General features: G+C 44.7%; 51 protein-coding genes and 3 tRNA genes (1 of these 54 only partly in view). 39 read left to right on the top strand and 15 right to left on the bottom strand.

Translation table 11 applies throughout. The annotated features are described in order from the left end of the window. Nucleotides 1-81 precede the first annotated feature (81 nt). The 9 genes from EBI00_RS11710 (at nt 82) to EBI00_RS11670 (ending at nt 7,446) form a co-directional block, all read left to right on the top strand. Nucleotides 82-157: transfer RNA gene (locus EBI00_RS11710), tRNA-Glu, on the top strand. Nucleotides 158-235: 78 nt separating this feature from the next. Then, nucleotides 236-311 (top strand) — tRNA-Glu (locus tag EBI00_RS11705). A gap of 120 nt (nt 312-431) precedes the next feature. Beyond that, a tRNA-Glu gene (locus EBI00_RS11700) sits at nt 432-507 on the top strand. A 46-nt stretch (nt 508-553) separates the two neighbouring features. Further along, a complete protein-coding gene (gene pabC, locus EBI00_RS11695; RefSeq protein ID WP_123096111.1) occupies nt 554-1,381 on the top strand; it encodes an aminodeoxychorismate lyase in 828 nt (275 codons plus the stop codon). After that, nucleotides 1,368-2,399, top strand: a complete 1,032-nt coding sequence (gene mltG / locus EBI00_RS11690; RefSeq protein ID WP_123096110.1) for an endolytic transglycosylase MltG — start codon at nt 1,368-1,370, stop codon at nt 2,397-2,399. Before pabC ends, mltG begins: the two co-directional genes overlap by 14 nt. A gap of 10 nt (nt 2,400-2,409) precedes the next feature. Continuing rightward, nucleotides 2,410-3,048 (top strand): dTMP kinase, encoded by a 639-nt coding sequence (tmk, locus tag EBI00_RS11685; RefSeq protein WP_123096109.1) that lies wholly within the window; start codon nt 2,410-2,412, stop codon nt 3,046-3,048. Continuing rightward, entirely contained in the window at nt 3,049-3,987 is a 939-nt protein-coding gene (gene holB / locus EBI00_RS11680) for a DNA polymerase III subunit delta' (protein WP_123096108.1), read from the top strand. Between the two features lie 7 nt (nt 3,988-3,994). Then, nucleotides 3,995-4,804, top strand: a complete 810-nt coding sequence (locus EBI00_RS11675) for a TatD family hydrolase (RefSeq protein WP_123096107.1) — start codon at nt 3,995-3,997, stop codon at nt 4,802-4,804. A 182-nt stretch (nt 4,805-4,986) separates the two neighbouring features. Next, a complete protein-coding gene (locus tag EBI00_RS11670) occupies nt 4,987-7,446 on the top strand; it encodes a Lon protease family protein (protein WP_123096106.1) in 2,460 nt (819 codons plus the stop codon). Nucleotides 7,447-7,472: 26 nt separating this feature from the next. Here EBI00_RS11670 and EBI00_RS11665 read toward each other — a convergent pair whose 3' ends face one another. Further along, the gene (locus EBI00_RS11665) at nt 7,473-7,727 is read right to left on the bottom strand and encodes a hypothetical protein (protein WP_123096105.1); all 255 of its coding nucleotides are present in this window, start codon (nt 7,725-7,727) and stop codon (nt 7,473-7,475) included. Nucleotides 7,728-8,002: 275 nt separating this feature from the next. Here EBI00_RS11665 and EBI00_RS11660 point away from each other — a divergent pair, with 275 nt between their 5' ends. From EBI00_RS11660 to EBI00_RS11605, 12 genes are all read left to right on the top strand, one after another. Further along, the gene (locus EBI00_RS11660) at nt 8,003-8,434 is read left to right on the top strand and encodes a cytochrome b562 (protein ID WP_123096104.1); all 432 of its coding nucleotides are present in this window, start codon (nt 8,003-8,005) and stop codon (nt 8,432-8,434) included. Nucleotides 8,435-8,495: 61 nt separating this feature from the next. Beyond that, on the top strand, nt 8,496-8,852 hold the full coding sequence (locus EBI00_RS11655; protein ID WP_123096103.1) for a hypothetical protein: 357 nt from the start codon (nt 8,496-8,498) through the stop codon (nt 8,850-8,852). Between the two features lie 99 nt (nt 8,853-8,951). After that, a complete protein-coding gene (locus EBI00_RS11650; protein WP_123096102.1) occupies nt 8,952-10,013 on the top strand; it encodes an AraC family transcriptional regulator in 1,062 nt (353 codons plus the stop codon). A 141-nt stretch (nt 10,014-10,154) separates the two neighbouring features. Beyond that, nucleotides 10,155-11,924 carry an acyl-CoA dehydrogenase family protein gene (locus tag EBI00_RS11645; protein WP_123096101.1) on the top strand — a complete coding sequence of 590 codons (1,770 nt, stop codon included), beginning with the start codon at nt 10,155-10,157 and terminating at the stop codon, nt 11,922-11,924. 124 nt (nt 11,925-12,048) lie between these two features. After that, nucleotides 12,049-13,698 carry an electron transfer flavoprotein-ubiquinone oxidoreductase gene (locus EBI00_RS11640; RefSeq protein ID WP_123096100.1) on the top strand — a complete coding sequence of 550 codons (1,650 nt, stop codon included), beginning with the start codon at nt 12,049-12,051 and terminating at the stop codon, nt 13,696-13,698. 129 nt (nt 13,699-13,827) lie between these two features. Then, a complete protein-coding gene (locus tag EBI00_RS11635; RefSeq protein ID WP_123096099.1) occupies nt 13,828-14,277 on the top strand; it encodes a YaiI/YqxD family protein in 450 nt (149 codons plus the stop codon). A gap of 107 nt (nt 14,278-14,384) precedes the next feature. Beyond that, entirely contained in the window at nt 14,385-15,674 is a 1,290-nt protein-coding gene (locus EBI00_RS11630) for an NAD(P)/FAD-dependent oxidoreductase (RefSeq protein WP_123096098.1), read from the top strand. Nucleotides 15,675-15,864: 190 nt separating this feature from the next. Then, nucleotides 15,865-16,287, top strand: coding sequence for a MerR family transcriptional regulator (locus EBI00_RS11625; protein WP_123096097.1), 423 nt, complete (start codon nt 15,865-15,867; stop codon nt 16,285-16,287). A 9-nt stretch (nt 16,288-16,296) separates the two neighbouring features. Further along, nucleotides 16,297-18,963, top strand: a complete 2,667-nt coding sequence (locus tag EBI00_RS11620; protein WP_123096096.1) for a heavy metal translocating P-type ATPase — start codon at nt 16,297-16,299, stop codon at nt 18,961-18,963. Nucleotides 18,964-19,074: 111 nt separating this feature from the next. Further along, on the top strand, nt 19,075-19,557 hold the full coding sequence (gene moaC / locus EBI00_RS11615; RefSeq protein WP_123096095.1) for a cyclic pyranopterin monophosphate synthase MoaC: 483 nt from the start codon (nt 19,075-19,077) through the stop codon (nt 19,555-19,557). Next, nucleotides 19,550-19,804 carry a MoaD/ThiS family protein gene (locus EBI00_RS11610; protein WP_123096094.1) on the top strand — a complete coding sequence of 85 codons (255 nt, stop codon included), beginning with the start codon at nt 19,550-19,552 and terminating at the stop codon, nt 19,802-19,804. Before moaC ends, EBI00_RS11610 begins: the two co-directional genes overlap by 8 nt. Further along, nucleotides 19,805-20,254, top strand: a complete 450-nt coding sequence (locus EBI00_RS11605; protein ID WP_123096093.1) for a molybdenum cofactor biosynthesis protein MoaE — start codon at nt 19,805-19,807, stop codon at nt 20,252-20,254. Between the two features lie 15 nt (nt 20,255-20,269). Here EBI00_RS11605 and EBI00_RS11600 read toward each other — a convergent pair whose 3' ends face one another. Continuing rightward, a complete protein-coding gene (locus EBI00_RS11600) occupies nt 20,270-21,517 on the bottom strand; it encodes a tyrosine-type recombinase/integrase (RefSeq protein WP_123096092.1) in 1,248 nt (415 codons plus the stop codon). A gap of 83 nt (nt 21,518-21,600) precedes the next feature. Beyond that, nucleotides 21,601-23,025, bottom strand: a complete 1,425-nt coding sequence (locus EBI00_RS11595; protein WP_123096121.1) for a M48 family metallopeptidase — start codon at nt 23,023-23,025, stop codon at nt 21,601-21,603. A 56-nt stretch (nt 23,026-23,081) separates the two neighbouring features. Here EBI00_RS11595 and EBI00_RS11590 point away from each other — a divergent pair, with 56 nt between their 5' ends. Then, the gene (locus tag EBI00_RS11590) at nt 23,082-23,324 is read left to right on the top strand and encodes a sulfurtransferase TusA family protein (RefSeq protein WP_123096091.1); all 243 of its coding nucleotides are present in this window, start codon (nt 23,082-23,084) and stop codon (nt 23,322-23,324) included. Between the two features lie 12 nt (nt 23,325-23,336). Further along, a complete protein-coding gene (locus EBI00_RS11585) occupies nt 23,337-24,395 on the top strand; it encodes an AI-2E family transporter (protein WP_123096090.1) in 1,059 nt (352 codons plus the stop codon). A 104-nt stretch (nt 24,396-24,499) separates the two neighbouring features. On the opposite strand, the gene EBI00_RS11580 is transcribed toward EBI00_RS11585, so the two are convergent. Then, entirely contained in the window at nt 24,500-26,131 is a 1,632-nt protein-coding gene (locus EBI00_RS11580; protein ID WP_123096089.1) for an alpha-glucosidase, read from the bottom strand. A gap of 152 nt (nt 26,132-26,283) precedes the next feature. Here EBI00_RS11580 and EBI00_RS11575 point away from each other — a divergent pair, with 152 nt between their 5' ends. Beyond that, entirely contained in the window at nt 26,284-27,435 is a 1,152-nt protein-coding gene (locus tag EBI00_RS11575) for an MFS transporter (RefSeq protein ID WP_123096088.1), read from the top strand. 44 nt (nt 27,436-27,479) lie between these two features. On the opposite strand, the gene EBI00_RS11570 is transcribed toward EBI00_RS11575, so the two are convergent. Beyond that, nucleotides 27,480-28,361: a LysR family transcriptional regulator gene (locus EBI00_RS11570; RefSeq protein ID WP_123096087.1), complete on the bottom strand. Its 882-nt coding sequence runs from the start codon at nt 28,359-28,361 to the stop codon at nt 27,480-27,482. Nucleotides 28,362-28,454: 93 nt separating this feature from the next. Here EBI00_RS11570 and leuC point away from each other — a divergent pair, with 93 nt between their 5' ends. The 6 genes from leuC to hpf all read left to right on the top strand — a co-directional run bounded on the left by leuC (nt 28,455) and on the right by hpf (nt 34,372). Next, nucleotides 28,455-29,882 carry a 3-isopropylmalate dehydratase large subunit gene (leuC, locus tag EBI00_RS11565; protein WP_123096086.1) on the top strand — a complete coding sequence of 476 codons (1,428 nt, stop codon included), beginning with the start codon at nt 28,455-28,457 and terminating at the stop codon, nt 29,880-29,882. Nucleotides 29,883-29,893: 11 nt separating this feature from the next. Then, nucleotides 29,894-30,544 carry a 3-isopropylmalate dehydratase small subunit gene (gene leuD / locus EBI00_RS11560; protein WP_072839164.1) on the top strand — a complete coding sequence of 217 codons (651 nt, stop codon included), beginning with the start codon at nt 29,894-29,896 and terminating at the stop codon, nt 30,542-30,544. Between the two features lie 29 nt (nt 30,545-30,573). Further along, the gene (leuB, locus tag EBI00_RS11555) at nt 30,574-31,653 is read left to right on the top strand and encodes a 3-isopropylmalate dehydrogenase (protein WP_123096085.1); all 1,080 of its coding nucleotides are present in this window, start codon (nt 30,574-30,576) and stop codon (nt 31,651-31,653) included. 78 nt (nt 31,654-31,731) lie between these two features. After that, entirely contained in the window at nt 31,732-32,850 is a 1,119-nt protein-coding gene (asd, locus tag EBI00_RS11550) for an aspartate-semialdehyde dehydrogenase (RefSeq protein ID WP_123096084.1), read from the top strand. 157 nt (nt 32,851-33,007) lie between these two features. Continuing rightward, nucleotides 33,008-33,661, top strand: coding sequence for a YoaK family protein (locus EBI00_RS11545; protein ID WP_123096083.1), 654 nt, complete (start codon nt 33,008-33,010; stop codon nt 33,659-33,661). Between the two features lie 312 nt (nt 33,662-33,973). After that, nucleotides 33,974-34,372: a ribosome hibernation-promoting factor, HPF/YfiA family gene (gene hpf / locus EBI00_RS11540; RefSeq protein WP_123096082.1), complete on the top strand. Its 399-nt coding sequence runs from the start codon at nt 33,974-33,976 to the stop codon at nt 34,370-34,372. A 203-nt stretch (nt 34,373-34,575) separates the two neighbouring features. On the opposite strand, the gene EBI00_RS11535 is transcribed toward hpf, so the two are convergent. After that, on the bottom strand, nt 34,576-37,377 hold the full coding sequence (locus tag EBI00_RS11535) for a bifunctional aconitate hydratase 2/2-methylisocitrate dehydratase (RefSeq protein WP_123096081.1): 2,802 nt from the start codon (nt 37,375-37,377) through the stop codon (nt 34,576-34,578). Nucleotides 37,378-37,685: 308 nt separating this feature from the next. Further along, nucleotides 37,686-39,437 carry an SUMF1/EgtB/PvdO family nonheme iron enzyme gene (locus tag EBI00_RS11530; RefSeq protein ID WP_123096080.1) on the bottom strand — a complete coding sequence of 584 codons (1,752 nt, stop codon included), beginning with the start codon at nt 39,435-39,437 and terminating at the stop codon, nt 37,686-37,688. A 146-nt stretch (nt 39,438-39,583) separates the two neighbouring features. Between EBI00_RS11530 and EBI00_RS11525 the strand changes: the two genes are divergently transcribed. Together EBI00_RS11525 and EBI00_RS11520 are read left to right on the top strand one after the other, a co-directional pair. Continuing rightward, the gene (locus EBI00_RS11525; RefSeq protein ID WP_123096079.1) at nt 39,584-40,195 is read left to right on the top strand and encodes a MiaE family protein; all 612 of its coding nucleotides are present in this window, start codon (nt 39,584-39,586) and stop codon (nt 40,193-40,195) included. 94 nt (nt 40,196-40,289) lie between these two features. After that, complete coding sequence (locus EBI00_RS11520; protein WP_123096078.1) at nt 40,290-40,616, top strand: hypothetical protein; 327 nt, start codon at nt 40,290-40,292, stop codon at nt 40,614-40,616. Nucleotides 40,617-40,743: 127 nt separating this feature from the next. Here the strand turns inward: EBI00_RS11520 and EBI00_RS11515 are convergent, their stop codons facing one another. The 5 genes from EBI00_RS11515 to queC all read right to left on the bottom strand — a co-directional run bounded on the left by EBI00_RS11515 (nt 40,744) and on the right by queC (nt 45,206). Then, nucleotides 40,744-42,144 carry a sodium-dependent transporter gene (locus EBI00_RS11515; RefSeq protein ID WP_123096077.1) on the bottom strand — a complete coding sequence of 467 codons (1,401 nt, stop codon included), beginning with the start codon at nt 42,142-42,144 and terminating at the stop codon, nt 40,744-40,746. 279 nt (nt 42,145-42,423) lie between these two features. Then, the gene (locus EBI00_RS11510) at nt 42,424-43,206 is read right to left on the bottom strand and encodes a UDP-2,3-diacylglucosamine diphosphatase (protein ID WP_123096076.1); all 783 of its coding nucleotides are present in this window, start codon (nt 43,204-43,206) and stop codon (nt 42,424-42,426) included. Then, entirely contained in the window at nt 43,206-43,709 is a 504-nt protein-coding gene (locus tag EBI00_RS11505; RefSeq protein ID WP_123096075.1) for a peptidylprolyl isomerase, read from the bottom strand. Before EBI00_RS11505 ends, EBI00_RS11510 begins: the two co-directional genes overlap by 1 nt. Before the next feature lie 30 nt (nt 43,710-43,739). After that, nucleotides 43,740-44,390, bottom strand: coding sequence for a 7-carboxy-7-deazaguanine synthase (gene queE, locus EBI00_RS11500; protein ID WP_123096074.1), 651 nt, complete (start codon nt 44,388-44,390; stop codon nt 43,740-43,742). Between the two features lie 156 nt (nt 44,391-44,546). Continuing rightward, nucleotides 44,547-45,206, bottom strand: a complete 660-nt coding sequence (gene queC, locus EBI00_RS11495) for a 7-cyano-7-deazaguanine synthase QueC (protein WP_123096073.1) — start codon at nt 45,204-45,206, stop codon at nt 44,547-44,549. Between the two features lie 140 nt (nt 45,207-45,346). Here queC and EBI00_RS16190 point away from each other — a divergent pair, with 140 nt between their 5' ends. From EBI00_RS16190 to cysS, 3 genes are read left to right on the top strand one after another with little or no spacing between them, the layout of a single operon-like run. Continuing rightward, on the top strand, nt 45,347-45,667 hold the full coding sequence (locus EBI00_RS16190; protein ID WP_241557022.1) for an AzlD domain-containing protein: 321 nt from the start codon (nt 45,347-45,349) through the stop codon (nt 45,665-45,667). Further along, nucleotides 45,651-47,324: a glutamine--tRNA ligase/YqeY domain fusion protein gene (locus EBI00_RS11485; protein WP_123096072.1), complete on the top strand. Its 1,674-nt coding sequence runs from the start codon at nt 45,651-45,653 to the stop codon at nt 47,322-47,324. The genes EBI00_RS16190 and EBI00_RS11485 overlap by 17 nt, the downstream gene beginning before the upstream one ends. A 4-nt stretch (nt 47,325-47,328) precedes the next feature. Next, on the top strand, nt 47,329-48,711 hold the full coding sequence (gene cysS / locus EBI00_RS11480) for a cysteine--tRNA ligase (RefSeq protein WP_123096071.1): 1,383 nt from the start codon (nt 47,329-47,331) through the stop codon (nt 48,709-48,711). Between the two features lie 72 nt (nt 48,712-48,783). Here the strand turns inward: cysS and EBI00_RS11475 are convergent, their stop codons facing one another. Then, complete coding sequence (locus EBI00_RS11475; protein WP_123096070.1) at nt 48,784-49,218, bottom strand: universal stress protein; 435 nt, start codon at nt 49,216-49,218, stop codon at nt 48,784-48,786. 152 nt (nt 49,219-49,370) lie between these two features. Between EBI00_RS11475 and EBI00_RS11470 the strand changes: the two genes are divergently transcribed. Further along, a complete protein-coding gene (locus EBI00_RS11470) occupies nt 49,371-49,763 on the top strand; it encodes a hypothetical protein (RefSeq protein WP_241557021.1) in 393 nt (130 codons plus the stop codon). 8 nt (nt 49,764-49,771) lie between these two features. On the opposite strand, the gene EBI00_RS11465 is transcribed toward EBI00_RS11470, so the two are convergent. Further along, entirely contained in the window at nt 49,772-50,524 is a 753-nt protein-coding gene (locus tag EBI00_RS11465; protein ID WP_123096068.1) for a DNA topoisomerase I, read from the bottom strand. 190 nt (nt 50,525-50,714) lie between these two features. On the opposite strand from EBI00_RS11465, the gene topA reads away from it, so the two are divergent. Genes topA through EBI00_RS11450 form a run of 3 tightly spaced genes read left to right on the top strand, consistent with a single transcriptional unit; the run spans nt 50,715 to nt 54,069 of the window. Next, entirely contained in the window at nt 50,715-53,342 is a 2,628-nt protein-coding gene (topA, locus tag EBI00_RS11460; protein ID WP_123096067.1) for a type I DNA topoisomerase, read from the top strand. Further along, nucleotides 53,339-53,806, top strand: coding sequence for a DUF6586 family protein (locus tag EBI00_RS11455; protein ID WP_123096066.1), 468 nt, complete (start codon nt 53,339-53,341; stop codon nt 53,804-53,806). Before topA ends, EBI00_RS11455 begins: the two co-directional genes overlap by 4 nt. Nucleotides 53,807-53,808: 2 nt before the next feature. Then, the gene (locus tag EBI00_RS11450; RefSeq protein ID WP_123096065.1) at nt 53,809-54,069 is read left to right on the top strand and encodes a hypothetical protein; all 261 of its coding nucleotides are present in this window, start codon (nt 53,809-53,811) and stop codon (nt 54,067-54,069) included. 114 nt (nt 54,070-54,183) lie between these two features. Here the strand turns inward: EBI00_RS11450 and lexA are convergent, their stop codons facing one another. Continuing rightward, nucleotides 54,184-54,432 carry the final stretch of a transcriptional repressor LexA gene (gene lexA / locus EBI00_RS11445; RefSeq protein WP_123096064.1) on the bottom strand. Its footprint extends 375 nt past the window's final position, so 249 of the gene's 624 nt are visible here — the last part of the coding sequence; its start codon lies beyond the right edge, outside the window — the gene reads right to left on this strand; the stop codon is at nt 54,184-54,186.

Genomic DNA, 54,432 nt, shown 5'->3' with positions numbered 1-54,432 from the left:
CGAGCCTCGTTTCCCGCTCCACTTTCTTTATAGTGAAGAAAGTCATTTGAAAATAGTTATAGCTCTGTAAAAGCTAATTGTGTCCCATTCGTCTAGTGGCCTAGGACACCGCCCTTTCACGGCGGTAACAGGGGTTCGAACCCCCTATGGGACGCCATATTTTAAGTGTGTATTGATTGTGTTAAATCATTATGCGCAAGTATTTAGATTATATTTTGATCTGATAATGAGTTTTGTCCCATTCGTCTAGTGGCCTAGGACACCGCCCTTTCACGGCGGTAACAGGGGTTCGAACCCCCTATGGGACGCCATATAAAGATATCACTCTGTGTATTGTTTTTTGCTTTATACAAGGTGTCTGCTGTTTTAAGAGTCCGCTATTTTGCTTTGCAGAGTAGCGGATTTTTTAATGGATTTTCATTTCTTTTTTTGTCCCATTCGTCTAGTGGCCTAGGACACCGCCCTTTCACGGCGGTAACAGGGGTTCGAACCCCCTATGGGACGCCATTATTTTACGCTATCATAGCTATCCTTATTTATTGAGTTTTTAGCCATGACTTGGTTTGTCGATTACAAATTAGACTCCACTATTTCTGTGGCCGATCGTGGTTTGGCATACGGTGATGGCGTTTTCGAAACCATTCTTGCTACCCCAAAAGCGTTAGTTCAACTAGATGACCATCTTTCGCGTCTTTATCGGGGCTTGTCAAAGCTGGGTATGCCTTTTTCTTTGGAACAAAAAATCAAGCTAAAGGATTTTTTGGCTTCAAGGGTACGTCCCCTTATCCATGAAAAAACCGTGGTCAAGCTTATCGTGAGTCGTGGCGAGGGTGGAAGAGGGTATTTAGCCCCCGAGCACTGTATTCATACCGTTATTATCGGTATCCTAGCGGCACCAGATTATCAGTACCATCAGAATAAAGGTGTGTCGCTTTCTGTATCACCTGTCCCAGCGGGTTGTAACCGATATTTGGCGGGTATTAAACATCTAAACCGACTGGAAAATGTGGTGGCGAAAAGGTTTTTGTCTTCAGCAGATTTCGAAGCCCTAATGCTTAACAATCAACAGGAATTGGTGGAATGCATTCAGAGCAATGTGTTTTGGTTTTGGCGAGGTACCCTGTATACGCCAGCCTTGCACAAGGCCGGTGTACAGGGCACGTTTCGTAAAGCCATTATTGAGCAACAATCCCGTCATCTGATTCAAGTAGGCCGCTATTTTATAAGCGACTTACTAAAAGCCGACGAAGTGTTCATTGCAAACAGTTTAATGGGAATTGTGCCCGTGAAATCTGTTGCAGGAAGATCATTCCCAATCGGCAGTCATACCCGAAAATTACAATTATTAATGCACGATAAGGAGATGCATGGCAGTCATTAAGTGGTTATTTCGCGTTGCTATTTTATGTATTACTTTGATCGCTCTATTGGCGGGATATTTGTACCACTCAATTACGTCGCCTATTGCCTTGAACAGTGCTGAAGTCTTTGAGGTACGAAAGGGCGATACAGCCTATAAATTAGGGTACGAGCTGTACAGTAAAGAATGGATTGATTACCCTTTTTTAACTAGAGTCGTTGCCAAGTTGCAACCTGAGTGGGTTCCAAAAGTGGGCCAATATGCGATACAACCACAGATGACGTTGTTAGACATAATGGCTTTGTTTGATTCGGGTGAGTCCATCTTTTACTCAATTACACTGCTTGAAGGGAAAACTACCCGAGAGTTTTTATCTGCCATGGCAGCACGCGATAACATCGTCATGACCCTAGAAGGGTTATCGAATGAAGAAATAGCCGCCAAAGTGGGTCTGGATTTTCCTCATCCAGAAGGGCAATTTTTTGCAAACACCTATCGTTATCATGCTGGTGATACGGATGTAAGTATTCTACGCCATGCCCATGAGCTTATGTCTCAAACTTTGACCGCTTTATGGGAAAATAAAGCGCCAAATTTACCCTATAAAACGCCTTATGAAGCACTCATTATGGCATCAATTATTGAAAAGGAAACGGGTGTTCCTGAAGAGCGTCCATTAATTGCTCGAGTTTTCATTAGCCGATTAGAAAAAGGCATGCGTTTACAAACGGATCCAACGGTCATCTATGGGTTAGGGGATGCCTTTAAAGGTAATTTGACCCGCAGTGGATTGCTTGCGCCATCACCTTACAATACCTATCGTATCTTTGGGCTTCCGCCTACGCCAATAGCCAATGTGGGTCGTGAAGCCATTGAGGCGGCGTTAAATCCAGGGGAAACCACTGCGTTGTACTTCGTTGCTAAAGGCGATGGTAGTCATGTTTTTTCTGATACATTGAAAGAGCACAATCAGGCGGTTAGAAATTATCAGTTGAAACGGCGAGAAGACTACCGTTCGTCGCCACAGATTACTCCTTAGAGGATTGTGTATGAGAGGCAAATTTATTTCACTTGAGGGTGGAGAAGGTAGTGGCAAAACCACGGCCATTCATTGTATTCGTCAGTGGTTAGATGCCCGTAATATTCCTTACATTATGACTCGTGAACCGGGTGGCACGCCGCTTGCTGAAGAAATTAGACAGTTAATTTTGAGTCCACGAGACGAGACGGTTAATAACACGACTGAGCTGTTGCTGGTTTTTGCTGCTCGGGCTCAGCATTTGGCTGAAAAGATTCAACCCGCCTTGGAAAAAGGCAGTTGGGTGATCAGTGATCGTTTTTTGGATTCAAGTTACGTTTACCAAGGCAAGGCGCGCGGTGGCGACACAGAGATACTGAATCAATTGGCCGATTGGGTGGTTGGTGACAGCAAACCCGATGCAACCCTAGTGCTAGACGTGCCAGTGGAACTGGGTCAAGAGCGTGTTGTGCAACGTCAGCATCAAGATCGTCTAGACAAAGAGTCATTGGCATTTCATCAAAAAGTCCGTGATGGTTTTCTTGAGCGGGCTCAGGCAGAACCAGGCAGGGTGAAGGTCATTGATGCCAGTTTGTCTTTGGATTTGGTGCAGCAGCAGATTGAACATCAACTATCGCAATTGTATTCAACTTGGTCTGGTAACGTTTAAATGTCAAACATTGCTCATTGGTTAAAGCCTTGTTTGCAACAAGTTCAAGTGTTGAAAAAAACAAATCGTTTGTCTCATGCTTTGCTTATTACGGGGGCAGACGGAGTAGGTCAGGAAGAGCTGGCACGAGAAATGGTCAAAGATTTGATGTGCGAAGTGGATCAAGCCGCTGCTTGTGGTAACTGCCACTCATGTCAGCTAATGCGCGCTGATACACATCCAGATTTTCGTGTTTTAGACGGTGAAGCGTCGAGTATTAAAGTAGATCAAGTGCGGTTATTGGTTCGTCAAATGAGTCAAAAACCCCAAGTAGGGCAAAATAAAGTCGTACTTATTACTCATGCTCAGGCGATGAATATCAATGCCGCCAATGCCGTGTTAAAAGCACTCGAAGAGCCTTCTGCACGCACGTATTTTGTTTTGACCAGTTCACAATCTACTCGCCTTTTGGCGACCATCCGTAGTCGTTGTCTGTTAATAAATGTACCAACGCCGACCAAAGCTGAAGTGACGCAATGGTTGGGAGAGCAGCCAGAAGGCTCTACGTTGAGCTCGCTTTTTTGGCTAACGACTCAACCATTTCGATTGTTGTCGCTTCAGCAGCAAGGCAAGGTCTCTTTGTATGCAAATCTGCCGGATCAGTTGCTGTCGATGTTGCAAGGCCGATCATCGGTAACGGACGTACTAAAAGGGCTGGACAGTAATAATATTGAAGACTATTGCAACGGTTTAGCAGCGGTTCTTCATCAATGTATTTGTCATTCGACGGGGGCACCGTTGGATCAAGCTTTGCAAGCGATTTATAAGGCATTAATGGCACGGTTAGGCATTCAATCTCTTATGATGCGTTACCAGTCACTGCAAGCGTTAAAGTCAGACCTTCAAAAAACCAACTTAAACCCCATAATGCAACTCACACACGAATTGAATCAGTGGTAAACCAACTATGTTAATTGATACCCATTGCCATCTCGATATGCTGGATCTGGCACCTTACAATGGCGATATAAACGCGGCTCTTGATGCGGCTCACCTTAAAGGTGTTAGGCAGTTATTGAGCATCTGTGTTGACCTAAATAATATGGAGACCGTGCTAGGGTTTACCAAGCGCTCTGGCATTTATGCCAGTGCGGGTGTCCACCCCCTTCAAGGTGACGGTCTTATTACGGATGATACCTTGCTGCGCCATTATGCTAAGCACCCTCAAGTGATTGCCATAGGAGAAACCGGGCTGGATTATTTCTATGAAACCTCAGAGCAGGCTCATGAAGCACAAAAGACCAGCTTTATTCATCATCTTACCGCCGCAGGGGACTTAGGGTTGCCTGTCATTGTTCATACTCGTAATGCACGGGAAGACACTCTGTCGCTGATTAAACAATATGGCAATCCCAATAGCGCGGGTGTATTACACTGTTTTACTGAAGACTACGACATGGCCAAAGCCGCATTGGATGAGAACTATCTGATCTCTATCTCTGGCATTGTGACTTTCAAAACGGCAGACAATTTAAAAGAAACGGTGCGTAAATTGCCTTTGTCGTCTTTGATCATAGAGACAGACGCACCTTATTTGGCGCCGGTTCCTCATCGAGGTAAGAAGAATGAGCCTAAGTATGTATCAGAAGTCGCCCAATACGTGGCAGATCTTAAAGGTATTCGCTATGAAGTCCTGCTAGAAGCCACCGCTGCGAATTTTCATCGGGTGTTTCCTAAGGCGGATCCACAACAACAGCTTGCGCTTTTTACGTCATAACCGCGTTGTTGACTCTCCATGCTTTTTGGCAATGGTTATTGTTCGTCGTGTACTGATAGGCTAAATGAAACCAGAGTGTTAGTCTCAACGTATTGTAATTACTTAATATATTTGAAAGAAACGTCTTCTTCTTTCGCAAGCTTAGCGTATAAAAAGCTTGTCAAACAAAAGGAAATCCATTGATGACCCATATGGTTACCCCTCTGCCGTACCAAGCACTGTCAGCTAAAGTTCCTGCTGACCATTTGATGTTTAAAACATTAAGCGACATTGAACCCCTAAGTGGTATCTTGGGCCAAGAACGAGCGGTTGAAGCCATTCAGTTTGGTGTCGCTATGCAGCGTCCCGGTTACAATATTTTTGCGATGGGTGACTCTGGCACTGGCCGTTCTTCCTACGTTATGAGCTATCTCAAAAGTGAAGCAAAGCGTCGTCCTGCACCGAATGAGTGGGCATACATAAACAATTTCACTGAAAGTCATCGTCCAAAAGCGATTGAGTTCGCGCCTGGTCAAGCGTCTGAATTTGAGAAAGAAATCCGTACCCTGATCGATGGTTTGATGGCGACTTTCCCTGCCGCATTTGAAAACCCTTCTTACCAGCAGCAAAAAAGTGTCATTGATCGAGCGTTTAACGATCAGTACGAGGCAGCGATAAATAAAGTAGAGCGTGTATCCGGTAAAATTGGTGTTGCCATGTTCCGCGATGCATCTTCTGTCAGTTTTGCTCCAATGAAAGATGGCAAGGCGCTGGAAGAAAATGAATTTGCGGCCCTGACTGACGAAGAGCGTGATGCTTTCCAAGAGGGCGTTTCGACGCTTGAAGGCTTGCTAAATGAAGAGTTGTTAGGGTTGCCGCAATGGAAGCGTGCCACTTACGATCAAATTCGACAGCTAAACCTTGATACCGTCAAAGAAGCTCTAGATCCTTTGATGTCTGGTTTATTCGATAAATACCGAGATAATGCTGATATCTTCGCTCATTTGACTGCACTTAGAGAAGATCTTGATAAAACCATTATTGATCAGATGGCGGATGATAAAGCCTCTGAAAACCGTGATGAAATAGGCCGTCGTCAGTTTTATGAAGAGTTATATTTGCCGAATATTGCCATTACGCACAAGCCGAATGGCGGTCAGCCCGTCGTTTATGAACCTCATCCGACGTATCGCAATCTATTTGGTCAAGTAGAGCACAGCAGTGATCAGGGTATGTTAGTCACCAACTACCGTTTAATTCGTTCCGGTAGTCTGCATGCGGCCAATGGCGGTTATTTGATCTTAGACGCAGAGAAACTGCTCACAGACCATTATTTATGGGAAGCGTTAAAGCGCGCACTCAAAAGTAAGACCATCAAAATTGAGCATCCCTACGCGGACATGGGTTTAATGAATACCATGACTTTGTCGCCACAAGACTTGCCTTTGCAGGTGAAAGTCGTGTTGATCGGCGCGCGAGACATTTATTATTTATTACAAGATGCCGACCCAGATTTTCAGGAAATGTTTCGCGTTTTGGTGGATTTTGACGACACATTAAAACGTTCAAAAGAATCTGAACTGTCTTTTGCTCGCCTTATGAAAGATCGTGTTGACAAGGAAGAGTATGCCAACGTGACCCGTGATGGGGTAGCGGCGCTGATTGAGTACAGTAGTAGGTTGGCTGAGCATCAGAGAGAAATGGCCGCCAAGATAGGTGATGTGTTTGAGCTGTTGGGCGAAGCGGATTTTGTTCGTCAAATGGCAAAAGATACCGACATCAATGCAGAACACATTGCACGGGCATTAAAAGCCAAAAAGCACCGTACAGGTCGCGTTAGTGAAAAAATCATTGAAGAAATTATCGAGGGCACTGTGCTGCTTGAAAGCGATGGTTATGCTGTAGGTAAAATCAATGGTTTAACCGTTATGCAAATCGGCGACAGCAGTTTTGGAGCACCAGCCCGTATTTCCACCACTGTGTATCCGGGTGGCAAGGGAATCATTGACATAGAAAGAGAATCTAACCTTGGTCAGAATATTCACTCTAAAGGGGTGTTGATTTTGTCTGGCTACTTAGGCAACAAATACGCCCAGCGTTTCCCTCTTGATATTTCCGCTTCTATAGCCATGGAACAAAGCTATGGCTATGTCGATGGTGACAGTGCATCTACCGCAGAGCTTTGCTGTCTGCTATCGGCCTTGATTCAAGTGCCGCTTCGTCAAGATCTCGCCATCACCGGCTCGTTAAACCAGTATGGTGAAGTACAGGCTATTGGCGGCGTGAATGAAAAAATCGAAGGTTTTTTCAGCGTGTGTAAAGCTCGTGGTTTAACAGGAACGCAAGGCGTTATTATTCCCAAGTCCAATGCCATCAATCTAATGTTGGGTGATGAAATTGTCGAAGCGGTGAAGGACGGCCTGTTCCATGTTTACGCTATTTCAACGGCGGACGAAGCATTGCACTTGCTAACGGGTATCGAAGCTGGCATTGCAAATGAGGACGGCGATTACCCAGAGGGCACGATTTCTGCTCGTGTTATCGAACGACTTGAGGAAATATCTAAGTTGGGTGAAGAGGACGACGACGAAGAAGACGAATCAGAAGAAACGCCATCCAAACAAACTGACGGCGAGAAAAAGAAAAAAAATGACGCCAAGTAACAGAAGAGAACAGAAGAGAACGCGGCTTAGTGTTTGCCGTAAGTTCTCTTAATAATGGCCGCATTACATTGTGAGTTGACTAACGCGTATACTGTGTAATAGAGGTCGTCTGCTTTGACATATACATAGCTGGCGACTTCTTTGCGTTTACTCGGCAGGTGTTTTTTCAAAACGCGTGCCGTTTTAAACGTCTTGCCGCCGACATACTGCTGTGCACTTTTATCTGCTGCCGCTTTGGCGTCAGGGTCAAGACATTCAGCCAGCACCGTATTGCTGAGCATTAGGCTACTAAACGCAATGACGGCTAGGTAGCTTGTTAAGCGAAAAATAATGACCTCCCGTTTTTGTTTGATGCTTCAGATGGTGACCTCGACATAGAATAGCAAGGTATTTTGATTTTTCCATAGTAGGGGTTTATCCTAAATAAATCTCAGTAAACTCCTTTTTTACATGCAATTTAAAAAAGACTAGCAAATTTTTACAAATTTTTTGATGTGTTTTTTAGGGGGCGTGTTATTTTGATCATAACGTTATCTACATCTAATGGTGAATTGCTATGAAAAAACGTTTAATGCTTACGTCCATTTTGCTTATGACAGGGTCATCTTTTTTGTTTGCTAGCTCTGATTGCGGTGCAACCAAGTTAAGTTCTTATATGAAGGATATAGGCGGCGATATGCGTGTGCTGTCTGCTGATATTAAGTCAGGAGATAACGCAGCGGCGGCAAATAAAGTCACCGACCTGATTTCTCATTTTGAAAAGTCTCGCAATGAAACGCCTTATAAATTCAAAGCGGATTCACTTCAAGGAGATCAGTTAGCAGAACAGAAGGCCAACTTTGTAAAAGTGATAGACGATACCGTTTTGGCCCTAAAAAACCTAGAAGTTGCACTGCAATCTGACAATGCCTCAGATGTTAGAAAATGGTTGGGCGAGATAAGTGCTCAAAGAAACATTGGGCATGGTGCTTTTAGAGTAAATTGCTAATCTTGCTGGATGACCTAGCGTAAATTCACTGCTACAATGCGCGCGATAAAGAGAGGATATTATGGCTCGTGTTAAAAAATCCCGCAGTATGCGTGGAAAACTAGGTAAAACTGGCTCCAAAGAGATGATGAAAGAGCAGAACAAAGCTCGTAAAGCATCGAAAACACGTCGTTTTGTGACTAAAAAAGCAAAAGAACGTAAAGAGCAAGCACACAAAAAGCTGGAAAGGCTAGGGTTACTGCCCGAGAAAGACGCGACTTCTGTAACAGGTCGTCCTCGTCGCTTCGTGTTCGTTAAGCCTGTGGATGAAAGCGAAGAAAAAGCGAAGGCAGAAGGTTTGGTGGATACGAACTTAGATTCAGACAGCGATGATTTATCGTTAGACGAATTGTTGTCGGCGTTTGCTGAACAAAAGTAAGAATAGAATTAGAAAATAAAAAAAGGCTGCCAGTGCAGCCTTTTTTTATGCTAAAAAAAGACGCTATGATTAACAAGCGAATAATAAAAAGGGGTTCATGTGAAAGCTTCTGTTCCTATGTCGAGTGTCCGCTACCTCTTAAAAGCCGTTGAAGAACAAGGCTTAGACCGTCAAGCCGTGTTGGCAAGCTTAGACATTAAGCAAGAAGAAATTGATCAGGGTACAGATTTCTCAGCTTACCGCTATGGCATGTTATACCAAAAAATCATGTGGCTAATGCAAGATGAATCTTTTGGGATGTTGAGTGGTGGCAAGGTGCCCAACGGCACTTTCAGGATGATGTGTTTGTGTATTATTCATGCCCGCAGTCTGGCGCACGCTTTGTATCGTTGTAGTGATTTTTACGAGATTTGCCGAGGGCCCACTGTAAAGCCGGTATTGATTAAAAAAGGCCGCTTTGCCATGGTGACTTTTGCGCCTTTAGATGCCGCCGCCACAAACGTGGAGATCCTAACGGCACCAGAATCAAAAGAGCAATTAAGAACCACCTTGTCAATGTGGCATCATTTTATTTGTTGGTTGATTGGCCGTCGACTTAGTTTAAAAGCCGCGTATTTTACCAGTGAGCGTCCGGATGATGTGGAGTACTACAAAACGTTATTTCAGTCAGAGGTGAAGTTTAATCAGCATGCCAATGCATTGGTGTTCCCTGCTAGTTATCTTGATATGCCGATTGTGCAAACAGAAGACAGTCTCAGAGGCTTTTTAAAAACCGCCCCTTATCAGTTGTTGGTCATGGTAGAAAATGACAATAGTCTTAAGTCGCAAGTTATGGCGATGTTAGGAAAGGACTTTTCCCGTGAAATGCCCAGCGCTGAAGAAGTGGCCAGTGCACTCAATATGAGCGTGTCTACCCTTCGCCGTCGTTTAAATGATGAGAAAACGTCTTATCAGCACATCAAAGATGACTGCCGTAAAGAAGCCGCGATTACCTATATGAACGCGCCCCAATTGAGTATCAATGATATTGCCGCATTAATGGGCTTCGATGAGCCGAGTGCGTTTTTCCGCTCTTTTAAAAAGTGGACAGGCATGACACCTGGAGAATATCGAAAAAGTGAGGAATATCTAAAATTTGGCAAAGCAATGAAATGCCGGTAAGACGCTGTCGTTTCGGCGTTGTCTGCTAACGCTGATTGTATTTGTCAGAAATATAGGCCTGAATTGTTATTGAGAGATGGGCGACATTTTTACATTCTATAGGGATACATCCGCTCGGATAACTAACTGGAGAATAAAAAAATGAGCGATTACCAGTACCCAATAAACGATATTGTCTTTAGTCTGCTTTCTGTCGCGCGCATTGACCGCTTGTCCCCGTATCTTGATGAACCCATGGACCGAGATCTTTTAGACGCTATTTTAGGTGAAGCCGGTAAGCTGGCAGAGCAAGTGATTGCGCCAATCAATAGCAGTGGCGATAAAGAGGGATCGCGCGTTGAACATGGACAAGTGTATGAAGCAAAAGGCTTCAAGGAAGCTTTTAAAGCTTATTCCGACGGTGGTTGGATTGGTTTGTCTGGTGATCCTGAATACGGTGGACAAGGCTTACCTTCGTTTATTGCTACGGCCGTAAATGAAGGCGTTCAGTCAGCGAACTTGGCTTTTTCACTGTGCCCCTTACTCAGTTTAGGCGCTATAGAGGCGATTAGTTTGCACGCCAATGATGCCCTGAAAACGCAGTATTTACCAAAAATGTTGTCTGGCGAATGGGCGGGTACCATGAACCTTACCGAGCCCGCTGCGGGTTCTGATTTGGCCGCCATTGCTTGTAAAGCCATTCCAGACGGTGATGCTTTTCGCATTAAAGGCCAAAAAATCTACATAACCTGGGGTGACCATCAAATGAGCAATAACATCATTCATTTGGTGTTGGCTCGACTTCCTGGTGCGCCAGAAGGCGTCAAAGGCATTTCTTTATTTATCGTTCCTAAATTTCTTCTTGATGCAAACGGCGAGCCTGCTGAGCGTAATGATGTGCAAGTGGTGTCGGTTGAGCACAAGATGGGGATCAACGCTTCCCCGACCTGTGTGATGAGTTTTGGCGACAACGAGGGCGCACTTGGTTATCTTGTTGGTCAGCAAAATGAAGGTATAAAAGCCATGTTTACCATGATGAATAATGCAAGGCAGGGCGTGGGTCTGCAAGGCTTGGCTATTTCTGAACGTGCTTACCAGCAAGCTTTAGCGTACGCAAAAGAACGCAAACAAGGCATGAAGGCAGACCGAAGTGGTCGCGCTGCCATTATCGAACATCCTGATGTTTTACGCATGTTGATGATGATGAAGTCCCAAATTGACGCCATGCGTTCACTGGTCTATGTGGCGGCAGTGGAAAATGATTTGTCTCACTTTGCCAGCGGTGATCAAAAGCAACAAGCCGTATCAAGAACCGCTTTGTACACGCCAATTGTAAAAGGTTGGATTACCGAGCAAGCGCAAGAAGTCACTTCTTTAGCCATTCAAGTACATGGTGGCATGGGCTTTATCGAGGAGACGGGTGTGGCACAGCACGCCCGTGACGCACGAATTTTGCCTATATACGAAGGCACTAACGGTATTCAAGCCATCGATTTGATCGGTCGAAAGCTTCACAGTGACGGTGGCAAAGAGATGTTGGCTTTATTGGCTGAGATTGAAACCGAATTGGCGCAATGGCAAGCACCCGATATGGTGGATTATGCGGAAAAAGTTCGCGTGGTGCTGGAGGAGGCTAAGGCCGCTACTCAATCTTGTTTACTAGCAATGGAAAAAGACCCTGTTCTAGGCACAGGATCAGCTTATCCATACATGATGCTTATGGGGTATTTGATTGGCGCATGGCTGCAAATGAGAGCGTTGCATGAAGCCAATGCAAGCAAGGATCTTGAGCAAGCTCAAAAAGAGTCTTGGCAGCACTCGGTTTTATTTTACTGTGATCACCTGCTTCCTAGGGTGTTTAGTTTTGCTCATGAAATAAAGTTTGGCGCATCAACTGTTGACAAGCTAAACAAAAATGCTTTCAATCGATAACACAGTATCTTTGTCTCTAATGATGACGAGTTAGGGGGCTTAGTGAGTCTTACTGAGCGCTTCAGCACGTAACAGTAATAGAAAAAGATACAGCAGAATAAAAATATCCGAATTGGGAGGCAGTATGACAGACAGAGAAGTAATGGAATTTGATGTTGTGATCGTCGGTGGGGGGCCTGCGGGCTTGTCAGCGGCTTGTCGCATCATGCAAAAAGCCAAAGCAGAAAACAAAGAGATCAGTGTTTGCTTAGTCGAAAAAGGTTCAGAAATAGGGGCGCATATTTTATCTGGTGCTGTGGTTGACCAGGTAGCTTTAGCTGAACTGTTTCCTGATTGGGAGGCAATGGGAGCGCCTTTGCATACCAAGGTAAATCAAGACGAGCTGCATTGGTTAAGTTCAGCAAGCGAATCAAGACAGTTAAGTCATTGGATGATGCCAAAGTCATTACATAACGACGGTAACTACATTATCAGTTTGGGTAACCTCTGCCGCTGGCTTGCAGAACAGGCCGAAGAGCTGGGAGTCGAAGTGTTCCCAAGTTTTTCTGCGGCCCATTTGTCCTACGATGAAAATGGCGCAGTGGAAGGTATTATAACGGGCGATATGGGCCTTGCGGCAGATGGCTCAGAAAAAGATGGCTTTATGCCAGGCATGTTGCTTAAAGCCAAATACACCCTGTTTGCTGAGGGCTGTCGTGGTCATTTAGGCAAAGAACTGATTGCTCAATTTGCATTAGACAAAAACAAAGCGCCGCAACATTACGGGCTGGGTATTAAAGAGCTGTGGGACGTACCGGCATCTCATAGTAAGCCTGGTACCGTTATTCATACTGCGGGCTGGCCATTAGGCAACGAAGCGGGTGGTGGTGGTTTCTTGTATCATTTGGAAAATAACCAAGTGGTTGTGGGTTTGATCGTAGATTTAAATTACAAAAATCCACACCTAAGTCCTTATGATGAGTTTCAGCGCTACAAGCATCACCCAGCCATCGCACAGCATTTAGAAGGAGCAAAACGCGTCTCTTATGGTGCGCGTGCTATTGCAAAAGGCGGCTGGGCTTCCTTGCCCAAAATGAGTTTTCCTGGTGGCTTGGTGATTGGTTGTGATGCTGGCACCTTAAACCCAGCTAAAATCAAAGGCACACACACCGCCATGAAGAGCGGGATCTTAGCGGCAGAAAGTATTTTTGATGCGTTGCAGCTAGAAAATCCGCCCGCTGAGCTAGAGGCCTTTAATGATCTTCTTAAAGAATCTTGGCTAGGTAAAGAGTTACAACAGTCTCGTAATTTTGTGCCAGTCATGCATAAGCTGGGTACATTCTGGGGGGGTGCTTACAACTGGTTAGATCAAAATTTCTTTGCCGGCGGTTTGCCGTTCACCTTCAAAGATATGACGCCTGATTATGCCTGCATGGAATTGGCTGACAAACATGTTGCACCAGACTACAGAAAACCCGATGGTGTATTGAGTTTTGATAAACCGTCTTCGGTGTTTTTGTCCAACACCAACCATGAAGAAAACCAGCCATGTCATTTAACCTTAGCCGATGCGTCTATTCCGATCGGAAGTAATCTGCCGAAATACAACGAACCAGCGCAGCGTTACTGTCCAGCGGGTGTGTATGAAGTGGTTGAGCTAAGTGATGGGCCCAGTTTTCAAATAAACTCGCAAAATTGTGTTCACTGTAAAACCTGTGACATTAAAGACCCTGCTCAGAATATTACCTGGGTAACGCCAGAGGGAGCCGGTGGGCCTAACTACCCAAATATGTAAGTTTGGTTAGCGCTAGACAGTCTTCTAAGAACAAACGGATTTCGCTTGAGTGCTCCGTTTGTTCTTATTCACCTCTGGATTTCACTTCTTATGTGTTTAATAATGTAACCCAATTAAAAGGGGAACACTATGCGCCTTTGGGTCGACGCTGATGCCTGTCCAAATGTTATTAAAACCATTCTTTTTCGTGCTGCTGAACGTGTGCAAATTCCTTGTATTTTAGTGGCGAACCAAGCCATCGCTATACCGCCGTCGAAATGGATCGAGCGTCGAGTGGTCGGGTCTGGTTTTGATGTCGCAGACAATTACATTGTCGACCACATAGACACGGCGGATTTAGTCATCACGGCAGACATACCGCTGGCTTCTGACGTCATTGAAAAGGGCGCCTTAGCGATTAATCCACGAGGCGAGCTTTATACCAAAGAAAATATCAAACAGCGCTTAGGTATGCGTGATTTTATGGAGCAGATGCGATCTTCCGGCGTGCAAACAGGTGGCCCTGCTAGTTTCAATCAACAAGATAGAATGGCGTTTGCCAATACCCTTGATAAATTATTAGCGCGAAGAGCGACGTAATACACATTCGCTGACGAGAAGGTATCTTCTTGTGAATGAAGTTGTGGGATCTGGAAAGCGCTTAATGAGTGTTTTCCAGATTATTCAACGTTTATGGGCGGTTATAGATGAAAAAAATTGTTGTTGTTGGTGGCGGAGCAGGTGGCTTAGAGCTAGTTACAAAACTTGGCCATGCATTGGGCAAAAAGCGTCAAGCAGACGTTGTGCTCATCGATAGAAGTCAAACGCATATCTGGAAGCCTCTGCTACATGAAGTCGCAACGGGATCTTTAGATATCAACAACGACGGTGTCAATTACCGTGCTCATGCTGCGAAACACCATTATCAATTCCAACTAGGCACATTGACTGACGTTGACCCTGAAGCAAAAACACTGCTACTCGACTCTTTATACGATGACAAAGGTCATGTTGTGCTACCAGAAAGACGCATCTCTTATGACATACTGGTCATGGCGATTGGTAGCGTCAGCAATGATTTCGGCACCCCAGGCGTGTCGGAACACTGCTATTTTCTTGATTCACATAAACAAGCGGAGCGTTTCCAGCAGGCATTGTTAAATCAATTTTTACGTGTTCATCAAGAAGGAAGCGGCGCAAAACTGAAGCTGGCTATTGTTGGGGGCGGCGCGACCGGGGTTGAATTGTCTGCAGAGCTGTTTCATGTAGCCGATTTGCTGAAAGCGTATGGCATGCCAGAAATGTCGGGGAAACGTGTTCAGATTGAACTGATCGAAGCGGGCCCCAGAATCCTACCGGCACTGCCTGACCGCGTTGCTGCTTTGGCATCGAAAGAGTTGTCTCGCCTTGGTGTCGTTATTAACCAAGGCACACGAGTGGTCAGAGCTTACGACGGCGGTTTTCAAACGGCCGATGAAGGCAATATAGAAGCCGATTTGATGATTTGGGCTGCTGGCGTAAAAGCACCGAATTTTGTTGCTCAGATTGAAGGGTTTGAAACCACCCGAAACAACCAAATCTTAGTAAAAGGCACCTTACAAACTCCCGCGTTTGACAATGTGTATGTTATTGGTGATTGCTGTGCTTGTGAGCAGCCCAACGGCACCTTCGTTCCGCCAAGAGCGCAGTCCGCTCATCAAATGGCAAGCTTGGTATTTGAAAATATAAAAGCTTCATTTCGTAGCGAACCGTTAAAAGAGTATGTTTACAAAGACTACGGTTCCCTAGTCAACCTGAGTCGCTACAGCACCGTTGGCAGTTTAATGGGCAACATGACAGGAGGCAGCATGTTTATCGAAGGGCGCATTGCTCGGTTTGTGTATATCTCCCTCTATCGACTGCACTTAATCGCCATCCATGGCTGGCTAAAAGCCACGGTTATTATGACCGCACAAAAAATCGGCAAAGTCGTCAAGCCGAAACTAAAACTGCATTGAGTAAGAGTTTAGTGCCTAAGTATTAAGTCGATTATTTTTGTTTAAAAAAGCCGAGAAGAGTCTCGGCTTTTTTTTACCTGTTTTTTCTATCTTGTTTTATTGCGATTTATGTATTTTTTACCTTGACCTATGTGTTACACATAGGTTCTACACTGTAGGGAGAATGTGTTTACTCTGATAAGGAGAGGTTATGCGAGTCAGTGAGTTGGCGTTAAAAGCGCAGGTGACGGCAGAGACTGTGCGGCACTATACTCGGCGCGGTCTTATTCGTGCACAGCGTGATCCTAATAATGGGTATCAGCTTTATGATGATTTAGCGCTTCAGCGGCTTCATTTTATTCGCCAAGCGGGGGAGTTAGGGTTTAGCTTAAATCAAATAGAAGAGATTTTTGAACAGTCTGACAGTGGTGATTCACCATGCCCCATGGTGCGCGATTTGTTACAGAAAAAGGTGCCTGAAACCCAGTTAAAAATAGCCCAATTGCAAAAGCATTTAGCGACCATGGAAAATGCCTTGGCCGCTTGGGATGACATGCCTGATGGCACACCCAATGGTCATTCTATTTGTTGCTTGATAGAAGAGTGGCAAGAGAAAAATACGGACAGAGAATAGGGGCAAATGATGAAAGAACAGCAAGAAGACGCCGTAAACAAAGACAATGTCTCACCAAGGTTATGGCTCGCCGTTACTGGGATGTCTTGCCAAGGGTGTGTCTCTAAGGTGCGCCGGTTTATTCAGCAAAAGAGTCCTGAGGCCGAGGTAGAGGGCAAACCAAAAGAACATCGCTTGATGGTCACGTCTAATCTGTCTTTGTCCGAGGTGGAAGCTATTATTGAAGAAGCCGGATTTCAATCGCTGGGGGTGGTGTTAGAGCCATTTGACGAAGAGAAAACCACTCCAAACCCAGGGACAAATCAACAGCCGGTGCAAGGCAGCAATAAGGCGCCACAAGCACATAGCCAGACTTCTATGGATAAAACACCTGTAGACACACAGGTTACGTATCCGCTATCCATTGGTGGTATGACGTGCGCTAGCTGTGTGAGCTCAGTGCAAAAAGCGTTATTGAAATGCGATGGGGTTACGCATGCTGATGTCAATTTTGCGACGCACACGGCGCAAGTGGTTACGTCTGGGTCGGTTGATCACCTGATTAAGGCGGTTGAAGAGGCTGGCTATCAAGCCAGTCTTATCGAGGATGCTGGTAAAAACGAAGAAGAGAGAGAACAACGAGAGTCAGCTGAATATCATCACAAGCGCCAATCTGCCTTGCTGGGTTTAGGTTTGGGGATTCCGCTTATGCTGTATATGGTGTTTGGCGGGAGCATGACGATAATCACGGTAACGGAACGAGTCGTTTGGTTTTTGATCGGCATGGTTACCTTACTGATTATGATTCGTGCGGGTAAATCGTATTTTCGTGGTGCTTGGAAGGCGTTTACTTTACACCAAGCGAACATGGATATGTTGATTGCACTAGGTACTGGCTGTGCTTGGTTTTATTCAATGTTGGTGGTTTTAGTGCCTAGCTGGTTACCGGAAAATACGCACCACCTGTACTTTGAAGCATCCACCATGATCATTGGTTTGATTAATCTGGGGCAAGCGTTGGAGTTACGAGCCCGAAGTAAGACGAGCCGTGCCCTGCATCGATTGTTGGATTTACGTCCTAAAATGGCCATCCGCGTCCATGATGGAAAAGAAACGCGCATTCCGGTGGCGGATATTAAATTAAACGATATTTTGCGAGTGCGAGCAGGTGACAGTATTCCCGTTGATGGTGATGTGTTGGAAGGTCAGTCGACGGTGAATGAGTCCATGTTAACGGGGGAAGCAGAGCCCATTGAGAAGAGCCAAGGCAGTACCTTGTCTGCAGGTACGGTTAATGGTCAGGGTAGTTTGTTGTTCAAGGCGACGCGAATAGGCTCGGATACCTTGTTAGCTCAGATTGTTGACATGGTTAGTAAAGCGCAGGGATCTAAACCCCCTATTAGTGTTTTGGCGGATAAAGTGTCGTCTGTGTTTGTGCCCAGTGTGATGATTATTGCGGTTTTATCGGCTTTATCTTGGTTCAATTTTGGTGGCGAGGCGGTTTTTTCCTACATGCTGGTCACGAGTATTTCTGTGTTGATTATTGCCTGCCCGTGTGCTCTGGGGCTGGCAACACCAATTTCAACCATGATAGGGATTGGCAAAGCCGCGGAATACGGCGGGTTGATTCGTAATGGCGATGCATTACAGCGAGCCAGTGAGTTGACCGTGGTTGTGCTCGATAAAACCGGTACTATTACCCAAGGTAAGCCCAAAGTCGTTCATCACACTTTGTCTTCACACGCCAATGCTGAGCAAGTATTTCCTCTGGTTTCTGTACTTGAAGCGCGCGCTAATCATCCATTGGCTGATGCGCTACTTGAACATTGCCGAGCCGTTTTGAAAGATCAAAAGGGGACGGAACAAGAGGTCACCTTAGACGCGTTTGAGTCGTTGACGGGTCTTGGCGTTACCGGACAATGGCAAGGACAGACCTATTATTTGGGCAATAAGCGTTTAATGGCCGAAAAAAGCGTAAACTTATCCGACACTTATGGCTCGGGCCGCTCAGAGGCGGATGAGTTAGGTGACAATTCGTCGTTTCAAAATGCGACCAAGGTTTTTTTCGCGAATGCGCAGCAGGTTCTAGCGGTATTTTATATTGAAGACCCTATCAAGCTAGGGGTTAAGGCAGCGATCCGTCGTTTTAAAGAGCAGGGTCTTAAAGTGGTGATGTTAACGGGTGATAACCCACAAACGGCTGCCGCGGTGGCGCAGACGGTTGGGATTGACGATTATCATGCGCAATTAATGCCGAATGATAAATTAAACTGGGTCAAGCGCCTTCAAGCCGAAGGAGAGGTAGTGGGTATGATAGGCGACGGTATTAACGATGCGCCTGCATTGGCTCAAGCCGACGTCGGCTTTGCAATGGGCGCAGGGACAGACGTGGCGATGGAAAGTGCCGATATTACCCTGATGCACAGTGATTTGCAGGGCGTGGTCGATGTGATTCAGATCAGCAGCGCGACCTTGAGAAACATCAAACAGAACTTGTGGGGGGCCTTCGCCTATAACAGTTTAGGGATTCCAGTGGCCGCAGGCATTTTATTTCCGTTCACGGGCTGGTTATTAAGTCCTGTTATTGCGGGTGCGGCTATGTCATTGTCCTCGGTCACTGTGGTCACCAATGCCAATCGGCTCAGATTGTTTCGCATAACACGTGATAAAAAAGCACCATTGGAGGAAACACGATGAGCATTCTGATTAATGTAATTGGTTTAATGTTAATTCTTTTTGTTGTTTTTTGGTTCTGGTGGCCCAAGAAAGATAAGAAATAGTCGATTTAAGCAGAAGAGTTAAAAGTTTATGAATGAAAAGCTGACCCATTTAGACAGTCGGGGGCATGCCCATATGGTGGATGTTTCTGACAAAGCGCAAACCAAGCGTACTGCCACGGCTCGCGCTATTTTATTGATGCAAGCGTCTACGCTGAATAAAGTAATGGAAGGCGGTTTGCCCAAAGGTGATGTCTTGGCAACCGCTCGAATAGCGGGAATACAGGCGGCTAAAAAAACCTCCGATCTTATTCCTTTGTGCCATCCATTGATGTTAACCAAGGTAACGGTGGACATTAATGTGATCAGTGAGTGTGAATTAGAAGTCCTCTGCACCTGCGCCTTAACGGGGAAAACCGGTGTTGAGATGGAGGCGCTGACTGGTGCAAGCATTGCCGCCTTGACCCTGTATGATATGTGTAAAGCGGTTGATAAAGGCATTGTGATTCAGCAAGTGTCATTGTTGGAGAAAAAAGGCGGTAAAAGCGGTGATTGGAGTCAACAAGATGCCTAGAGTTAAAGTGGTGTTTTTTGCTTCTCTTAAAGAAGCCATGGGGAAAAGCGAGCATCATGTTGAGCTTGACTTGCCTTTGACCATTACTCAAATCAAACAGCAATTAGCCAGTGATCTTGCTCACGGTGACGCCTTGCTTGCCAGTGGCATTCAATCATCGGTGGATTTTGAGTTCACACGAGATACGGATTGGGTGCCAGAGACGGCTCTCGAAGTGGCTTTTTTTCCACCAGTAACGGGGGGATAAATGATTCAAGTTCAGCACGAAGATTTTCACGTTGATGCCTTATACAAACGCTTACTGCAACGCAATAAAACCGGTGCCGTGGTGATGTTTGTCGGTCTGGTCCGTCAGTTTACGGATCAACCTGAAGCCGAGTGTCGCTTTGAATTAGAGCATTACCCTGGCATGACGGAGCGAAATCTACAGACCATCGTCGATAAAGCCAAGCTGCGTTGGCCCTTGTTGGATGTGTGCGTTGTGCACCGGGTGGGGCGGTTGTCTGTGGATGATCAGATTGTGTTTGTCGGTGTGAGTGCTGCTCACCGCGCTGAGGCTTTTCAAGCGTGCGATTATATTATGGACTACCTAAAAAGCCGTGCCGCGTTTTGGAAAAAAGAGTCTCATGGTACTGACAGCCAATGGGTTGCCGCCAATAGTAATGATGATAAAAGCCTAGAGCGCTGGTCAGAATAGCGCCGCTGTGCACTTTTAATGAGGGCGCAGCGTTTTTTTGCGGCCACTGGCGTGACGCTCTCGGTATTCAGTGTCTATGTATTTATCGGTGGTGGCCATGCTAGCGTGCCCTGCATCTTCTCTGACGTGTTCTTTGGGTCGAGTTTTTACATCTTCTGAAATGCCGGTGTGGCGAAGCCAATGCACCGTTGCGACGCGTAAATCGTCCGCATCCGCGCTCATGCCATCTTCGCACATGCGCTCGTAAGCCCTATCGAAACAAAATTGCACAATGTTTCGAACTTGGCGTGAACTGGTCATTGCACCTTGCCCTCGGTTCTTTGGTACCAGCGGTGTGTTTTCTGCGATGGTGGGCAGCATAGGGAGATCTCTAAAACGGCGATAGCGGATGAGCGCATTGAGCATGTCATCTGATACGGCGACAAGGCGTTCTTTGTTGCCTTTAGAAAGCACTTTAAACCACCAATGCCCATCGGCATCTTTTATAAAATCGCCCATCACTGGCGCAGAGCGTTCGTCGGCCACCAATTCAGAGATACGTAAATACATACCAAGTAGGGCATTCATGATAAACAGGGTGCGTTCGTGGGTGGCTGGATCTTCTTGTGCCAGCATTTCTGCGGTTTCGATGACATAATCCCACTGCAAGTTAGAGATACGTCTCACTTGCGTTCGAGTAATTTCTTTTTTGACGAATTTACTTTTTTGCCGAATTAAAGCCACTGGATTTTGTTGAATGGCCTCCTCTTGCATTAAAAAACCATAATAGGACGATAAAATTGAAAAAGTGGCGCGGATGGCCGCTTGGGACAAAGAGTGCTGTTTCACATTCGCGACGTCGCCGTTTTTGAACTCCAATTTACTGACATGGGCAACAAAAGGTCGCCATTCTTTATTGGCGACTCTTTCGCCCATAAAGAGTTTAAAGCGCGCAACATTTTTTGTGCCAATCCAGCTTTCAGGTGGCTCAATACAAAAATGAATAAACTCTTCTATTTGATCGCGCCGTAACTGTGATGTTGGGCAGTGTGAAACGTTCCATGACCAAAGCAACAGTCTTTCGACTTCTCTGCGATAAGAGTTAAAGGTAGCTTGCGAGCCGTTATAGCTGTAGATGAAGCATAAAGCCAGTTGCAAATCACGTCGATACTCTGGATCGTTCAATTGCGCTGTATTTTTTTGAAGATGCGCAGCAATCCCTTCAAATTGCGTATAGGGGTTGGGTAAGTGTTCAAGGTTATCGATTAAAGCCAGCGGCGACATATGTTTCTTTCCCAATGCAATCAACAGGTAAAAGTCACTTGGTAAAAAATCGGACCAAGCAGGTAAAAAGATTGTGTATAGACTTATGGCGCCAAGCCTTGTTTTTTTTCCACCTCTTTAATGAGGTCAAAGTATCGTTTGGTGTTTTCTATGAGCGTCTGTTCATCAAGGCTTGCGTTGTTTTCAGCCCGTTTGATTAGGTGTTGTGCGGTTGTGTCTTTACCCTGACTAAAGTCCAGCTGCGCCCTGTAGTTAAGCGTCATAGCAGTGTTGTTATTGGCTTTGAAATAGTGGATTTTGGAACGCCAAATAAGGCGTTTTTCGTAGAGATAGTAAGATTCGTCAAAAATAGAAGCGCCTCTAAGAGGGAGGGCGTTGGTTATTTGTGCATAGGGCAACGAGAAAAGTAGGTTGTTTGGATTGAGTTCTAATTGGCTACGGATGATGTCGAGCGCCTTGTCTCGCTGTCCCGAAGCCTCATAGCTCAAGCTTTGAAGATACACAGTAAAGGTGTTGGGCTTGTCAACGTCAGCGAGATACATAAGGGCTTGATGTGGCGATTGTGTGATGTACGAAAACAGGCCCTTGGCAAAATTTTTGGCATCAGAGTGAGGTATTACTTGATCTAAATAAGCAAGGGGGTGCTCTTCCAGTCCCGCTCGATAGGCCAGTACACTGGCTCGGAAAAACTCAAAGTCGGTGTCTGGGCGTGATTGTAACAGAGTGTCTTTGGGTTCGGTGCTAAAGGAATCGGACAAACGCGTGTCTGGGGATGGGTGAGTGGACAAAAATTCGAGTTTGGGTCGTCCTAGGGCACGTTGAAAAAAAGCGCGGAAAAGTTTTGTCATTCCTTCAGGCGACAACCTGGCATCCACTAGCAGTTCTCGGCCACGTCGATCGGCTTCTTGTTCTTGCGCTCGACTGTAAGTAAGTCTGTTTTCAGCTTGGTTGGCGATGCCTCCCAACCAAAGTGCCGTCGTTGTGTCTGAATCTGCTCCCGCTAAGGCCGCAGCAATGCCTGCACCAAGCAACAGCAAAGCTTTTTGTAACTCTTCACCCGAGTGTTGGCTCTGGCGCTCGTAGTGTCGAAGGTCTAGGTGAGCAATCTCATGAGCTAATAAGCCATAAAACATCTCTTCATCGTTGATCATCTCTAAAATGTCTGAATAAATAAAAAGATGGTTTCCTGGAATTACAAAGGCGTTGCTCTGTGTACTGTTGAGTAAGGTCATTTCCACTTTGGTGTTGTATAGATTTGTTTGTGGAAGCAAATGAGATAAGGCGTTTTTTAAATAGTCGTAGGCGGGGGGAAACTCAATAAGCGCACGACTACCGTTGAGTTTTCTAAACCAATGCTGTCCAAGCACATAAGACGGATTTGATAGCGCTCTTTCGTCTTTATTGGCTTCTAGGTCTGGAATGTTTGCACGGCTTGCATTGGAAAAAATACAGGCAAAAACAATCGTTAAAATGAAGAAGCTGGTTGTAACGTTTGAAAATAGTCTCATAATATGGCGGCAGCTTTCTACTTGATTAAATAATAACATGGTCGGATATATGACAAATGCACGAATCAGACACTAAGTATGACGTAATCTTGGATGCAAGAGAAGATCGTTGCCCCATGCCACTCCTCAAAGCTAAGATGGCGTTAAGTAAAATGACGTCGGGCCAGTGCCTTTGTGTGAAGGCCAGCGATTCAGGCTCACTGAAAGACATTCCCCATTATGTGCATTTAGTCGGTTTTAGCTTGTTGTCGACATCTGAAGACAATGATATTTATACTTTCGTTATTCAAAAAATTTAACACGGATGCACCATGTTTAAAATTGTCGATACCTTGATAAAACGGTACTTTTCCAATGAAGAAGTGGTTGTTTTTCTACTTCTAATGATTGCTACCTTGTGTGCTATCGCTTTCTGGGGAGGGATTTTAGCGCCGGTGTTGATCGCTATAGTGCTTGCGTTTTTATTGCAGGGGATGGTTGATAGATTGAAAAAAATGGGTATGGGTCATACCTTATCTGTTTTTGTTGTCTTTTTTGCCTTCCTAGCCGCCTGTACTGTGTTTGTTGGTATGATGGTGCCCATCATTTGGCGACAGGCGGTACGTCTAGTACAAGATGCCCCTCGCATGTTTACGGATATACGTGACGCCATTCAAGCGTTTGCCGAAGGGCACAGTGATTTTGTTAATGAAGCGGCCATAAATGAAGTGATTAATTCGTTAGCAAATGAGTCGACACATTTAGGTCAGTGGCTCGTCTCTTTCTCTCTATCAAGTATTCCGTCTTTATTTTCATTAATGATTTACTTGGTGTTGGTGCCCTTAGTGATGTTTTTTCTTTTGAAAGATCAGAAGAAGGTTCTTGAATACATGACCTCATGGTTACCAAAAGAACGTCGTATGATGCGTAATATTGCACACGAGATGAATGATCAAATTGCCAATTATATTCGTGGTAAGTTCATCGAAATGTTGTTGGTAGGGGCGGTCACTTACGTCGTGTTTTTGATATTTGGTTTGAAATACGCAGAGCTTCTTGCTCTTCTAGTTGGTCTATCTGTGTTAATTCCTTATATAGGTGCCGCAGCGGTCACCGTGCCTGTTGTGATTGTGGCGTTTTATCAGTTTGGTACCGACAGTCAGTTTATTTATGTTGTTGTAGCCTATTTAATTATTCAAGCACTTGACGGTAATGTGTTGGTGCCTTTACTGTTTTCTGAAGCGGTTAATTTACATCCTCTCGCTATTATCATAGCGGTTTTGTTCTTTGGTGGGATATGGGGCTTTTGGGGCATATTCTTTGCGATCCCTTTGGCGACCTTAGTCAAGGCTATCATCACAGCCTGGCCAGACCGAGAACACTTCGCTTAACGGCTATTGGATGAGAGATCATCACTTTTAAAGCCCTTTTCCTCATGATGAAGAAAGGGGCTTTTTTATGCGTTACTCTTATGTGCATTTCTAAAAGAGAGACATTAAGGCGTTTGCATTACAGTTGCCAGAAAGATCCCATAGGCAGGTAATATAACGCAGCCTGTCTTCATGTGACCTGCGTTCAGTGCCTGCGGTAAAACGATTGGCGAAAGCGACAAATCGACAGGTAATGTCTTTTCTTGATCAGAGGTATTGATCGCCACGTAAAGGTGTTTATTTTCACTATGGCGTGTAAACGTCAGCGTGGTCTCGTCATGATATAAAAATGCTATGTCTCCATGACGTAGCTCTGGATATTGGCGTCTTAACTGTAAAAAGTCTTGGTAAGCATGCAGGATAGATTGAGGGTCCTTTTCCTGTTCGCTCACCGCCAGTGGACGTTGTGCGGTGGATATCGGTAACCAGGGTTGTGTGGATTGGGTGAAGCCACCTAACTCGTCATCTTGCCATGGTAGTGGGGTTCTACAGCCGTCTCTGCCTTTGAATTCAGGCCAAAAATTAATACCAAATGGATCCACGAGCTGTTCGAAAGCTAATTCGGCTTCCGGTAAACCCAACTCCTCGCCTTGGTATAAGCAGACGCTGCCTCGTAAGGACAACAGCATTGCCATGTAAGCTTTGCTTTTGTTGATGGCGTCTTGGTTGTTTCCCCACCGTGTTGCCACACGCTCTACATCGTGATTACCAATCGACCAGCATGGCCAGCCATCGCCTAACCCTGCTTCAATGGTTTCCATGGTGTTGCGTATATGATTCATCGAATTATCATGAGTTAATAAGTCGAAAGAGTAGCACATGTGCAATTTGTCTTTGCCTTGGGTGTAGGCGGCCATGGTTTCTAATGAGAAATCGCAGCCAACTTCGCCAACGGTCGTGGTTTCTGGGTATTGATCTAATAAGGTGCGTAAGCGTTTGAGAAAAGCAATATTTTCAGGTCTGGATTTATCATATACATGCAGCTGGTAGGCATAAGGGTTATCGAGCCTTACCCCAATACTTCCTTCGACGACTTCTTCTTTTGGTGGGTTATTTCTCAGTTCTACATCATGATAGTAATAGTTGGCTGTGTCTAAGCGAAAACCATCAACACCGCGTTTGAGCCAAAATTCTACGGTATCAAGTAAGGCGTCCACAACATCCGGATTATGAAAGTTTAGATCGGGTTGGCTGTCTAGAAAGTTGTGCAAATAGTACTGTTTACGTCGACTATCCCATCGCCAAGCTGGGCCACCAAAAACGGATAACCAGTTGTTTGGAACCGTACCGTCTGGTTGAGCATCGGCCCAAATATACCAATCGGCTTTGGCGTTATCATGACTGTTGCGCGACTCGATAAACCAAGGATGCTGGTCAGAGCTGTGGTTCAAGACTTGGTCGATCATGACTTTTAATCCGTGCTGGTGAGCGGATTCTATGAGCTGATCGAAATCGTCTAAGGTGCCAAAGATAGGATCGACACCGCAGTAATCACTGACATCATAACCAAAATCTTTCATGGGGGAGGTGAAAAAAGGCGATAGCCAAATAGCATCCACACCCAACGAAGCGATATAATCCATTTTTGCGGTGACGCCGGGAAGATCACCAATGCCATCTTTGTTGGAGTCGAAAAAACTGCGAGGGTAAACCTGATAAATTACCGCACCGCGCCACCATTCTTGATTATGGGTCATAATGAAAGTCTCGCATTAAAAAGGGCTGTAGTGTCATACTTGCTGAACAAGGATGCTTTTCAAAGTGGTTTCCAGCATACTCAATCGGCATAGTAAATGCATGGTCTTTGTGACTTGATTTCGCGATTTTTCGGCTGTTTTTAGGAGCTGTGATGTTTTCTGATAATGCTCGCCCTGTGGCTTGGCCCTTATTTTTCTTTTACTTTTTCTTTTGTGCTTTGATTGGCGTGATGATGCCGTATATCTCGGTTTACTATAAATCGATTGGTTTGACGGCTTCTGAGATAGGGCGTCTTATGTCGACATTTACTCTATCTGGTATATTGATTCCGCATTTTTGGGGATGGCTCACCGCGAAAGTAGGGCTGCCTAAGCGCATATTACAAATCGGAATTTTAGGGAGCTTTATTGCTGTCATCCCGTTTAACTGGAATGACCAATTTGAAACTTTGTGGCTATTAACTTGCACGATGGCTTTGTTTTATTCGGCTTTGATTCCAATGACCGATTCTTTGGCGGTGAGGAGCATTCGTCACTTAGATGTGCCTTATACACGCTTACGGGTTGGTGGTTCAATTGGTTACGTATTTGCAGTGACAGGCGCGGGGTTCTTGATTGGGCAGTTTGGCGTCGCTGTTGTGATTCCTACCATGTGTGTTTTTTTAGCGCTTGCTGTGGTGACGTCATTTTTCCTTAAAGAGCAGGCTTATGAAAATGACACGCATAAAGAGACCACGTCTTTCTTTTCATTAGTCAAAACACCCGAGTCACTGCTGTTTTTTGTGCTGGCGTTTTTGGCTTTTATGTCCCATGCGCCTTTTAATGTATTTTTTGCTGTGCACTTGTCCACGATGGGCTACAGCGGTGAGCTCATTGGGCTTTTAATGGCGCTCGGCGTGGTGATTGAAATCTTTTTATTTTTATTTTTTGGTAATAGCCTTAAGCGCTTTGATGTGGTTCACATTCTTATATTGTGTTTCGTGTGCGGCATCATTCGTTGGTTTTTGGTGGGCTGGTTTGCGTCGGTTGTTTGGGTTCTCATTTTTACACAATTGCTTCATTGTATTACTTTTGCTCTTTTTCACATGGTGTCTATTGAGCAAATTCGTCGTCTTTTTCCAGAGCGTTTTGCTGGTCAAGGTCAGGCTATGTACAGTGCTTTTGCGATTGGCTTAGGGGGCGGTCTTGGCATGGTTGCAACTGGCTATTTATGGGAATGGGCGGGAGGCGCATGGGCTTTTACCGCGGCGTCTTGTGTGAGTGCGTTGGCGTTGATCATTTTACTGGTTAGTCAGCGTCGTTAAGATGTCTTGAGTTATTTACGAGGCTTATTGTCGCTGATCTGACATTATATAAGGCAGCTGTCACTTTTTAACAGCGCAATAAACGCCAATGCAGCTCGGCTTAGGGTTCTTTGTTTATGATGAATAACGCCGAGTTTTCTTTCCACGTTTAAATCGGGTAGGTTAAGCACTACAAATTTGTCATCTACTAATGTAGACGGCAACAAAGACCATCCCCAACCTATGTTCACCAACATGGCCAGTGTTTCTAAGTTATTGGTGTTCATTCTTACCTGAGGTTTTAAGTCTTGTTTGCCGAAAGCTTGTTCAGCAATTTGTCTAGTGAACGTGTTTTTATTGGGTAGCACGCAGGCGTGTTCCGCCAACTCAATTAAGCTGACATTTTGATGGTGTGCAAGTGGGTGATCTTTACTGACTACGCAGGTGAGTGGGTCTGACCAGATTGGCAATGATTCAATGAGAGGGTTTTCTTTGTTCGACAAAGTAATGACGCCCAACTCCGCTCTTCCTTTGAGTACATCTTGGTACGCTTCTTCAGATTGAGCAAACTCGATTTCTAAGTGTGCGCTGGGGAAATCTTCCTGAAATTGTTTCAAAGACTTAGGCAGCCGATGTAAGCCAACATGATGGCTGGTGGATAGACGTAATTCCCCGCTAACATCTTGCATTTGCAGGGACATACTGCGTTTGATGTCTTGTAAATCTTCCGCCATTTTTTTGGCTTTCGGTAAAAGGCGAATGCCTGCTTCCGTTAATTGTACCTGACGGCCAATACGGTCAAAAAGCCGCACGCCTAAGTTGTTTTCAAGCGCGGCAATCCGTTTACTTACCGCCGGTTGGGTAATGAAGAGCTGTCCGCCTGTCTCAGAAAAAGACCCCGTTTCAGCGACTTTGATGAAGGTGAGTAACTCGGCAATGTCTATCATTCCAGAAAATTATCCAAAATATGAAAAATATGAATTTGAGTAATTTAAGCCAAAGTTTTAGGATAGCGCAATAGATTTCTGAGGAGAGAACTTATGTCAGGTAAAACCCTTTATGACAAGTTGTGGGATAGCCACCTTGTTCAGCAACGAGATGACGGCAGTGCGTTGATTTATATCGATTTGCAATTGCTTCACGAAGTGACATCACCACAAGCATTTGAAGGTCTTCGCTTGGCTGGGCGCAAGCCTTGGCGTGTGTCGTCGAGCTTAGCCACACCGGACCATAACGTACCGACTACTAAGAAAGAGCGTATTTCTGGTGTGGATGGGATTGAAGATCCTGTTTCGAAAATCCAAGTCATTACCTTGGACGATAATTGCAATGAATTTGGTATTACTGAATTCAACATGAAAGACATCCGTCAAGGCATCGTGCACGTTGTTGGGCCAGAACAAGGTGCGACGCTTCCTGGTATGACAGTGGTGTGCGGTGATTCTCATACTTCTACTCATGGAGCCTTTGGTGCCTTGGCCCATGGTATTGGTACGTCAGAAGTTGAGCATGTATTAGCGACTCAATGTCTTGTACAAAAGAAAAGCCGCAATATGTTAGTCCGAGTGGATGGCAAATTGTCTCCTTGGGTGTCTGCCAAAGACGTTGTTTTGGCCATTATTGGCGCAATTGGTACCGCTGGTGGTACTGGTTACGCTATTGAGTTTGGCGGAACGGGGATTCAATCATTGTCGATGGAAGGTCGTATGACCGTCTGTAACATGGCAATCGAAGCGGGTGCTCGTGTTGGTTTGATCGCAGTAGATGATACTACTATTGAATATGTAAAAGGTCGTCCTTATGCGCCAAAAGGCGAGCATTGGGATATGGCTGTTGAAGCTTGGAAAGACCTTGTTTCAGATAAAGATGCCCAATTTGATGAAGTGGTAGTTTTAAAGGCGGAAGATATCAAGCCGCAGGTTACATGGGGGACGTCACCTGAAATGGTTATCGCCATTGATGAGCCAATTCCTCGCCCTGAAGATCAGAAAGATCCGGTGAAAAAAGAAGGTTATGCGCGTGCTTGGAAATACATGGGCTTAGAAGGCAAAACCATGCTGGCTGATGTCACTCTTGACCGCGTTTTTATTGGCTCTTGTACCAATTCTCGCATTGAAGATTTACGCATCGCGGCGCAAGTCGTTAAAGGTCGTAAAGTGGCTTCAACTCTTAAGCAAGCCATAGTTGTTCCGGGCTCTGGCTTGGTTAAAGCACAAGCTGAAAAAGAAGGTTTGCATGAAATCTTTGAAGCTGCTGGCTTAGAGTGGCGCGAACCAGGTTGTTCTATGTGTTTGGCAATGAATGCTGACAAGTTAGGTGCTGGCGAACATTGTGCGTCGACTTCGAATCGTAACTTTGAAGGTCGTCAAGGCTTTGGTGGTCGTACGCATTTGGTTAGCCCTGCGATGGCTGCGGCCGCAGCAATTGCTGGTCACTTTGTTGATGTTAATGAGTTTGTGAAACACTAGGAGAGAAGAGCATGCGTCCCTTTACTAAACACACTGGTTTAGCCGCTCCTTTGGATTTGGCAAACGTTGATACTGATATGATTATTCCAAAGCAGTTCTTGAAATCCATCAAGCGTACTGGCTTTGGTAAAAACTTATTTGATGAGCTTCGTTACGAAGACGAAGGTCAGCCGGATCAAGAATGTGATGGTCGTCCAATACGCAAAGATTTTGTGCTCAATCAAGATCGCTACAAAGGTGCGAGCGTTTTATTGGCTCGTCAAAACTTTGGTTGTGGCTCTAGTCGTGAACACGCGCCTTGGGCATTAGATGATTACGGCTTTCGTTCTATTATTGCCCCAAGTTTTGCGGATATTTTTTATAATAACTGTTTCAAAAATGGTTTGTTACCGATCGTTTTACAAGCTGAAGAAGTGGATCAACTGTTTGCTGAAGTGGCATTGCGTGAAGGCGCTCAAGTGATTGTCGACCTTGAAAACCAAACTGTGACATCGCCTTCCGGTGCAACTTTCGAATTTAACGTGGATAATTTCCGCAAGCACTGTTTGTTGAACGGCTTGGATGATATTGGTTTAACGCTGCAGCAAGATTCTGCAATCCGTCGTTACGAAGAAAAACGAATGAATGATGCGCCTTGGCTTTTCTTGCCTCGCGGTCAGTAAACGAAAGACTTAGCTTTTAAGGGTTTAAAATGACTAAAAATGTATTGGTATTGCCGGGTGACGGTATTGGTCCAGAAATCGTAGCGCAAGCGGTTCGAGTGTTGGATGCAGTAAATGAGCAGTTTTCATTGAATATTCAACATGAAAGCGCCTTGGTTGGTGGTTCTGCTTATGATGAGACGGGTTCTCCATTACCTGAAGCGACATTAGCAAAAGCGAAAGCGGCTGACGCTATTTTACTTGGGGCTGTGGGTGGTCCTAAGTGGGATAAGTTGGACATGTCTGTTCGCCCTGAAAAAGGCTTACTTGGCTTACGTTCTAATCTTGAGCTGTTTTCGAATCTTCGTCCTGCAATTTTGTATCCGCAGCTAGCGGATGCGTCTAGCTTGAAACCAGAAATTGTTGCTGGCTTAGATATTCTGATTGTTCGTGAATTAACTGGTGGTATTTATTTCGGTCAGCCTCGCGGTATTCGTATATTAGAAAATGGCGAACGCGAAGGCTTTAACACCTATGTTTACAATGAGTCAGAAATTCGTCGGATCGGTCGTTCTGCTTTTGAAGCCGCTCGTCAACGTGGTAAGCGTGTCTGCTCAATTGACAAGTCCAACGTACTAGAAGTGACAGTTCTTTGGAAAGAAGTCATGGAAGAAGTAGCGAAAGAGTATCCTGACGTCGAATTAACTCATATGCTAGTAGATAATGCTGCAATGCAGCTTGTTCGTGCACCAAAACAGTTTGATGTCATGGTTACTGGCAATATGTTTGGTGATATCCTTTCTGATGCTGCGGCTATGTTGACAGGTTCTATTGGTATGCTACCTTCTGCTTCTCTAAATGCTGAAGGTCGCGGTATGTATGAACCATGCCACGGCTCTGCGCCAGACATTGCAGGAAAAGGAATCGCTAACCCATTGGCGACAATTTTGTCAGTTGCTATGATGTTGCGTTATTCTTTAGACGCAAAAGATGCGGCGGATGCTATTGAAGCGGCAGTAAGTAAGGTTCTAGATCTAGGTTTAAGAACCGCAGATATTGCATCAGAAGGATGCGAAACTGTTAGTACGCAAGCCATGGGTGATGCCGTTCTAGCAGCATTAAAAGCCTAATATCATAACGATATTGGGCATTCATTAGGGATACTGCTCTTGGTATGAGTGGCCCCACAAAAAAAGGTAACGTTAACCATGTCAAAACACACTGTAGGTTTAGTCGGATGGCGCGGAATGGTCGGTTCTGTGTTGATGCAACGCATGATGGAAGAAAAAGACTTTGATCATATTGATCCAGTTTTTTTTACTACATCTCAAACGGGGCAGAAAGGTCCAGAAATTGGTAAAGATATTCCATTACTTCAAGATGCAAGTGACATCGAATCATTGAAAAAGATGGATATTATTATTACCTGTCAAGGCGGGGATTACACCAAGGCTATTTATCCACAGTTGCGTAATGCTGGTTGGAAAGGTTACTGGATTGATGCAGCGTCTTCGTTGCGAATGGAAAAAGACGCCATTATCGTGCTTGATCCTGTTAACTTAAATGTTATCAAGCAAGGTTTGACTGATGGCGTAAAAACCTTTGTAGGCGGTAACTGCACTGTTAGTCTGATGCTACTGGCGCTGGGTGGGTTGTTTGAGAAAGGTCATATTGAATGGATGACCTCTATGACTTATCAAGCGGCTTCTGGTGGTGGTGCACGCCATATGCGTGAATTGATCAATCAAATGGGCATGTTGCAGGGCTCTGTTGCTAGTGAGCTTGCAGATCCAGCTAGTGCGATTCTGGAGATTGATCGTAAAGTTGCTGAAACAATGCGTTCTGGTAAATTGCCGACTGATCAGTTTGGTGTGCCATTAGCCGGTTCTTTGATCCCTTACATCGACAGTCAGCTTGATAATGGTCAAAGCCGTGAAGAGTGGAAAGCGCAAGCTGAAGCAAACAAAATCCTAGGCATTGACGGTAAGCCAATTCCCGTTGATGGTTTGTGCGTTCGTATCGGGGCGATGCGTTGTCATAGTCAGGCGTACACTATCAAGCTTAACAAAGACATTCCTGTTGCGGATATTGAAGGTTTGCTTGCTGAGCACAACCAGTGGGTTGATGTTGTACCAAATGATAAAGAAGCAACAATGCAGCGTCTAACGCCAACTGTGGCCACTGGAACGCTTGGCATTCCTGTTGGCCGTATACGTAAGTTGAACATGGGTCCTGAATATATCAGTGCTTTCTCTGTTGGTGATCAGTTGCTATGGGGTGCGGCAGAGCCATTGCGTCGTATGCTACGAATTTTACTCAATGACTAGTTTTATTGAGTGGGCTTACTAATAAAAAGCGTCGGTCGTTTTGACTGGCGCTTTTTTTTGCTTGCTAGGTGGTTCATGGCGTGTTGTTATGACGTTTGAAATGTGTCGCCGTTTAGCGGCATCAAATAATTTTTAGCAAAACATTTTGGGAGGCGCTGTGTTGTCTCGATTGCCTAAATGGGTTGAGTATGGCGCGTTTTTACTGGCCCTGGTCGCAGGTAGCGTTAATGCCGTTGCATTACTTGGCTTTCATCATCAAGCGGTGTCCCATTTGTCAGGGACCGCGACATTAATCGGCAGTATCTTACTAAATCCTTCCTCAAGCGAGTTGTTGCATTTATTGGGAATTCTACTAAGTTTTGTTTTAGGTTCGGCTATATCAGGCATTATGCTGACGGGCACTTCTTTAAAATTGGGTAGGTTTTACGATGTGTTGTTACTGCTTGAAGCGATACTCCTGGCGTTCGCCATGGTGATGTTGCTGAACGGTCATACCTCGGGCCATTACTTTGCCTCAGCCGCCTGTGGCTTGCAAAATGCCCTTGCTACCACCTACAGTGGTGCTGTGATAAGGACAACCCATTTGACCGGTATTTTTACGGATTTGGGTATAATGATGGGGGAATTCTTACGTGGAAAAGCATTAGACAAGCGTAAAGCCTTATTGTTTACTATCATTGTATTAGGTTTCATTTTAGGTGGTTTTTTAGGTTCGATATTATTTGTTAAGGTAGGTTTCTTCGCCTTAGGTGCGCCAGCGGGTATTTGTTTTGTTTTGGCGATTGTTTATCGGTGGTATAGTCAAAATTAGCTGAGTCCTAAAAAGCGTATCAGTGCATTAATAAGGTGAAATAACACGTTTTTGTCTGTTAAAAGACACATTAATTTAAATTAAATCATTGAATAGTTTGCTAGATTTAATTTGTTATGATATTGATATGTATATTGTTTTTAATGAATGAAGCCTTATTTTTTTAGGCATTTTATAAACAAAATATTTCGTAACTATTTACATTGTCAGGCATTGAAATTGAGTCTGATAGTCCATAAATTATTAGTAAGGCGGTAAAGGAGACAAACGAAAAGCAATACAACACCTGATTACAACAGAAGGAAATTTTCTATGTATACATTGAATATAAGTGGTCATCACGTCCAATCTGGTGAAGAAGTACAAGAATTAGTCAAAGAAAAAATGGATCATTTAGCTCGTGTCAACAATCAGATTACGAGCATTAAAGTGATTCTAAATACAGAGAAGCATGGAATTCATGAATTAATTGTTGAAGCCAGTGTGCACATTCCTGGTCATGATTTGTTTGCTAACGTTAAGACAGAAAAGCAGCTAAAGCCTGCTCTTGATTTACTTGTAGGTAAGTTAGAAAAACAACTTATCAAACACAAACCCAACCCTAAGACGGCGGGGCGACAACACCACATTAATGCTCAAGATGTAGAAAGTCCTGTTGAAAAGCAGCTGCAAGCTGAATTTGATGAACTGGTAGAGCGCGAAGTTATTTAACATACATTCAGTTTTAGAAAGCCTCGCATTGCGGGGCTTTTTTGTTTCTACTGATTGCTTTCGACATGATCAGATTCTGTTTTTCATAGATATTGCTATGTATAAGGTTATTCATAAACCAAAAAAATGCTGATGCTAGATTGCGAAAATTGCAAGCCAGCATCAGCATTTAATTTCAATTAACTGCAGAAACTACGTAGAGTTTAGACGTTGTTTACAGGAATAAACTCAACAGGTGCCATTGTCATGGCATCTAGTGGTGGAGCGAAATCCGTAAGCGTAATGCCATCTACTGCGGCCTTGTATTCCTCTAATGTTGGGAAGCGTCCCAATATAGTAGAAAGTACAACAACCGGGGTAGAGCCTAGTAGTGATTCACCTTTCTTCTCTTTAGAATCGGCGACTACACGACCTTGGAACAAGCGAGTAGAGGTCGCAATAACCGTATCGCCTGGTTCTGCTTTCTCTTGGTTACCCATACACAAGTTACATCCAGGGCGTTCTAAGTACATGATGTTTTCGTATTTAGTTCGTGCTTCACCTTTTGGTTTAGCATCGTCAAATTCGAAGCCCGCGTATTTTTTCAAAATATCCCAGTCGCCTTCCGCTTTTAGCTCATCAACGATGTTATACGTTGGTGGCGCGACAACAAGCGGTGCTTTAAATGACACGCTGCCATTCTGTTTTTCAAGGTTACGCAGCATTTGTGCGATGATTTGCATGTCACCTTTGTGAACCATGCAAGACCCCACAAATCCTAGATCAACCGGTTTGTCTTTGTAGAAAGAAACCTGGCGAATAACATCATGAGTGTAACGCTTAGACACGTCATCGTTGTTGACATCTGGATCGGCAATCATTGGCTCAATGATTTCGTCGAGATCAACAACAACGTCAGCGTAGTACTTCGCATTGTTGTCAGGTACTAGAGCAGGTTGTTCGCCTGACTGGATACCTGCAATACGCTTATTAGCAAGGTCGATCAATCCATGCAGTGTTTTCGCTTCATTCTCCATGCCCTTGTCAATCATGATCTGAATGCGTTTTTTGGAAAGTTCAAGAGACTGAATCAAGGTTTGGTCTTGAGAAATACAGATGGAAGCTTTCGCTTTCATCTCGGCTGTCCAGTCAGTAAAGGTAAATGCTTGGTCAGCCATGAGCGTACCTATGTGTACTTCGATGACGCGACCCTGGAAGACGTTTTCGCCGCCAAACTGTTTAAGCATCTGAGCTTGCGTCGCGTGTACAACGTCGCGGAAGTCCATGTAGCTCTTCATTTCACCTTTAAAGGTCACTTTAACGGATTCAGGGATAGGCATGGTTGCTTCCCCTGTTGCTAGAGCCAACGCAACGGTTCCCGAGTCAGCGCCGAATGCAACGCCTTTAGACATACGTGTATGAGAGTCACCCCCAATGATAATCGCCGTATCGTCAACCGTAATGTCATTCAACACTTTATGGATTACGTCTGTCATTGGAGGAAAGACGCCTTTTGGATCGCGCGCTGTGATCAAACCAAACTTATTCATAAAAGACATCAGTTTAGGGATATTTGCTTGCGCTTTAGAATCCCAAACAGACGCTGTGTGACAGCCTGATTGATAAGCACCATCAACACTTGGAGAAATAACGGTAGCCGCCATAGACTCTAACTCTTGAGCTGTCATCAGACCAGTCGTGTCTTGTGAGCCCACGATGTTTACTTTTACGCGAACGTCAGAACCAGCATGAAGGGCTTTTTTGGAGTTTACGCCAACAGCATTTTTATTGAAAATTTTCTCGACAGCCGTTAAGCCTTGATCATCGTTTGATATTTCTTTTGCTGGAGCAAAAACAGTCGGTGTTTGGATGCCTAATGTTTCTGCGGCAAATGTCTGCAATTTTTTACCGAAGACAATAGCGTACGAGCTGCCGGCCTTCATAAATTCAACTTGTTGAGGTGTGAAAGCGGAAGAAACATCGACTAATTCTTTGTCGCCATTGTACAGTTTCTTCTCTTTGGTGTTAATGGTCAAAACCGTGCCAGTCTCAACCGAGTAAACTTGTTCAAGAACCGTATCGCCATTTGCATCCAAAACAGGCTTGCCATTGGCATCCACTTTTTTCACCCAGTTCTTAAGATCTAAACCGATACCGCCGGTGACACCAACTGTTGTCATAAAAATGGGGGAAATGCCATTTGTACCGGCAACAACGGGTGCGAAGTTTACAAATGGAATGTATGGGCTTGCTTGTTTGCCGGCCCAAAGTGCCACGTTGTTAACGCCAGACATACGTGAAGAACCAACGCCCATAGTGCCTTTTTCTGCTATGAGCATGACTTTGGCATCTGGGTGTTTGACTTGCAACGCCTTGATTTCTTGTTGAGCTTGAGGGGATATCATGCATTTGCCGTGAAGTTCACGGTCTGCGCGTGAGTGTGCTTGGTTACCTGGTGAAAGCAAATCTGTGGAGATGTCACCTTCCGCTGCGATGTAAGTGACGACTTTAATTTCTTCGTCAATGTCAGGCAGTTTGGTGAAGAATTCTGCTTTGGCATAACTTTCAAGTACGTCTTTCGCAATGCCATTGCCGGCTTTGTAAGCGGACTCAAGACGCTCCATGTCGGCTTCATACAGGAAGACTTGCGTTTTTAGAACCTCAGCAGCAGGGGCGGCAACCGAAGTGTCGTCAGACAAGGCTAAATCGATCAATGCCTTGACTGATGGGCCACCTTTCATATGTGACAATAGTTCTAGGGCGAACTCTGCAGAGATTTCTTTTACGACAGCGTCACCTAGGATGATTTCTTTTAGGAACTGCGCTTTGACAACCGCAGCACTGGTGGTGCCAGGTAGAGTGTTGTAGATGAAAAAGGATAGGGAGTCTTTGCGGTGTTCGTTTTCAGTATCTTTGATTTGAGCAATGATTTCAGCAACCAATTCCCCATCATCAATGGGCTTAGGGTGAAGTCCTTCCCCTTTACGGTTTTCAATCTCTTGTAAATATTCTGAATAAAGACTCATTATAGAACACCTCTAAATAATTTATGACAGTAATATCGCGACTAAAAGAAGAACTTGAGCTGCAGCGAACTTTCGTTTGCTTTTGGCGCATTCATGCCAAAACTCAATGGTATATTCCTAAATTAGTGACGTTCGTCGTTGTCTACTTTCTTCAATTGATGCAAGGGTATAATTGAATATGACCCATTGCTACCCAATGCGCTTTTCATTTCCGTGACTGTATTTTATAGAAAAAAAATCACAAAGGCTTAATATATGGCATAACAATTTCGAATAGGTGACATTTAGTGGAATTATTCTGATTTAGCTTAACCATTAGGTAGCTGAATAATCCTAACCACTCGAAACCCCCAGTTACTGGCTTGAAGGTCAGGTTCTGCACGGTATCGAGTGGCACTTCTTCCTACTCTTGGGATATCAAACCAAGACCCACCACGAATAACACGGCTGTCACATTGATTTGCTAACCACACTTGGTTGCTTGTAGGCGCTCCCTCGTAAGAATCGTGATAACAGTCTTCCACCCATTCAGCAACATTTCCATGCATGTCAAACAACCCTAGCGGATTACTGGCTTGACTGCCCACTGGAGCAGTTGAAATACCGTCCCATTGGCTTCCGCAGCTATCACATACACTATAGCCAGGTTTTACGGTGTTGCCGTACCAGAAAGCGGTGTTTGAATCAGCACGTGCCGAGTATTCCCACTCAATCTCAGTTGGCAGGCGGTATTCTTGATCGGTTTGTTCTGACACCCAGTTTGTATAGGCTTTTGCGTCATACCAGCTGACGTTGATGACAGGACGTTGTCCACGCCCCCAGCCATTGTCAGGGGGTGATTCTCTTCCCGTTGCTTTGGCAAATTTATCGTATTGATCAAAGGTTACTTCGTACTTGCTAATATAAAAACCACTGGGAATATCCACCTCGTGGGCGGGTTTTTCGTTGTCATCCCCCAGATTGTTTTGATCGCCCATGATGAAAGTAGCGGGCAGTACTTTTTCAACTTTAGGGGCATTGCCGCCTACTTTCAGGGGGTCTTCTAAGGTTTGCGGCAAAGATGCGTATGGCGTTTCTGGCGGATTGTTCGATACCGGAGTATTCGTGGTTTGAGTCACTACAGGCAGAGCTTTTTCTGGTGGTGCGTCTGGCCAAAATACCAAGCCCGCAACCACTCCTGCGAAAAGAGAGGCGCTTATGCCAATGGCTTTTGGCGTGGCATTACGCATCAAGCGTCTGGCGATGCGTTTTGGCGAAGATTGGTTGCTTGGTTCTGGTTTATACAAATTAGCACGAAGGATGCGAATCACTTCAACCAGGGATTTTGGTCTGTGACGCTCACTGGCTCGACTCCACTTTAGAAGCTTATGCCAAGTTGCATCGCTTAAGTTTGGGTGAGTATCGGGCAAGCCATTGGCAAAATCTTTATCTAAAATAGATTCACCAAGTAATGCCGCCATCAGCAAACGCATAAAGGCATAGCTGTCAGATGCTGGGGAGCGTTTCTGTTCCTTCTTTAAATACTCCGGTGGGAAAAAGCGCTTATCCATTTCTTGATCGTCGATTCTTGCCATCCAATTGTGTACGCCAAACCCCGTCATTAGGCCGAGTCCATTAACAACGTGGATAGAGCTTAAATCAAGGTGTCCGTGATACAAGCCGTTTTTATGGACTTGATCTAAGGCTTTGGCAATATTGTCAAATAAGCTAATAACAACGTTAAGTGGCGCACCATCGGGGTACTTGCCTAAAAAACTGTATAAGTTTTCTCCACCACAAACCGCAGAACAAGAAAATACCCAAAGACTGGAATAAAAAGGAGGGTAGTTTGGCGTAATGGCAGGGTGCTTGACCGATGCGTATTTACGTGCATTTTGTAAAAAAGCCTCGACTTTGCCTTTTTTCGGTTGAAAAAAACGCAAGACAAAGGGTCGACCGCCTTGGTCAGCCACCCAAGTTGTCTTGCTGCTATCAACAGCGTAGTTCAGTACATAAGGGTCAAGTTCAACGCCAACATGTTGGCCAATTTTTAATTTTAGCAGGTCATAGTATTCATTCATGACGAAATCAAAATCCAAATCAGGATGTTATGGCAAAAAAGGCATCTATGTTCTCAGATTTTTTTGTGGATAGATAAGAGATAATCTGTTCGCACCTTAATTAATACCAAGTATAATCCCGTTTTTTAACACAAAAAGGTAGAGTAATGTTATCTGCGTATCCAGAGCTTGTTGAGTTTCTTCCTTGTGAGTCCCCAAAAGCGTGGGTTAACTGGGCGATTGAAAACCAAACCTTATTGTTAAATGATCATGCTCATTGCGAGAAGAAAGCGGCGTCAACGGCAATGAGTCTAATGTATCGTTATGTAGACCGCGATAACCTTTTACACAAAATGTCACGATTAGCCCGTGAAGAGCTTCTGCATTTTGAGCAAGTACACAAAATAATGCGAAAACGTGGTATTGCCTATGAGCATTTAAGTGCTTCACGTTATGCTGATGGCCTTCGTAAGCACATTCGTACCCATGAGCCTGCTCGTCTTGTTGATACGTTAATTATAGGTGCTTTTGTTGAAGCCAGGTCTTGTGAGCGATTTGCGGCATTAGCACCGCACCTAGATGAAGAGTTGTCAAAATTTTACCTGTCATTACTGAAATCCGAAGCACGTCACTTTGAAGACTACCTTGCGTTGGCGCAAGAGTATGCTGGTGAGCCTATTCATGACCGTGTCGCTTTTTTCCGTGAGCTTGAACATAAGCTTATTATCGAGCCTGATGCTGAGTTTCGAATACACAGTGGGCCGCCAGTCAATGTTTAAAGAAAATAAATAATATTGTTAAGTGTGCTTTTTTATGGAGACTTTCTAAACAGCTGCTAGACTCATAATATGACTCTGGATTGAGGGGAATATTATGGGCATGCATAAAAGTGAAACATTACCTGATGTCACCTATTGGTTGGCGTTAGAGATTGCAAAAGTAGACCCTGTGGTGGATTTCGAAGCCATGCATAAAGGGTCACTTGAGTTGGATTTTTTATACCAACTACTGACTGCTAAGGTTCAACAGCATTGGTGGCAGCAACATGGAATAAAGCTAAATCCTGTTGTTGTTAATAATGCCTTTTTTCGTGCAGTAGCTATGTTGCATAACCGTAATATAGAGTTTTGTCGATCTAGGAATGCAGAAGAAACAGTGTGGGTGAAAGAGCTGCTTGCAGGGAATAATCAGAAACCGTGATGACATTCAAACGTAAAATTTACGTACGTTCAGCAAAGAGACTAACCCTCATAAAGTGTTTCAGTATAGGCGCACTATCATAAGCCCAAGACCATAACAAATTGGCCTTGGGCTTTTTATGCTGAGTCTAAAAGCTAATAACCCCCAACACATTCAGAAATACAACAATGATGGCCAGAGGTGTTATGTAGCGCATGGTAAATAACCAAAGTTGATACATGATACCTGTGCCCAATCCGATTTCATCTTGCATAACGGTTTTATTCAATATCCAGCCACTGAAAATGGCCATCAGTAAGCCACCAAGAGGCATAAGCCAACTGGAGGTTAGGTAGTCTAGAATGTCGAAGAATGTTTTGCCAAACAGTGTCCATTCAGAACCTATGTTTAATGAGGCCACAACGCCAAGCCCACCTATCCACAGTAAACTGCCTGCTAGCAAACACGCTTTGATACGCGTCATCTTGAACTTTTCAGTTAACCAAGAAATAGTTGGCTCAAGCAACGAGATGGCGGAGGTCAAAGCGGCAACGGCCAGTAATAAGAAAAATAACGTGCCAAACGCGCTGCCAAAAGGCATTTGGCCAAAGGCAATGGGCAAGGTGACAAAAATAAGACCTGGACCTGATCCTGGCTCTAAGCCGTTGGCAAAAACCAATGGGAAAATGGCAAGGCCCGCAGCAAGCGCCACAACCGTATCCATGATAGCGATTAACATGGTTGTTTTGCCAATAGAGACATTGTCCGGTAAGTAGGAGCCGTAAGTCATAATGGCGCCAGATGCTAGGCTGAGGGTGAAAAAAGCATGCCCCAGTGCTACTAAGAAGCCGGTTCCTGTCATCTTGCTAAAGTCGGCTTTAAATAAAAAGCTAACCCCTTCCATAAAGTGTCCGCTGGTCATGGCGTATCCCACTAGAATCAGCAACAAAATGAGCAAGCCTGGCATTAATAGGTTAATGGATTTTTCAAGTCCACCGTGTAGGCCGCGTAAAACAATGGCCATGGTTAACCCTAAAACTACCGTCATCCAGATGGTTAGAGCAAGAGGGTTCGCCAGCATGCCACCAAACATAGCACCAATGGCGTCGCCATTTTCACCGACAAAGCTACCTGATGCGGCTTTTGGGGCGTACGCGAATGCCCAACCAGCGACAACGGTATAAAACGTAAGGATCATAAAGCCACACAGCAATGCCATGACGCCAATGATTTTCCAAAACGGGTGCGCCCCGGCTTCACGAACCAATGCCGCAATGCCTTGTGCTGGGTTATGGCGTCCACGTCGCCCTAAAGCGATTTCAGCCATCATGACGGGAATACCTATAATCAGAATACAGCCTAAATAGACCAGTACAAATGCGCCTCCACCGTGTTCACCGGTAATATAAGGGAATTTCCATATATTGCCCAACCCGACAGCAGAGCCGACTGCGGCCAGAACAAATGCCATTCGGGTAGACCACTGAACACGCGTAGGTGAGGACTTAACAGAGCCAGAAGCGCTGGCCGAGGAATAGTTATCAGACATTAAGGTTGTACCTTTGTATTTATTTTTATGGTATTGCTTAACAGGGTAAGTTAAGCATTCGATTTAAACACCAGAACGCTCTTCCGGATCACGAAAGTGAATTTGGTATTTCAGAATCATCGCCATTTCTTGATACATGGTCAAGGCTATTGGTGGTTTTTTTGTATCGCAATATGTGTTTTAGTGTTTCTCTTAAGAGAAGTAATGTAATCGTTATTCGTGAAAACGCTTCAACCAAAAGAACGCCATGGATGAAGCGAAAAGAAAGGAGTGAAAAAGTTATTTTTTGCTTAAAGCCCTGCGATGCACTTCTTGTAATCCACTTAGGGTATCTTGGTTGAAAGTCGCTACCGTGGCTTTTGATTGAGAATAGATACCCTCTTTGATGCTAGCGAGCCAAACGTGTGTATCCCAATCGCCGAGCACACAACGCAGAGTGCTTTCGTCTTCGTGAAGGTCTGGGCGGTGAGTGTGGCCATGAATAACGGTCTGGCATTGATGATGAATCAAGGACGCATTAACGGCAGAGTTTGAGACATCCATAATGTCCATGGATTTTTCCATTGCACTGGATTTACTGTCGTTGCGCAGTTGTGCAGCTAAGGCGATGCGTTGCTTGAGTGGCATAGCGAGAATGTGTTCTTGCCACTGTTTAGATCGTACCGTTTTTCTGAAAGCCTGATACTCTGTATCTTCAATACAATACTCATCGCCATGGGTTAAAAGTACAGAACGATCGTCTATTAAGCATACCGTCTGCTCTTCTATAAAAGTGGCACCCACTCGAGCTAACCAGTCTTTTCCAATCAAAAAGTCTCTGTTGCCATGCAAAAAATACAACCTAAAGCCTGACTGTGACAATTCAACTAGGGCGTTCTCTATTTCAGTATTCCAGTCTGCTTGAAAATCATCACCAATCCAAGCTTCATAGAAGTCGCCTAAAATATAGAGCTCCGCTTCCTCTTTTCGAGCCAAGAGGGCTTTGGTCATCAGAACAAACGCCCGGAGAAGATCCGGACGTTTGTCGCTCAAATGCAAATCTGAGATAAAATAACGAATCATTAGCCTTCGCTTTTTACCAATTCTGCACTTTCGATGATGACGTCCTCAGCAGGCACATCTTGGTGACCAGATTTCATCGTCGTTTTTACTTCTTTGATTTTGTTAACGACATCCATACCCGCCGTAACTTTACCAAACACGGCATAACCCCAACCATCTGGCGTTTTGCTGCGGTGGTTTAAGAAGCTGTTGTCTGCTACGTTGATGAAAAATTGTGCAGAGGCAGAATGCGGGTCCATAGTACGCGCCATGGCTAACGTGCCTACTTCATTTTTAAGGCCGTTGTCGGCTTCGTTTTCAATGGTGGTGCGTGTTTCTTTTTGGGTCATGCCAGGCTTAAAACCACCACCTTGCACCATGAAGCCATTGATAACGCGGTGGAAAATTACGCCATCGTAAAAGCCTGAAGTCACGTAATCTTCGAAGTTTTTCGCAGACTTGGGTGCTTTTTCGTAATCCAGTTCAACGTGAATGTCGCCGTGATTTGTGTGTAGTATGATCATCTAGTGTTTCCTTGTTTAGTAAATAGTGTGCTAATCAATGTTGAGCATTTTATGTGTTTGTAGGCTAAGACGCCACCTTGGATGCGATAAACAGTATTGTAAAGTGGCCTGCTGGGTATCGATCAGAGGAATTTGATCTGCTGTAAGGTGGCTTTGGTCCATGGGTTGCAGGTAAAAATGTGCAAAATCCAGTGTTTCAAATAATTCTGGCGAGAGGTGTGATTGCGGAAATACCAGCTTGAGTTCATCGCCTTTTGATACGACCAAAGGCTTGGCTGTTTTGGGGCTAACACAAACCCAATCTATACCTTGCGGGAGCGCGATTGTGCCGTTGGTTTCTATAGCAATGGTATAACCGTGTTGCTTCATTTCGACTATGAGGGCCTCGTCGAGTTGAAGGGCGGGTTCGCCCCCCGTAAAAACAACGTATTTGTGTCCTTGACCAGTTGGCCACAGTGAATCTATGTGAGCGCGTAGCTGAGCTGCGGTGGGGAATTTCCCACCATGCTGCCCATCGGTACCGATAAAATCAGTATCACAAAATTGACATTCCGATTTGGCGCGTGTTTTTTCTAGGCCAGACCACAAGTTGCAGCCGGTAAAACGGCAAAATAGAGCAGGGCGTCCGGCATGGGCGCCTTCACCTTGTAATGAATAAAAGGCTTCTTTAATTGAGTACATTGGGTTACACCTGTTACATCTCGAAAACAGTCGAGGTAAGGGTTATAACTTTAGTTGATAATTTAATGGCGAAATCGGTCATTTGTGGAACAAAAGCCAACTCGCATTAAAGCAAACACACTAAAATCAGTTTAAGTTTTGGGTTTAACTCTGTGGTTACGCTTCGTATTCTAGTGGATCTGTTTTGCCTTGTTCGGCAAACGCTTCTAGGCGTTCGTTACAAGCACCACATTTGCCACACGATTTTTCGCGACCATTGTAACATGTCCAGGTATTGGCATAGTTAAGATTCATGCTTAATCCTGCTTTTAAAATCTCGCCTTTTGACGCATGTAAAAATGGCGTGACGATTTCAACGGATTGATAGTTTGCTATTTTTGATACCGCGTTCATGGCCTCGACGAATTCAGGGCGACAATCTGGATAAATGTGGTGGTCGCCAGAGTGCGCACCGTAATAGACTTTGCCAGCCTCTAATGACACCGCATAAGCAATGGCCATGGAGAGTAAGACCATATTGCGGTTTGGTACTACGGTTGACTTCATGCTGTCGCTTTCGTAATGGCCTTCCGGGATTTCAGCATCGCCGGTGAGCGATGAGTTTGCCATTAAACTGTTGATTGCGGTAATGTCGACAACTTTATGAGAAACGCCTAATTCACGACATACCTGTGCGGCAACCTCGAGCTCTTTGCTGTGCTTTTGTCCGTAGTTAAAGGATAAAGCGTAAACCTCCAGCCCGTTTTGAATGGCCGTATTCAGAACAGTGAAAGAATCCATTCCTCCTGAATACACCACGACGGCTTTTTCAGACATGCTTGTGTCCTCGTAAAAGTCTTTTTGAATGTAAAAAGACAGGGTTGATAAAGCGTTGGAGTATAGCAGAAGGCCACAATATCAAACTAGGAAACTCAACATAAGAAAGCACAAAAGGGGAGAAGAAAAGCAGGGTTTTGATGGCCATTATCACCCCTATGACCTTGATGCCGAATCAGCACATAGATTTCTCATTGTCTAATCCTTGGTTGCTTGGTGCGTTAGCTGCTTTTGTTGTTGGCGTTTGGCGTCAACATCAGTTGCTGGTCATTCTAGTGGTTTCTGGGTTTTCTTTGTGGCGGAGTACGTATTTTCTTTATAAAAAAAGAGAAAAAGGCGGAAAAGATTTTCTGCTCAATATCCTATGCAAACCTAATTACTATATACTTATGGGTCAAAGTAACAATATTGTTAGACCAACACTTATCGGGACTTACATCAAACATGTCAGAAACGTCTAAACCAGGTAATTTCATTACCCAAATCATTGATAAAGATAACGAATCAGGTAAGCATGGCGGTAAGGTTTTTACTCGCTTTCCACCTGAGCCAAATGGCTACTTACACATTGGTCATGCGAAATCCATTTGTCTTAACTTTGGCTTAGCGCAGCGTTACAACGGTCAATGTAATCTACGTTTTGATGACACCAACCCTGAGAAGGAAAGTGTTGAATACATAGAGTCTATTAAGCGTGATGTGGAATGGCTTGGCTTTCAGTGGAGCGGTGAGCCTAAATTTGCCTCGGACTATTTTGACGAGCTATTCGATTTTGCTGTTCAGCTCATTCAGGCCGGTAAGGCCTATGCTTGTGAGCTAAACGCGGAGCAGATGCGTGAATACCGTGGCACGTTGAAAGAGCCAGGCAAGAACAGTCCATTCCGTGACCGTACCGTAGAAGAAAACATGGCCATTTTCATGGACATGAAAGACGGTAAGTACAAAGATGGTGAAGTGGTTTTGCGTGCCAAAATTGATATGGCTAGCCCAAATATTAACATGCGCGATCCGATCATTTATCGCGTTCGCCATGTGCACCATCATCAAACGGGCGATAAGTGGTGTGTGTACCCAATGTATGACTTCACACATTGCTTGTCCGATGCCTTGGAAAATATTACGCATTCTGTTTGTACGCTGGAATTCCAAGATCACCGACCATTGTACGATTGGGTGCTAGAAACATTAAAGACAGCGCATCCACAGCAAATTGAATTCGCGCGTTTGAACTTAAACTACACAGTGACGAGTAAGCGTAAGCTTAAGCAGTTAGTGGATGAAAAACACGTTTATGGCTGGGATGACCCGCGTATGCCAACGATTTCCGGTCTGCGTCGTCGTGGTTACACGGCGTTGTCTATCCGAAATTTCTGTGAGCGTATTGGCGTGACCAAATCTGACGGTGTTGTGGATGTTGGCATGCTAGAGCACGCTATTCGTGAAGATTTGGACGCAAGCGCAAATCGTGTCATGGTGGTGTTAAATCCAATTAAGGTGACCTTGACCAACTATCCTGCTGACAAAGAAGAAATTTTCACGGTTGGAAATCATCCGAAAAACGAAGAAGCGGGAACGCGTGAAGTGCCGTTTAGTAAAGAGCTGTACATTGATGCGGCGGATTTTGCTGAAGTGCCACCTCGGAAGTGGAAGCGTTTGACACTGGGCGGTGCGGTTCGTCTTCGTGGTGGTTACGTGATCACCTGTGATGAAGCAATCAAAAATGAAGCCGGTGACGTGGTCGAGCTGCTTTGTCGCTATGATGAAAATACCCTTGGTGTGAATCCAGAAGATTACAAACCAAAAGGGGTGATTCATTGGGTTAGTGCAAAACATGCAGTAGACGCAAGAGTGAATCTTTACGATCGTCTGTTCGTTAACGAAGCGCCTGACGCCAATTATGAAGATAAAACTTTCTTAGACTTTATTAACCCAGATTCTTTGACTGTGCTAACCAATGCCAAAGTTGAGCCTTCGCTGGTGGCGTCTCATAAAGGCCAGGGCTTCCAGTTTGAGCGTGAAGGGTATTTCTGCCGAGATTTAAAAGAAGACGATTTGGTGTTTAACCGTACCGTCACACTGCGCGATTCTTGGGCAAAAATAGAAGCAAAAGGAAACTGAACACATGCTAAAGATTTACAATACCCTTAGTGGTAAAAAAGAAGTTTTCAAACCGATTGTTGACGGCAAAGTCGGTATGTACGTCTGTGGTAATACAGTCTATGACTTCTGCCACATAGGGCATGCACGTGCGATGATTTCTTTTGATGTTATTTCGCGTTTTATTCGTCACCTTGGCTATGAGTTGAATTACGTTCGTAACATTACCGATGTGGATGACAAGATCATCAAGCGTGCTGAAGAGAATAATGAATCAACCCAGTCTTTGACTGAGCGAATGATTGCAGCACAGCGTGAAGATGAGCTTCGACTTGGAAACAAAATGCCAGATCGCGAGCCAAAAGCGACGGAATTTATGCAAGAAATCATTGATATGGTACAAATTCTTATTGATAAAGAGTTTGCCTATCAAGGTGCTTCTGGTGATGTTTACTACCGAGCAACTAAGTTCAAAGATTACGGTAAATTAAATAACCGCAAGCTTGACGACATGTTGGCCGGTGCGCGTATCGACGTGGAAGCATCAAAAGAACATCCGGCTGATTTTGTTTTGTGGAAACAAGCGAAAGAGGGTGAAGTGTCTTGGTCTTCACCTTGGGGGCAGGGACGGCCTGGTTGGCACATTGAATGTTCTGCCATGTCGACGAGTTGTTTGGGCAGCCATTTTGATATTCATGGTGGTGGTCCTGATCTTAAGTTTCCACACCATGAGAATGAAATTGCTCAGTCAGAAGCGGCCACAGGTAAGGACTATGTTAACTACTGGATGCACTGTGGCGCGGTTCGGGTGAACAACGAAAAGATGTCCAAGTCTTTGGGTAACTTCTTCACAGTGCGCGATGTATTGGCCAAGTTTAATCCTGAGGTGGTTCGCTATCTGATGGTGTCTAGTCAATATCGCAGTGCCATCGATTATTCTGATCAGAGTTTGTTAGAAGCAAAAGTGGCCTTAGAGCGTCTATACACGGCGTTACGTCATCAAGATGTGGCAGAGCACTATGCGCCAAGTCAGTTTACTGAGCGTTTCGAAGAAGCGATGAAGGACGATTTTAATACGGCGGTTGCTGTTTCTGTGTTGTTCGAATTGGTGCGAGATCTCAATAAAGCTAAAACGGAAGATGCCAGTAAAGCCATGTCTTTGGCCGCAGAATTGCGTTCGCTGGCAGATTTACTTGGTTTGCTTTATCAAGATCCAGACTATTTTATGCAAAATAGCACAGTGTCAGAAGGCTTGAGTGACGAAGCAATACAGGCGTTGATTGATGAAAGAGCGCAGGCGCGTAAGGACAAAAACTTTGCTCGCGGTGACGAGGTCCGTGATGAATTGGCCAGTCAAGGTATTGAACTTTTAGACAGTCGAGAAGGGACGACTTGGACAAGGCGTTAAGAATCGATGAAAACAATAAAAGGGCGATGTGATCATCGCCTTTTTGTTGGTCTTTAGTCGCGAGGTAAACTCTTACGCCTTAGTCACTTTGACTGCGAGTACATCGCAAGGTGCGCCGTGAAGTACGCCATTTGCCGTAGAGCCTAAAAGTAAAGCTAATCCATGACGACAATGGCTGCCAACAACAATTAGATCGGCTTGCTTTTCTTCAGCGACGCGATGTATTTCGCTTTCTATGCCGCCTTGTGAAATACAGCTTTCTTGTACGGGTGTGTCAAGTTGCGCTACTAGGATCGCCATACGCTCTTTTGCTGTTTCTTGGAGCTGGGCTTGGATGTCTGTTATGTCAATAGGTACATCACCACCGTAAGCGTAGTTTAAAGATTCAATAACATGCAGAACGGTCAGCTGTGCACCAGTTGCTTTGCATAACGCGGCGGCTTTATTGGCTACTTTAATGCTTTCATCGGTTAAATCAACTGCGAGTAATATTCTGTTGTACAGCATAGAATGCCTCCAAAAATTGGCTTAATCACTTAATTCTAGTTCAAAATTAGAGAGACATAAAATATATGACCGCTCTTATCGTTGTCTGTATTGTAATATCGTTAATGTGTTCAGCGCTATGGATTATGCCGCCCGAAAGAGAGCGCCAGAGAATGGCACTGCGTGTGCAAGCTCGGCCGCTAAAACTCAGTGTCCAGCTTACATCAATTGAGTTGCCTGACAAGTGGGATAAGTCAACAAGTCGAAAAAAAACCGTCGGGTATTTTTATCATCGACCTAAAGCCAACAAAAAGATAAGCAAATCTATCTGGCTTTTGCCTTACGAGGTGTGGAAATATCGGTCGGTTGCTCAAGGTTGGTGGTGCAGTGACGATATCAACCTATCTGAGGTGTCAAAAAACAAGTTGGAGCGTCATGCCGCCTTACTGTCTGGAGTGAAAATATCCAGTGAAAGCGTCTCTTTCTACTGGGATGAAGAAGGAGGCGAGCAAGATTTGAACTCACTAGCTGAGCTGGTATTCGAGTTGGCTGAGTTGAATGGGTAAGCCGTTGATTAACTGCTTTTAGGGAGTTCCATATTTTTGATGAGTTCCGCTACTGCATCTTCTGGGTTTTCAGCATCTTTGATGGACTCTATCGTGGGCGATAATATTTGTTTAATACGGTCGTTGACAAAGTCAGTGAGTACTTTCTTCTCAGGTCTGACGGTGGAGTCTGATTTGAGATGTGAAAGGATGACGCTATACAGAGTTTGAGCGACTCGCATATCCCCATTATTAAAATTTTTGTTTGCTTGGACCATTTGGCGATTGAGTTGAACCCATAGATTTAGCCAGCGAACATATTCGTAGCAAGCTTGATAGTGAGCGTTGCTGATTCGGCCTTTTCTGCGTAAATACAGCAGCATTTTGGCGAGCTTTGTGAGGCGCTCCTTGTAATTGGTTTTTTCTTGGAAGCTTAATACCTCGGGTTCTGTGTTGAAAATAACAGGCTCTTCGTTACGGTTTTCTTCCGCTGTTGCGATGCGTATCTCTACTTTTTCCGGATCATAGGTGTATTGCAGAAGCTCGCGAAGTGTGTCTAGATAGAAGTCATACAGTACATCGGTGGCAATGGTATCGGTATTGATGTATTTGAGGCCACGAATATGCTGCTCTACTCGATCAGCTCGGTTAGAGAGTTGTAGCTGTTTGACTCTTCGCTCTGTGAGCTCTCTTTCTTTTTGATGAGCGCGAGAGCCAATAACCACCGACAAAAGAACAATAATGATTAAAAAAGCAATGGTTAAAATTTGAAGTGTTGCCATGATTGTCCTTAAGAGGAGAATTCAGTATGTTAAATAAGCAATACTAAGCTCAGTAAGATTTAATGTGTGAAACAATACAGGGATCGCTTGTTATATAAAAGGTGTTTGCTTAATATCAGCGCCCCTAAAGATTATACTTCGTGCAACGTCAATTTGCAGACCTAATTTATCAAAAGGCTTACACAGTTCAATGGGAAAATCACTGGTTATCGTGGAGTCGCCAGCAAAGGCGAAAACCATCAATAAGTATCTGGGCAATGACTTTGTTGTCAAGTCGAGTGTCGGGCACATTCGTGATCTACCTTCTGGTAAGACAGCGACGTCCACTCCAAAAGAGCGTGCTCAGCAAGCCGCTTTGACGCGTAAAATGAGCCCAGAGGAAAAACTCGAATACAAAGCCAACAAGTCACGTCAACAGCTTATTTCTAGAATGGGTGTTGACCCAGAAAATGACTGGAAAGCGCGTTATGAAGTGTTGCCGGGTAAAGAGAAGGTGGTGGATGAGCTTAAGCGCTTGGCTAAAAATGCTGACACTATTTATCTCGCAACCGATTTGGATAGAGAAGGTGAGGCCATAGCATGGCATTTGCGTGAGGCAATTGGCGGTGACGACAGTCGTTACAAACGTGTGGTGTTTAACGAGATTACGAAAAAAGCCATCAAGTCTGCTTTCGAAACACCCTCAGAATTAGATATGGATCGAGTCAATGCCCAGCAGGCAAGACGCTTTCTAGATCGTGTTGTTGGCTTCATGGTATCCCCTTTGCTGTGGGCTAAAGTGGCTAGAGGTTTGTCAGCGGGACGAGTTCAGTCGGTTGCTGTGCGGCTTATTGTTGAGCGTGAAAAAGAAATTCGCGCTTTTGTTCCGGATGAATTCTGGGAGTTAGACGCCTTGCTTGCGACTCCTTCGAAAGAAGTCATTAAATTTGAAGCCGCAAAATATCAGAATAAAGAATATCGACCTGTCAGCCAGACTCAATCTGATGAGCATGTTGCTCGTCTTGCTGGTGCCAAATATTTGGTCAGTAGCCGAGAAGATAAACCGACAAGCAGTAAGCCGTCAGCGCCTTTTATCACATCAACACTTCAGCAGGCTGCAAGCACACGCCTTGGCTATGGCGTAAAGAAAACCATGATGCTTGCCCAGCGTTTGTATGAGGGTGGCTACATAACTTACATGCGTACCGACTCGACTAATTTGAGTGCCGAAGCGGTGGACGCTTTGCGTGGTTACATTTTGTCTAATTTTGGTGATGCTTATCTGCCAAAAGAACCGATACGTTATAGCAGTAAAGAAGGTGCTCAAGAAGCACACGAAGCAATTCGACCTTCAGATGTGAATGTCAAAGTAGATGACTTACTGGGCATGGAAAAAGATGCACACCGTCTATACGATCTGATCCGCAGTCAGTTTATGGCATGTCAAATGACGCCAGCACAATACACGTCGACGACGATTACGGTGACTAGCGGAGAATATGAGTTCAAAGCCAAGGGGCGTATTTTACGTTTTGACGGTTACACGCGTGCGATGCAAACAGTGGCTAAAAAAGGTGAAGATAATACCCTACCCGATGTCGCCCAAGGTGAGCATTTAACCTTAGAAAGCCTGTTGCCAGAACAGCACTTTACCAAGCCTGTCGCACGCTTTAGTGAAGCCAGCTTAGTTAAAGAGCTTGAAAAACGTGGTATTGGTCGTCCCTCTACCTACGCATCTATTATTTCTACGATTCAAGATCGTGGTTATGTTCGTGTTGAAAATCGTCGCTTTTATGCGGAGAAAATGGGGGACATTGTCACGGAGCGTTTGGTAGACAGCTTCAGTTCTCTAATGGACTTCAGCTTTACGGCTCAGATGGAAGAGCAGTTGGACGAGATTGCAGATGGTAATAAAGATTGGATTAAAACGCTGAATGCGTTTTATAAAGATTTCAGTTCAGTGCTTGCTAAAGCCGAGTCGCCTGAGGGCGGCATGATGCTAAACGAACCCACGCCGACGGATATTGAATGTCCGACGTGTTCTCGACCTATGCAAATACGAACAGCCAGTACGGGTGTGTTTATGTCTTGCTCTGGTTACTCTTTGCCTCCTAAAGAGCGTTGTAAAGCCACCATTAATCTGGTTCGTGGTGATGAAGCCGTGGCCGTTGATGATGAAGAAGGCGAATCAAAAGCCTTGATCAATAAGCATCGCTGTAAGCTCTGTGGTTCCGCTATGGACAGTTACTTGATGGACGAGCATCGCAAGCTTCATGTCTGCGGTAATAATCCTTCTTGTTCCGGTTATGAAGTAGAGAAGGGCGTATTTAAAATCAAAGGCTATGACGGCCCTTTGATAGAATGCGATAAGTGCAGCTCAGACATGCAACTTAAAACAGGGCGCTTTGGTAAGTACTTTGGATGTACCAATGAAGAGTGCAAAAATACGCGTAAATTACTGCGCAACGGTGAAGTGGCGCCGCCAAAAATGGACCCTGTACCTATGCCTGATCTAGCCTGCCAGAAGGTAGAAGACCATTATGTGCTTCGTGATGGTGCCACGGGTTTGTTTTTAGCTGCCAGTCAGTTTCCTCGTAAAAGAGAAACGCGCGCACCCTTGGTGAAGGAGTTGATCCCTTACATGGATCAAATAGATCCTAAATATCATTTCTTTGCTAAAGCGCCCAAACAAGACGCCGAAGGACGCCCTGCGATTATTCGTTATAGCCGTAAAACCAAAGAGCAATACGTTATGACGGAGGAAGAGGGCAAGCCAACCGGTTGGAAAGCATTTTATGTAGGTACCAAGTGGGTTGTTGAAGAAGGTAAAAAGAAATGAGTGGTGCCAGTCTTGCAAGTATGACTAATCAAAAGTTAGATGCGGCTCGGCGCTTCATCAAACAAAGCCAAAACAGCGATGAGGCATGGCTCAATGTGGGTTTAGAGAGTTCGGCTATTTTTCAACTTAGAAGCGCGTTAAACGGCTTGTTGAAAGAAGTTTCCTCGGCCTATTCCCTCTCGGGGTCGCTTGAGGTGTCTCGGCTATTGGACGAGGCAGAAGCCAAGCAAATCACTATTCCTGTGTTATCAGAATTGTCTGTTTTATTTTCTCAGCCAAGCTCCTGGTGTGCGCAATTAGAACAGTCATACTTGGTGCAGTTTGAATGCCGAGTGTCTAAGTCTGCCTTGCCAAGTGACAACTTAATTGGGCGCGGTAATGATGATGGTGCCTCAGTCGGTTTGTATCTTGCTAAGTTGGTTGAATTGGTACTACGTTTTAGAGAAGAGTCATCAGAGTATTAGATATGAAAGAATCCTACCTAGAAATTGTTGAGCTGGATAACGGGGATATAGTGTTACGGCCAGCCAGTGAAGATGGTGAGGAGACCGAGCCTTTGGCAATACTTCAGATTCCTGAAGACACCCGCTCTTATCTGAAAGATAGGTATTTTGAATTAGCAAAATGCATGTTTCATGCTGGTATTGATTTTGTTTATTCCGATGAGTCTGTGTTTGATGATTCAGGCTATGAGGACGAGGAATTGCGGCCGAAGTTACTGCATTAGACGTTAATGCATTAAAGGCCATTGGTGACAACCCCCACACTTCCTGACATTCAAACATCAAGAAGCGTGGGGTTTGCTAAAGACTTGGTTTTGTCTGAAGTCTTCAATCGTGTTTTACAGGCCCTGTCGAATGACGCCAACCGATAAGCCTTCTATTGCAAATTCTTCTGTTTCAAGATTGATGATGATGTCATCAAACGCTGTGTTCTCTGGTATTAAGCGCACAATATTGCCCTTTTTCTCAAAGCGCTTTACGGTCACTTCGTCGCCAATACGAGCGACTACGATTTGACCGTTTCGTACTTCGCTGGTTTTATGAACGGCCAACAAATCGCCTTCCATAATGCCAACATCTTTCATGCT

The organism is Marinomonas hwangdonensis, from assembly GCF_003721245.1.
Classification (GTDB): domain Bacteria; phylum Pseudomonadota; class Gammaproteobacteria; order Pseudomonadales; family Marinomonadaceae; genus Marinomonas; species Marinomonas hwangdonensis.
Note: the sequence above shows the minus strand (reverse complement) of the source record. Positions and strands in the feature narration are given on the sequence as shown.

Bases quoted from the DNA above. Each gene is read 5' to 3' on its own strand.
- queC (WP_123096073.1), bottom strand. From the start codon at position 45,206: ATGTCTGAAAAAGCCGTCGTGGTGTATTCAGGAGGAATGGATTCTTTC.
- queE (WP_123096074.1), bottom strand. From the start codon at position 44,390: ATGTACTCAATTAAAGAAGCCTTTTATTCATTACAAGGTGAAGGCGCC.
- cysS (WP_123096071.1), top strand. From the start codon at position 47,329: ATGCTAAAGATTTACAATACCCTTAGTGGTAAAAAAGAAGTTTTCAAA.
- EBI00_RS11620 (WP_123096096.1), top strand. From the start codon at position 16,297: ATGAAAGAACAGCAAGAAGACGCCGTAAACAAAGACAATGTCTCACCA.
- EBI00_RS11485 (WP_123096072.1), top strand. From the start codon at position 45,651: ATGTCAGAAACGTCTAAACCAGGTAATTTCATTACCCAAATCATTGAT.
- EBI00_RS11470 (WP_241557021.1), top strand. From the start codon at position 49,371: ATGGCACTGCGTGTGCAAGCTCGGCCGCTAAAACTCAGTGTCCAGCTT.
- EBI00_RS11515 (WP_123096077.1), bottom strand. From the start codon at position 42,144: ATGTCTGATAACTATTCCTCGGCCAGCGCTTCTGGCTCTGTTAAGTCC.
- hpf (WP_123096082.1), top strand. From the start codon at position 33,974: ATGTATACATTGAATATAAGTGGTCATCACGTCCAATCTGGTGAAGAA.
- EBI00_RS11655 (WP_123096103.1), top strand. From the start codon at position 8,496: ATGGCTCGTGTTAAAAAATCCCGCAGTATGCGTGGAAAACTAGGTAAA.
- EBI00_RS11475 (WP_123096070.1), bottom strand. From the start codon at position 49,218: ATGCTGTACAACAGAATATTACTCGCAGTTGATTTAACCGATGAAAGC.
- EBI00_RS11660 (WP_123096104.1), top strand. From the start codon at position 8,003: ATGAAAAAACGTTTAATGCTTACGTCCATTTTGCTTATGACAGGGTCA.
- EBI00_RS11630 (WP_123096098.1), top strand. From the start codon at position 14,385: ATGAAAAAAATTGTTGTTGTTGGTGGCGGAGCAGGTGGCTTAGAGCTA.
- EBI00_RS11590 (WP_123096091.1), top strand. From the start codon at position 23,082: ATGCACGAATCAGACACTAAGTATGACGTAATCTTGGATGCAAGAGAA.
- EBI00_RS11530 (WP_123096080.1), bottom strand. From the start codon at position 39,437: ATGAATGAATACTATGACCTGCTAAAATTAAAAATTGGCCAACATGTT.
- EBI00_RS11600 (WP_123096092.1), bottom strand. From the start codon at position 21,517: ATGTCGCCGCTGGCTTTAATCGATAACCTTGAACACTTACCCAACCCC.
- EBI00_RS11575 (WP_123096088.1), top strand. From the start codon at position 26,284: ATGTTTTCTGATAATGCTCGCCCTGTGGCTTGGCCCTTATTTTTCTTT.
- EBI00_RS16190 (WP_241557022.1), top strand. From the start codon at position 45,347: ATGGCCATTATCACCCCTATGACCTTGATGCCGAATCAGCACATAGAT.
- EBI00_RS11605 (WP_123096093.1), top strand. From the start codon at position 19,805: ATGATTCAAGTTCAGCACGAAGATTTTCACGTTGATGCCTTATACAAA.
- leuC (WP_123096086.1), top strand. From the start codon at position 28,455: ATGTCAGGTAAAACCCTTTATGACAAGTTGTGGGATAGCCACCTTGTT.
- tmk (WP_123096109.1), top strand. From the start codon at position 2,410: ATGAGAGGCAAATTTATTTCACTTGAGGGTGGAGAAGGTAGTGGCAAA.
- EBI00_RS11580 (WP_123096089.1), bottom strand. From the start codon at position 26,131: ATGACCCATAATCAAGAATGGTGGCGCGGTGCGGTAATTTATCAGGTT.
- mltG (WP_123096110.1), top strand. From the start codon at position 1,368: ATGGCAGTCATTAAGTGGTTATTTCGCGTTGCTATTTTATGTATTACT.
- EBI00_RS11450 (WP_123096065.1), top strand. From the start codon at position 53,809: ATGAAAGAATCCTACCTAGAAATTGTTGAGCTGGATAACGGGGATATA.
- asd (WP_123096084.1), top strand. From the start codon at position 31,732: ATGTCAAAACACACTGTAGGTTTAGTCGGATGGCGCGGAATGGTCGGT.
- EBI00_RS11505 (WP_123096075.1), bottom strand. From the start codon at position 43,709: ATGATCATACTACACACAAATCACGGCGACATTCACGTTGAACTGGAT.
- EBI00_RS11535 (WP_123096081.1), bottom strand. From the start codon at position 37,377: ATGAGTCTTTATTCAGAATATTTACAAGAGATTGAAAACCGTAAAGGG.
- EBI00_RS11645 (WP_123096101.1), top strand. From the start codon at position 10,155: ATGAGCGATTACCAGTACCCAATAAACGATATTGTCTTTAGTCTGCTT.
- EBI00_RS11635 (WP_123096099.1), top strand. From the start codon at position 13,828: ATGCGCCTTTGGGTCGACGCTGATGCCTGTCCAAATGTTATTAAAACC.
- EBI00_RS11520 (WP_123096078.1), top strand. From the start codon at position 40,290: ATGGGCATGCATAAAAGTGAAACATTACCTGATGTCACCTATTGGTTG.
- EBI00_RS11525 (WP_123096079.1), top strand. From the start codon at position 39,584: ATGTTATCTGCGTATCCAGAGCTTGTTGAGTTTCTTCCTTGTGAGTCC.
- EBI00_RS11675 (WP_123096107.1), top strand. From the start codon at position 3,995: ATGTTAATTGATACCCATTGCCATCTCGATATGCTGGATCTGGCACCT.
- moaC (WP_123096095.1), top strand. From the start codon at position 19,075: ATGAATGAAAAGCTGACCCATTTAGACAGTCGGGGGCATGCCCATATG.
- EBI00_RS11665 (WP_123096105.1), bottom strand. From the start codon at position 7,727: ATGCTCAGCAATACGGTGCTGGCTGAATGTCTTGACCCTGACGCCAAA.
- leuD (WP_072839164.1), top strand. From the start codon at position 29,894: ATGCGTCCCTTTACTAAACACACTGGTTTAGCCGCTCCTTTGGATTTG.
- EBI00_RS11640 (WP_123096100.1), top strand. From the start codon at position 12,049: ATGACAGACAGAGAAGTAATGGAATTTGATGTTGTGATCGTCGGTGGG.
- EBI00_RS11455 (WP_123096066.1), top strand. From the start codon at position 53,339: ATGAGTGGTGCCAGTCTTGCAAGTATGACTAATCAAAAGTTAGATGCG.
- EBI00_RS11625 (WP_123096097.1), top strand. From the start codon at position 15,865: ATGCGAGTCAGTGAGTTGGCGTTAAAAGCGCAGGTGACGGCAGAGACT.
- EBI00_RS11670 (WP_123096106.1), top strand. From the start codon at position 4,987: ATGACCCATATGGTTACCCCTCTGCCGTACCAAGCACTGTCAGCTAAA.
- EBI00_RS11610 (WP_123096094.1), top strand. From the start codon at position 19,550: ATGCCTAGAGTTAAAGTGGTGTTTTTTGCTTCTCTTAAAGAAGCCATG.
- EBI00_RS11570 (WP_123096087.1), bottom strand. From the start codon at position 28,361: ATGATAGACATTGCCGAGTTACTCACCTTCATCAAAGTCGCTGAAACG.
- leuB (WP_123096085.1), top strand. From the start codon at position 30,574: ATGACTAAAAATGTATTGGTATTGCCGGGTGACGGTATTGGTCCAGAA.
- EBI00_RS11595 (WP_123096121.1), bottom strand. From the start codon at position 23,025: ATGAGACTATTTTCAAACGTTACAACCAGCTTCTTCATTTTAACGATT.
- topA (WP_123096067.1), top strand. From the start codon at position 50,715: ATGGGAAAATCACTGGTTATCGTGGAGTCGCCAGCAAAGGCGAAAACC.
- EBI00_RS11585 (WP_123096090.1), top strand. From the start codon at position 23,337: ATGTTTAAAATTGTCGATACCTTGATAAAACGGTACTTTTCCAATGAA.
- EBI00_RS11510 (WP_123096076.1), bottom strand. From the start codon at position 43,206: ATGATTCGTTATTTTATCTCAGATTTGCATTTGAGCGACAAACGTCCG.
- EBI00_RS11465 (WP_123096068.1), bottom strand. From the start codon at position 50,524: ATGGCAACACTTCAAATTTTAACCATTGCTTTTTTAATCATTATTGTT.
- pabC (WP_123096111.1), top strand. From the start codon at position 554: ATGACTTGGTTTGTCGATTACAAATTAGACTCCACTATTTCTGTGGCC.
- holB (WP_123096108.1), top strand. From the start codon at position 3,049: ATGTCAAACATTGCTCATTGGTTAAAGCCTTGTTTGCAACAAGTTCAA.